The organism is Leptospira fluminis (genome assembly GCF_004771275.1).
In the GTDB taxonomy this organism is placed as follows: Bacteria; Spirochaetota; Leptospiria; order Leptospirales; family Leptospiraceae; genus Leptospira_B; species Leptospira_B fluminis.
Genome location: NZ_RQEV01000001.1, coordinates 113127 through 170564 on the forward strand (window position 1 = coordinate 113127; position 57438 = coordinate 170564).

At 48.0% G+C, this 57438-nt stretch carries 58 protein-coding genes and 2 tRNA genes (2 of these 60 running past the window's edge); 16 read left to right on the forward strand and 44 right to left on the reverse strand.

Features of this window, described 5'->3' with window-relative positions:
- Positions 1 to 876 carry the 3' portion of a metallophosphoesterase gene (locus tag EHO61_RS00590; protein ID WP_135811708.1) on the forward strand. The gene continues 633 nt to the left of window position 1, outside the view, so only the last 876 of its 1509 coding nucleotides appear in the window; the start codon falls outside the window, past its left edge; its stop codon occupies positions 874 to 876.
- A gap of 304 nt (positions 877 to 1180) precedes the next feature.
- Here EHO61_RS00590 and rpsG read toward each other — a convergent pair whose 3' ends face one another.
- The 15 genes from rpsG to lsa25.6 form a co-directional block, all read right to left on the reverse strand.
- Positions 1181 to 1654: a 30S ribosomal protein S7 gene (rpsG, locus tag EHO61_RS00595; RefSeq protein ID WP_135811709.1), complete on the reverse strand. Its 474-nt coding sequence runs from the start codon at positions 1652 to 1654 to the stop codon at positions 1181 to 1183.
- A gap of 14 nt (positions 1655 to 1668) precedes the next feature.
- A complete protein-coding gene (rpsL, locus tag EHO61_RS00600) occupies positions 1669 to 2043 on the reverse strand; it encodes a 30S ribosomal protein S12 (protein WP_040510012.1) in 375 nt (124 codons plus the stop codon).
- A 75-nt stretch (positions 2044 to 2118) separates the two neighbouring features.
- The gene (gene rpoC, locus EHO61_RS00605; protein ID WP_135811710.1) at positions 2119 to 6324 is read right to left on the reverse strand and encodes a DNA-directed RNA polymerase subunit beta'; all 4206 of its coding nucleotides are present in this window, start codon (positions 6322 to 6324) and stop codon (positions 2119 to 2121) included.
- 11 nt (positions 6325 to 6335) lie between these two features.
- Complete coding sequence (gene rpoB / locus EHO61_RS00610; protein ID WP_135811711.1) at positions 6336 to 10016, reverse strand: DNA-directed RNA polymerase subunit beta; 3681 nt, start codon at positions 10014 to 10016, stop codon at positions 6336 to 6338.
- Positions 10017 to 10150: 134 nt separating this feature from the next.
- The gene (rplL, locus tag EHO61_RS00615; protein WP_135811712.1) at positions 10151 to 10537 is read right to left on the reverse strand and encodes a 50S ribosomal protein L7/L12; all 387 of its coding nucleotides are present in this window, start codon (positions 10535 to 10537) and stop codon (positions 10151 to 10153) included.
- 45 nt (positions 10538 to 10582) lie between these two features.
- A complete protein-coding gene (gene rplJ, locus EHO61_RS00620; RefSeq protein ID WP_135811713.1) occupies positions 10583 to 11116 on the reverse strand; it encodes a 50S ribosomal protein L10 in 534 nt (177 codons plus the stop codon).
- A gap of 27 nt (positions 11117 to 11143) precedes the next feature.
- A complete protein-coding gene (rplA, locus tag EHO61_RS00625; RefSeq protein WP_135767651.1) occupies positions 11144 to 11836 on the reverse strand; it encodes a 50S ribosomal protein L1 in 693 nt (230 codons plus the stop codon).
- 5 nt (positions 11837 to 11841) lie between these two features.
- On the reverse strand, positions 11842 to 12270 hold the full coding sequence (gene rplK / locus EHO61_RS00630; RefSeq protein ID WP_135767650.1) for a 50S ribosomal protein L11: 429 nt from the start codon (positions 12268 to 12270) through the stop codon (positions 11842 to 11844).
- A gap of 41 nt (positions 12271 to 12311) precedes the next feature.
- Complete coding sequence (gene nusG, locus EHO61_RS00635) at positions 12312 to 12857, reverse strand: transcription termination/antitermination protein NusG (protein WP_135767649.1); 546 nt, start codon at positions 12855 to 12857, stop codon at positions 12312 to 12314.
- Positions 12858 to 12890: 33 nt separating this feature from the next.
- Positions 12891 to 13073, reverse strand: a complete 183-nt coding sequence (secE, locus tag EHO61_RS00640) for a preprotein translocase subunit SecE (protein WP_135767648.1) — start codon at positions 13071 to 13073, stop codon at positions 12891 to 12893.
- A gap of 46 nt (positions 13074 to 13119) precedes the next feature.
- Positions 13120 to 13190: transfer RNA gene (locus EHO61_RS00645), tRNA-Trp, on the reverse strand.
- Positions 13191 to 13206: 16 nt separating this feature from the next.
- Positions 13207 to 13278 (reverse strand) — tRNA-Thr (locus EHO61_RS00650).
- A 200-nt stretch (positions 13279 to 13478) separates the two neighbouring features.
- On the reverse strand, positions 13479 to 13895 hold the full coding sequence (locus tag EHO61_RS00655; RefSeq protein WP_135811714.1) for a hypothetical protein: 417 nt from the start codon (positions 13893 to 13895) through the stop codon (positions 13479 to 13481).
- The gene (locus tag EHO61_RS00660; protein WP_135811715.1) at positions 13892 to 14245 is read right to left on the reverse strand and encodes a hypothetical protein; all 354 of its coding nucleotides are present in this window, start codon (positions 14243 to 14245) and stop codon (positions 13892 to 13894) included. The genes EHO61_RS00655 and EHO61_RS00660 overlap by 4 nt, the downstream gene beginning before the upstream one ends.
- 327 nt (positions 14246 to 14572) lie before the next feature.
- Entirely contained in the window at positions 14573 to 15238 is a 666-nt protein-coding gene (lsa25.6, locus tag EHO61_RS00665; protein WP_135811716.1) for an Lsa25.6 family adhesin, read from the reverse strand.
- 391 nt (positions 15239 to 15629) lie between these two features.
- Here lsa25.6 and EHO61_RS00670 point away from each other — a divergent pair, with 391 nt between their 5' ends.
- Positions 15630 to 16385, forward strand: coding sequence for a hypothetical protein (locus EHO61_RS00670; RefSeq protein ID WP_246031930.1), 756 nt, complete (start codon positions 15630 to 15632; stop codon positions 16383 to 16385).
- A gap of 344 nt (positions 16386 to 16729) precedes the next feature.
- Positions 16730 to 17368 (forward strand): DUF6946 family protein, encoded by a 639-nt coding sequence (locus EHO61_RS00675; RefSeq protein WP_135811717.1) that lies wholly within the window; start codon positions 16730 to 16732, stop codon positions 17366 to 17368.
- A 94-nt stretch (positions 17369 to 17462) separates the two neighbouring features.
- Here EHO61_RS00675 and EHO61_RS00680 read toward each other — a convergent pair whose 3' ends face one another.
- The 4 genes from EHO61_RS00680 to EHO61_RS00695 form a co-directional block, all read right to left on the reverse strand.
- Complete coding sequence (locus EHO61_RS00680) at positions 17463 to 17774, reverse strand: helix-turn-helix domain-containing protein (RefSeq protein ID WP_167884775.1); 312 nt, start codon at positions 17772 to 17774, stop codon at positions 17463 to 17465.
- A gap of 253 nt (positions 17775 to 18027) precedes the next feature.
- Positions 18028 to 18306: a helix-turn-helix domain-containing protein gene (locus EHO61_RS00685; protein ID WP_135811718.1), complete on the reverse strand. Its 279-nt coding sequence runs from the start codon at positions 18304 to 18306 to the stop codon at positions 18028 to 18030.
- Between the two features lie 86 nt (positions 18307 to 18392).
- Entirely contained in the window at positions 18393 to 19109 is a 717-nt protein-coding gene (locus EHO61_RS00690; protein ID WP_135811719.1) for an HAD-IA family hydrolase, read from the reverse strand.
- 29 nt (positions 19110 to 19138) lie between these two features.
- A complete protein-coding gene (locus EHO61_RS00695; protein ID WP_135811720.1) occupies positions 19139 to 20371 on the reverse strand; it encodes a serine hydrolase domain-containing protein in 1233 nt (410 codons plus the stop codon).
- A 265-nt stretch (positions 20372 to 20636) separates the two neighbouring features.
- Here EHO61_RS00695 and EHO61_RS00700 point away from each other — a divergent pair, with 265 nt between their 5' ends.
- Both EHO61_RS00700 and cutA read left to right on the forward strand, forming a co-directional pair.
- Positions 20637 to 21059, forward strand: a complete 423-nt coding sequence (locus tag EHO61_RS00700; RefSeq protein ID WP_135811721.1) for a hypothetical protein — start codon at positions 20637 to 20639, stop codon at positions 21057 to 21059.
- A gap of 95 nt (positions 21060 to 21154) precedes the next feature.
- Positions 21155 to 21484, forward strand: a complete 330-nt coding sequence (cutA, locus tag EHO61_RS00705) for a divalent-cation tolerance protein CutA (RefSeq protein ID WP_135811722.1) — start codon at positions 21155 to 21157, stop codon at positions 21482 to 21484.
- A 43-nt stretch (positions 21485 to 21527) separates the two neighbouring features.
- On the opposite strand, the gene EHO61_RS00710 is transcribed toward cutA, so the two are convergent.
- The 6 genes from EHO61_RS00710 to EHO61_RS00735 all read right to left on the reverse strand — a co-directional run bounded on the left by EHO61_RS00710 (position 21528) and on the right by EHO61_RS00735 (position 28131).
- A complete protein-coding gene (locus EHO61_RS00710; protein WP_135811723.1) occupies positions 21528 to 22127 on the reverse strand; it encodes a rhomboid family intramembrane serine protease in 600 nt (199 codons plus the stop codon).
- Between the two features lie 8 nt (positions 22128 to 22135).
- The gene (gene uvrB / locus EHO61_RS00715) at positions 22136 to 24115 is read right to left on the reverse strand and encodes an excinuclease ABC subunit UvrB (protein ID WP_135811724.1); all 1980 of its coding nucleotides are present in this window, start codon (positions 24113 to 24115) and stop codon (positions 22136 to 22138) included.
- A gap of 67 nt (positions 24116 to 24182) precedes the next feature.
- Positions 24183 to 24845 carry an ATP-binding protein gene (locus EHO61_RS00720; protein WP_135811725.1) on the reverse strand — a complete coding sequence of 221 codons (663 nt, stop codon included), beginning with the start codon at positions 24843 to 24845 and terminating at the stop codon, positions 24183 to 24185.
- Between the two features lie 305 nt (positions 24846 to 25150).
- Positions 25151 to 25612 carry a tRNA (cytidine(34)-2'-O)-methyltransferase gene (locus EHO61_RS00725; RefSeq protein WP_135811726.1) on the reverse strand — a complete coding sequence of 154 codons (462 nt, stop codon included), beginning with the start codon at positions 25610 to 25612 and terminating at the stop codon, positions 25151 to 25153.
- A gap of 3 nt (positions 25613 to 25615) precedes the next feature.
- Positions 25616 to 26764 carry a S1 RNA-binding domain-containing protein gene (locus tag EHO61_RS00730; RefSeq protein WP_135811727.1) on the reverse strand — a complete coding sequence of 383 codons (1149 nt, stop codon included), beginning with the start codon at positions 26762 to 26764 and terminating at the stop codon, positions 25616 to 25618.
- Between the two features lie 17 nt (positions 26765 to 26781).
- On the reverse strand, positions 26782 to 28131 hold the full coding sequence (locus tag EHO61_RS00735) for an amidohydrolase family protein (protein WP_135811728.1): 1350 nt from the start codon (positions 28129 to 28131) through the stop codon (positions 26782 to 26784).
- A gap of 25 nt (positions 28132 to 28156) precedes the next feature.
- Here EHO61_RS00735 and EHO61_RS00740 point away from each other — a divergent pair, with 25 nt between their 5' ends.
- Positions 28157 to 28849 (forward strand): histidine kinase, encoded by a 693-nt coding sequence (locus EHO61_RS00740; RefSeq protein ID WP_135811729.1) that lies wholly within the window; start codon positions 28157 to 28159, stop codon positions 28847 to 28849.
- Positions 28850 to 29647 (forward strand): glycosyltransferase family 2 protein, encoded by a 798-nt coding sequence (locus tag EHO61_RS00745; RefSeq protein ID WP_135811730.1) that lies wholly within the window; start codon positions 28850 to 28852, stop codon positions 29645 to 29647.
- 7 nt (positions 29648 to 29654) lie between these two features.
- Here EHO61_RS00745 and EHO61_RS00750 read toward each other — a convergent pair whose 3' ends face one another.
- Positions 29655 to 30050 carry a hypothetical protein gene (locus EHO61_RS00750; RefSeq protein ID WP_135767631.1) on the reverse strand — a complete coding sequence of 132 codons (396 nt, stop codon included), beginning with the start codon at positions 30048 to 30050 and terminating at the stop codon, positions 29655 to 29657.
- A gap of 70 nt (positions 30051 to 30120) precedes the next feature.
- Here EHO61_RS00750 and aroE point away from each other — a divergent pair, with 70 nt between their 5' ends.
- A complete protein-coding gene (aroE, locus tag EHO61_RS00755) occupies positions 30121 to 30987 on the forward strand; it encodes a shikimate dehydrogenase (protein WP_135811731.1) in 867 nt (288 codons plus the stop codon).
- Positions 30988 to 30992: 5 nt separating this feature from the next.
- Positions 30993 to 32279, forward strand: coding sequence for a folylpolyglutamate synthase/dihydrofolate synthase family protein (locus tag EHO61_RS00760; RefSeq protein WP_135811732.1), 1287 nt, complete (start codon positions 30993 to 30995; stop codon positions 32277 to 32279).
- On the opposite strand, the gene EHO61_RS00765 is transcribed toward EHO61_RS00760, so the two are convergent.
- The 8 genes from EHO61_RS00765 to EHO61_RS00800 all read right to left on the reverse strand — a co-directional run bounded on the left by EHO61_RS00765 (position 32267) and on the right by EHO61_RS00800 (position 39982).
- On the reverse strand, positions 32267 to 33895 hold the full coding sequence (locus EHO61_RS00765) for a PEGA domain-containing protein (RefSeq protein ID WP_135811733.1): 1629 nt from the start codon (positions 33893 to 33895) through the stop codon (positions 32267 to 32269). The genes EHO61_RS00760 and EHO61_RS00765 overlap by 13 nt on opposite strands.
- The gene (locus EHO61_RS00770; RefSeq protein ID WP_135811734.1) at positions 33892 to 34662 is read right to left on the reverse strand and encodes an ABC transporter permease; all 771 of its coding nucleotides are present in this window, start codon (positions 34660 to 34662) and stop codon (positions 33892 to 33894) included. Before EHO61_RS00770 ends, EHO61_RS00765 begins: the two co-directional genes overlap by 4 nt.
- Positions 34659 to 35561 (reverse strand): ABC transporter permease, encoded by a 903-nt coding sequence (locus EHO61_RS00775; protein ID WP_135811735.1) that lies wholly within the window; start codon positions 35559 to 35561, stop codon positions 34659 to 34661. Before EHO61_RS00775 ends, EHO61_RS00770 begins: the two co-directional genes overlap by 4 nt.
- Positions 35562 to 35573: 12 nt before the next feature.
- Positions 35574 to 36029 (reverse strand): PTS sugar transporter subunit IIA, encoded by a 456-nt coding sequence (locus EHO61_RS00780; RefSeq protein ID WP_135767625.1) that lies wholly within the window; start codon positions 36027 to 36029, stop codon positions 35574 to 35576.
- Entirely contained in the window at positions 36004 to 36855 is an 852-nt protein-coding gene (locus EHO61_RS00785; protein ID WP_246031931.1) for a hypothetical protein, read from the reverse strand. Before EHO61_RS00785 ends, EHO61_RS00780 begins: the two co-directional genes overlap by 26 nt.
- Positions 36856 to 36901: 46 nt before the next feature.
- The gene (locus EHO61_RS00790) at positions 36902 to 38053 is read right to left on the reverse strand and encodes a 4Fe-4S dicluster domain-containing protein (protein WP_135811737.1); all 1152 of its coding nucleotides are present in this window, start codon (positions 38051 to 38053) and stop codon (positions 36902 to 36904) included.
- Between the two features lie 8 nt (positions 38054 to 38061).
- Positions 38062 to 38343: a hypothetical protein gene (locus EHO61_RS00795; protein WP_010414765.1), complete on the reverse strand. Its 282-nt coding sequence runs from the start codon at positions 38341 to 38343 to the stop codon at positions 38062 to 38064.
- Positions 38344 to 38431: 88 nt separating this feature from the next.
- The gene (locus tag EHO61_RS00800) at positions 38432 to 39982 is read right to left on the reverse strand and encodes a cellulose synthase family protein (protein ID WP_135811738.1); all 1551 of its coding nucleotides are present in this window, start codon (positions 39980 to 39982) and stop codon (positions 38432 to 38434) included.
- A gap of 532 nt (positions 39983 to 40514) precedes the next feature.
- Here EHO61_RS00800 and EHO61_RS00805 point away from each other — a divergent pair.
- Positions 40515 to 41258, forward strand: coding sequence for a motility protein A (locus EHO61_RS00805; RefSeq protein WP_135811739.1), 744 nt, complete (start codon positions 40515 to 40517; stop codon positions 41256 to 41258).
- A 64-nt stretch (positions 41259 to 41322) separates the two neighbouring features.
- Here the strand turns inward: EHO61_RS00805 and EHO61_RS00810 are convergent, their stop codons facing one another.
- Both EHO61_RS00810 and EHO61_RS00815 read right to left on the reverse strand, forming a co-directional pair.
- Positions 41323 to 42795 carry a potassium/proton antiporter gene (locus EHO61_RS00810; protein WP_135811740.1) on the reverse strand — a complete coding sequence of 491 codons (1473 nt, stop codon included), beginning with the start codon at positions 42793 to 42795 and terminating at the stop codon, positions 41323 to 41325.
- Between the two features lie 80 nt (positions 42796 to 42875).
- Positions 42876 to 43211, reverse strand: coding sequence for a DUF1292 domain-containing protein (locus EHO61_RS00815; RefSeq protein ID WP_135811741.1), 336 nt, complete (start codon positions 43209 to 43211; stop codon positions 42876 to 42878).
- Positions 43212 to 43351: 140 nt separating this feature from the next.
- Here EHO61_RS00815 and EHO61_RS00820 point away from each other — a divergent pair, with 140 nt between their 5' ends.
- Positions 43352 to 45811, forward strand: a complete 2460-nt coding sequence (locus EHO61_RS00820; protein WP_135811742.1) for an ATP-binding protein — start codon at positions 43352 to 43354, stop codon at positions 45809 to 45811.
- A 19-nt stretch (positions 45812 to 45830) separates the two neighbouring features.
- Positions 45831 to 46067: a hypothetical protein gene (locus EHO61_RS00825; protein ID WP_135811743.1), complete on the forward strand. Its 237-nt coding sequence runs from the start codon at positions 45831 to 45833 to the stop codon at positions 46065 to 46067.
- Between the two features lie 41 nt (positions 46068 to 46108).
- Here EHO61_RS00825 and EHO61_RS00830 read toward each other — a convergent pair whose 3' ends face one another.
- Genes EHO61_RS00830 through EHO61_RS00845 form a run of 4 tightly spaced genes read right to left on the reverse strand, consistent with a single transcriptional unit; the run spans position 46109 to position 48800 of the window.
- The gene (locus EHO61_RS00830) at positions 46109 to 46399 is read right to left on the reverse strand and encodes an HNH endonuclease (RefSeq protein WP_135811744.1); all 291 of its coding nucleotides are present in this window, start codon (positions 46397 to 46399) and stop codon (positions 46109 to 46111) included.
- Positions 46400 to 46408: 9 nt separating this feature from the next.
- On the reverse strand, positions 46409 to 47392 hold the full coding sequence (locus EHO61_RS00835; RefSeq protein WP_135811745.1) for a type I phosphomannose isomerase catalytic subunit: 984 nt from the start codon (positions 47390 to 47392) through the stop codon (positions 46409 to 46411).
- Between the two features lie 4 nt (positions 47393 to 47396).
- Complete coding sequence (locus tag EHO61_RS00840) at positions 47397 to 48068, reverse strand: DnaJ domain-containing protein (protein WP_135811746.1); 672 nt, start codon at positions 48066 to 48068, stop codon at positions 47397 to 47399.
- A gap of 45 nt (positions 48069 to 48113) precedes the next feature.
- Positions 48114 to 48800 (reverse strand): LIC_12936 family protein, encoded by a 687-nt coding sequence (locus EHO61_RS00845; RefSeq protein ID WP_135811747.1) that lies wholly within the window; start codon positions 48798 to 48800, stop codon positions 48114 to 48116.
- A 120-nt stretch (positions 48801 to 48920) separates the two neighbouring features.
- Here EHO61_RS00845 and EHO61_RS00850 point away from each other — a divergent pair, with 120 nt between their 5' ends.
- The gene (locus tag EHO61_RS00850) at positions 48921 to 49253 is read left to right on the forward strand and encodes an STAS domain-containing protein (RefSeq protein WP_135811748.1); all 333 of its coding nucleotides are present in this window, start codon (positions 48921 to 48923) and stop codon (positions 49251 to 49253) included.
- A gap of 100 nt (positions 49254 to 49353) precedes the next feature.
- Here EHO61_RS00850 and EHO61_RS00855 read toward each other — a convergent pair whose 3' ends face one another.
- A complete protein-coding gene (locus EHO61_RS00855; protein ID WP_246031932.1) occupies positions 49354 to 49968 on the reverse strand; it encodes an LIC10729 family protein in 615 nt (204 codons plus the stop codon).
- Between the two features lie 36 nt (positions 49969 to 50004).
- On the opposite strand from EHO61_RS00855, the gene EHO61_RS00860 reads away from it, so the two are divergent.
- The gene (locus EHO61_RS00860) at positions 50005 to 50937 is read left to right on the forward strand and encodes a bifunctional riboflavin kinase/FAD synthetase (protein WP_135811749.1); all 933 of its coding nucleotides are present in this window, start codon (positions 50005 to 50007) and stop codon (positions 50935 to 50937) included.
- An 18-nt stretch (positions 50938 to 50955) separates the two neighbouring features.
- Here EHO61_RS00860 and EHO61_RS00865 read toward each other — a convergent pair whose 3' ends face one another.
- The gene (locus EHO61_RS00865) at positions 50956 to 51543 is read right to left on the reverse strand and encodes a hypothetical protein (RefSeq protein WP_135811750.1); all 588 of its coding nucleotides are present in this window, start codon (positions 51541 to 51543) and stop codon (positions 50956 to 50958) included.
- Positions 51544 to 51744: 201 nt separating this feature from the next.
- On the opposite strand from EHO61_RS00865, the gene EHO61_RS00870 reads away from it, so the two are divergent.
- Both EHO61_RS00870 and EHO61_RS00875 read left to right on the forward strand, forming a co-directional pair.
- Positions 51745 to 53490 (forward strand): SpoIIE family protein phosphatase, encoded by a 1746-nt coding sequence (locus tag EHO61_RS00870; protein WP_135811751.1) that lies wholly within the window; start codon positions 51745 to 51747, stop codon positions 53488 to 53490.
- Positions 53487 to 55274, forward strand: a complete 1788-nt coding sequence (locus tag EHO61_RS00875; RefSeq protein ID WP_135811752.1) for a SpoIIE family protein phosphatase — start codon at positions 53487 to 53489, stop codon at positions 55272 to 55274. The genes EHO61_RS00870 and EHO61_RS00875 overlap by 4 nt, the downstream gene beginning before the upstream one ends.
- A gap of 30 nt (positions 55275 to 55304) precedes the next feature.
- On the opposite strand, the gene EHO61_RS00880 is transcribed toward EHO61_RS00875, so the two are convergent.
- Together EHO61_RS00880 and fliD are read right to left on the reverse strand one after the other, a co-directional pair.
- Positions 55305 to 56273 carry a hypothetical protein gene (locus EHO61_RS00880; protein WP_135811753.1) on the reverse strand — a complete coding sequence of 323 codons (969 nt, stop codon included), beginning with the start codon at positions 56271 to 56273 and terminating at the stop codon, positions 55305 to 55307.
- A 29-nt stretch (positions 56274 to 56302) separates the two neighbouring features.
- Positions 56303 to 57438 carry the 3' portion of a flagellar filament capping protein FliD gene (fliD, locus tag EHO61_RS00885; RefSeq protein ID WP_135811754.1) on the reverse strand. It continues 805 nt past the right edge of the window, so 1136 of the gene's 1941 nt are visible here — the last part of the coding sequence; its start codon lies off the right edge, out of view; the stop codon is at positions 56303 to 56305.

Sequence of the window (57438 nt, forward strand, 5' to 3'; positions counted from 1 at the left end):
ATCCAAAGAATTCTTCTCCCTGAACTAAGCGGACCGGAAGGGTTAAAGTCGAAAAAAAAATCCGGCTTCTTAAGTCGAATCGCGAGAATGCTACCGTTTCAGTCAGTACCGGAACCTAACCGACCCGATTCGATTTACGAACTCGAACACGAAAACTTCGCCTGGATCGATTTCTTTTGGTCCACGTTAGGCAGATCAGGAAAAGTCGGAAAAGGAGTCGGATTGATATATGATATGTTACAGGACGAAAAGGCTGTCGGAAAACTGAGCGATAACATTTCCGGATATCTATTACGAAAACTGAAAGTCTTTCCTTTCTTTAAAAGGATGGTAAGATACGCTCTTTCCTTTTTCCTGAAAAAAGCGATCCTGAACGTGGGACAGAGTGAAAGAGGAATGTCTGATTCGGTCCTAAGCCAGGAAGTGATCGAAAATTTGAACTTTTACCTCGAGACCATACTTCCGAACCAATGGAAAGCCGAGACGAGGCGCGAATTCCCGACGGATTATTCCTTTATATTCGGCCATACTCATAAACCGTTCGAAACTCTTTCGGAAGATCTAGGTTTAGAGATTCGATCCGTACCCGTTTATAACACCGGCGGATGGGTTGTGGACACCATTCATAAAATGAAGACGCACGGGGGTGCGGTTCTCTTAGTGGACGACGATGCAAACGTCGTTTCTTTTCACGCATATACGGAAGGTGATATTCGATCCTCCTTTCATGTTCCTGAAGGTTACCGGAATCCACTTTATACGGACCTACTTGCCAAAGTGAATTTGGAGGGTCGTAGTTTTAAGAAATTGTCGCAATCAATCGAGAGTGAAATCGAGCTGCGAAGAAAGGTGCTAAGGGCTCGGGTAGTGGAGTGAGGCCCCACCCTACTTTGGGTGGGGGCCGGTGCGGTGGTACCCCAATGCGGATAGCAGAAATTCTGAAAAATGAAAAGCGTTTTCTAGGAAAAGTTTGTGCAGGAGCTCCTGCAAGAAATTAGATAAAAATAAGATTTGCGTTAGAGAGACGCGAGCAGAGGGCCTACAGGCTTTTCTAACTAACCCCCATTAAATAAAAAAGGGAGGCAAATGCCTCCCCAATCCGATTCGGGATTCCGAGCGAATCGCAATCCGCTCGACCTTTGAAGGCCCGGTACGAAACCGGACCTGTACCAAAAACTTTTTACCAGCGATAGTGGCTGAACGCCTTGTTGGCGTCGGCCATCTTCCGGATATCTTCCTTTTTCTTGATAGCGGAACCGGTGCCTTTTTGCGCCTCGATGAATTCCGCAGCGAGTTTATTCGCCATTCCTTTTTCGTTCCTATCCCTGGAATACCGGATCAACCAGCGGATTCCCAGAGCCAAGCGACGTTCCGGACGAACTTCGATCGGAACCTGATAGGTAACTCCCCCGACCCGACGCGATTTTACCTCGACTTGAGGCTTCACGTTTTCGAGAGCTTCCTTGAAAGTGACGTAAGGATCGTTTCCTGTCTTCTTCTGGATCAATTCTAAAGCGTTATAAAACAGTTTTTCCGCTACGGATTTTTTACCATCCACCATAAGACAGTTGATGAATTTGGCGACATGCGCGTCCCCATAAACGGAATCCGGTTGGATCTTGCGGGGCTCGACTTTTCCTCTTCTTCTGGACATTCCCTATCTCCTCGTTACGCCTTGGGTTTCTTCGTTCCGTATTTGGAACGGCCCTTACGACGTTTATCGATACCTAGGGTATCCAAGGTACCACGGATAATATGATAACGAACCCCTGGAAGGTCTTTGACCCTTCCCCCGCGGATCAGTACCACGTTGTGTTCCTGCAGGTTATGTCCCTCGCCGGGGATATAAGCGGTCACTTCGATCCCGGTGGTCAAACGCACCCTCGCTACTTTTCTCATAGCGGAGTTCGGTTTCTTAGGTGTGAACGTGGTCACCCTAGTACATACACCCCTGCGTTGGGGGCTACTCTTGAGGGCGGGAGATTTAGATTTATTCTTCTGCTTCTTCCGGCCGTGGCGTATCAATTGGCTAATTGTAGGCATGAATCCCTTCTATTTTTAGGCGGGTGACGACCCGATTTTACCAGATCGTCAGTACCCTCTCCGTTGTAAATCTCTTTAGTTCTCCGTATCTTCCGGTATCGCAGGAGGAATTTCTTCCTCTTCTACCTCGATCGGCTGATCCAGATCTCCGTAAGTTTCCTTAAAGACTGCGACGTCCCGATACTTCCTCATCCCGGTTCCTGCAGGAATCATGTGACCGATAATCACGTTTTCCTTAAGTCCGAGAAGATTGTCCGTCTTTCCTTTGATCGCGGCATCCGTAAGGACCTTGGTGGTTTCCTGGAAGGACGCAGCGGAAAAGAAAGATTCGGTATTCAGCGACGCTTTGGTCAAACCGAGTAGAATCGGAACCGATTGTGCCGGAGACCCTCCCTCGGTGACGACCCTCTTGTTTTCCTCTACAAAGGAGAAGCGATCCACCTGTTGTTGGTTTACGAAAGAAGTATCGCCCGAGTCGGTGATCAATACTTTGCGCATCATCTGACGTACAACCACTTCGATATGCTTATCGTTGATATGCACCCCTTGAAGGCGATAAACCTCTTGGACCTCTTGGACCAGATACACCTGTAGAGCGGTAACACCCTTCACACGAAGAATATCGTGCGGATCCAGGTTTCCGTCGTCCAATTGATCTCCGCGTTTGACGAAGTCTCCGTGACGCACGCGAAGTTGTTTTCCGATCGGGATGGTGACCTTGACTTTGTCCATATCCGGGTTATCGGGAACGATATAAAGGACCCGTTTCTCTTTTACGACCTCTCCGTTATCCTCGATTTTTCCGTCCATTTCGGCCAAGGTAGTGGCATCTTTCGGACGACGCGCTTCGAAGAGTTCGTCTACGCGAGGAAGACCCCCGGTAATGTCCCGGGTTTTTTCCGCGACGGTCGGAATTTTGAAGAGAATGTCTCCCGCTTTTACCTTATCTCCGTTCTGAATGGATAGAATCGCATCCACCGGAACCAGATATTCTTCACGAGTTCCGCCGGTCGCAACTACGACTCTAGGCACGAGTTTTTCCCTACGCTGCTCGATAACCTTGTAAATGACGTTTGAAGTCTTGATGTCCTCGTCCCGGCGAAGGTTCTTACCCACTTCCAGATCGACCCAAGACGCGACACCCTCGACTTCGGTGACACCGATCTCGTTGTACGGGTCGAATTCAGCAAGAGCTTGGTTTGGCTCGGTGATATCGCTTACTTTGACATTCAGAGTCGTTCCCGTTTTAACAGGGACGACCGCCTCTTCTCCGAGGATCCGGAAGAGACCGTTGTCGATCTTAACCGTTCCTGGAGCTTCGGAAGTGACGTTTTCTCCGGAAGCGAGAGTCGCAACCAATTCGCCTTTGTCGACTTTCTGCCCGTCTTCCACCCTCAGGTTGGTAAGATCGGAAGTCTTGAACTGTTGGATCAATCTTTGGACTACGATGGATCCGCGGCGAGTAAAGACGATCCCCCGGTCCGAAGTGGAAAGAGTTCGTCCGTTGATTGCGTTTACTACTGCGCGATAACCGACTTTGTGTTCCTTTTCCTGGACCTTTGCGGAAGCCGCACCACCGATGTGGAAGGTACGCATGGTCAACTGGGTACCCGGCTGACCGATGGATTGCGCGGCGATGGTTCCGACTGCCTCTCCGATCTCCGCCGGAGTCAGACGAGCCATGTCCATACCGTAGCACTTTATACAAATTCCCCAACGGGCTTCGCAGGTAAGGGGAGAACGAACTTTGATTCTTTCGTAACCAAGGTTCTCCAGCTTCTGTCCCACTTCCCGGGTAATCAGGGTGTTTTTCGGATAAACCACGTCCTCGGAAACCGGATCGACGATGTCCTCGGCGGTATAACGGCCAAAGACACGATCGCTGAGGGAGACGATGACGTTCTCCCCTTCTTTAACGGTTCCTAAAGTGATGGATTCCTCCGTTCCGCAATCGTCTTCAGTAACGATCACGTCTTGGGAAATATCCACCAAACGACGGGTGAGATATCCGGCGTCCGCGGTTTTCAAAGCGGTGTCCGCAAGACCCTTCCGAGCTCCGTGAGTGGAAATGAAAAATTCCAACACGCTCAATCCTTCGCGGAAGTTGGAGCGGATTGCCAACTCGATGATTTCTCCGGAAGGTTTGGCCATGAGTCCCCGCATCCCCGCCAACTGACGGATCTGCTGTTTGGAACCCCGCGCTCCGGATGCCGCCATAATAAAGACCGGATTGTATCCGCCCTTGTCCTTTTCCAATTCCTTGAACATGGAGTCGGTGATCAGATCGTTGGTCTTAGTCCAGATCTCGATCACTTTCTTCTTACGTTCCTCGTTGGTGATGATCCCTTTCCGATACTCGCCGTCGGCACGCTCCACTTCCTTGTTCGCGTCGCCCACAAGGGTGACTTTTCCCGGAGATACGCGAATGTCCTCGATGGAGATGGTCGGGCTAAAGATCGTAGCGTAACGATATCCTAATTTTTTTATATCATCCAGCATCAGGACCGTTTGAGCCGGGCCGTACTTCTCGTAGACTTCGGCAATAATTCTATTGGTCTCCTTATCGGAAAGAGCACGGTTCACGTAAGGATATCCTTCCGGTAAAACCGTGTTGAAGATCAATCTTCCCGGGGTAGTCTCCAGGATTTTACCTTGGTGAAGAACGGAGACTTTGGTCCGATATTCGATCACTCCTCTATCGATCGCATAGATCACCTCGTCCAAATTCGCGAAGGACTTGAGGGGAACACCCGCTTCGGAGGGAAGCTCGGAAGTTAAATAATAAATTCCTAATACGATATCCTGGGTCGGACCGCAGATCGGGTGTCCATTGGCCGGATTCAGGATATTGTGCGGAGAAAGCATGAGCATCCATACTTCCAACTGAGCCTTAGGGGTCAGCGGAACGTGGATCGCCATCTGGTCACCGTCGAAGTCCGCATTGAAGGCGTGGCAGACGAGAGGATGCAACTTGATCGCCTTCCCTTCCACCAGAACCGGTAAAAAGGCTTGGATTCCCAAACGGTGCAGGGTCGGAGCACGGTTCAACATGACCGGGTGCTCTTTTACCACCGTTTCCAGAACGTCGAAGACCTCTTTTTCTTCCGCCTCGACTTTCTTCTTTGCGGACTTGATGTTCGGAGCCAAGTCCAAATCCACCAAACGTTTCATTATAAAAGGCTTAAATAATTCCAGAGCCATCTTCTTAGGAAGACCCATCTCGTGGTATTTCAGCTCGGGACCGACCACGATCACGGAACGACCGGAGTAATCCACCCTCTTACCCAAAAGGTTTTGGCGGAAACGGCCTTGTTTTCCCTTCAACATATCCGAAATGGATTTGAGAGGACGGTTTCCTTTCCCTTTTACGGTTCTTTTACGACGGCTATTGTCGAAAAGGGCGTCCACCGCCTCCTGCAACATCCGTTTTTCGTTCCGGACGATGATCTCCGGAGCTTTCAGAGCGAGAAGACGTTTTAGACGGTTATTCCTGTTGATTACGCGACGATACAGGTCGTTCAGGTCGGAAGTGGCAAAGCGCCCGCCTTCAAGCTGGACCATAGGACGAAGTTCCGGCGGAATCACGGGCACTACGTCGAGCACCATCCATTCCGGACGGTTTCCGGAATCCCGGAACGCTTCCAATACTTCCAGACGTTTCAGGATCCTTTTATCGGTGATCTTTTCCTTATCTTGGATCTTTTGGCGGATGATACGCGCTTCCGCATCGACATCTATGCGAGAGAGGAGTTCCTTGATCGCGTCCGCTCCAATTCCGGCTACGAACTTATCGCCGTATTCGTCCAGGTATGCGTGGTATTCCTCTTCATCGATGAGCTCTCCCCTATTCCTGCCGGTATCGGCCGGGTCGATGATTACGTATTTTTCGAAATACAGTACGCTCTTGAGTTGATTGATGGTCATGTCCAAGAGCAGACCCATGCGGGAAGGAACGGAGCGATAGTACCAGATATGGGACACAGGGGCCGCCAATTCGATATGCCCCATACGTTCGCGACGAACTTTGGAGTGCGTTACTTCCACCCCGCATTTGTCGCAAACCACTCCTTTGTAACGGATGGATTTGAATTTACCGCAGTAACATTCCCAATCCTTGGTGGTCCCGAAAATTTTCTCGCAGAACAAACCGTCTCTTTCCGGTTTCAAGGTCCGGTAGTTGATGGTCTCCGGTTTCTTGACTTCCCCGTAGGACCATTCCTTGATCCTTTCCGGGGAGGCTAATCTGATTGTAATGGATTCGAAGTCGTTATTGGATCTCATTCTACCCGTCCTTAAGCGTTCTCGATCGTCTCGAATTTAATCTTCTTCTTGCTCTTGGAATATTCGTCCTCGTAATCCGAGATATCCACCGTATTCCCTTCGGAGTCGGTGATGACGATATCCAGGGCAAGTCCCCTGAGTTCCTGTACTAATACGTTGAAGGATTCCGGAATTCCGGGTTTGATGGAATGGATTCCTTTTACGATTGCCTCGTAAATTCTCGCCCTTCCCAACATATCGTCGGATTTGATGGTCAGGAGCTCCTGCAGAGTGTGGGAGGCTCCATAGGCTTCCAATGCCCAAACTTCCATCTCTCCCAAACGCTGCCCTCCGAATTGAGCCTTACCGCCGAGAGGTTGCTGAGTAACCAGAGAGTACGGTCCGGTAGAACGGGCGTGGATCTTGTCGTCCACCAAGTGAGCCAGCTTCAACATGTAAATATATCCGCAGAACACTTCGTTCATGAAAGGGAGACCGGTACGTCCGTCATACAATTTGAATTTGGAACTGAGAGGAAGATTCGCTTCCTTGCAGTATTTCTCTACGTCCGCCTCAGTGGCTCCGTCAAAGACCGGGGTCTCGAAATTGATTCCGAGCCGGCTCGCAGCAAGACCTAATTGGGTTTCGAAGATCTGTCCCAAGTTCATCCGGGAAGGAACTCCCAACGGATTCAATACGATATCCATCGGAGTGCCGTCTTCCATATAAGGCATGTCCTCTTCGGCCATGATTCTCGCGACGACGCCCTTGTTTCCGTGGCGACCGGCCATCTTGTCTCCGACGAGAAGCTTACGTTTGCGCGCAACAAAGACCTTGACCATCTCTTCCACACCGGCGGGAAGTTCGTCTCCCTTCTCGCGGGAGAATCGCTTGATATCGATCACGGTTCCTTCGAAGCCGTTCGGCATACGAAGAGAGGAATCCCTTACTTCTTTTGCCTTTTCCCCGAAGATGGAATGTAGAAGTTTGTATTCCGGCGTCAGATCGGTTTCCCCTTTCGGAGTTACCATCCCGACTAGAATATCTCCCGGTTTCACTTCCGCTCCGATTCGGATCACTCCGGATTCGTCCAAATCACGGAATGCTTTGTCGGAAAGATTGGGAATGTCCCGGGTGATCTGCTCCTGGCCTAGCTTGGTTTCCCGAGCTTGGATCTCGAATTCCTCGATGTGAATCGAGGAGAAAATGTCGTCCTTCACAACCTTCTCGGAAATGAGAATGGCGTCCTCGAAGTTGTATCCTTCCCAAGGCATGAATGCAACTAGAACGTTTCTTCCCAGAGCCAAGGTGCCGTTATCCACGGCGGGTCCGTCGGCAAGCACGGTTCCTTTTTGCAGAATATTACCGAGCTCGTCCATTCTCTCGCCGGACACGATTTGTCCGGCGAGGGTGGTTCCTCTGCGAACCTCTTCCCCGTTGGAAATGATCGGATGGTATTGCTTGGAACCGGAGGTCAGGTTGTATTCCCGAACGCTTCCGTTATCCGCAGTGACTTCGATCTTTTCCTTCGTGACCTTGGATACTTTTCCGTCGATTTCGGAATGGATGACTCCGACCACCGGAGTCTGGTTAAAACAGGTTCCCTGGTTGGTCTTTTTGAATTTCGTAAGATCGTAGGTATCGGATTCCTTTCCGCTCTTCTGTTCGATTACGACCTTTTCCGCGTCCACGTATTTTACGTATCCGTCATGTTTCGAAATGATACAGATCCGTGAATCATAGGCCGCGCGGGTTTCCATTCCCGTTCCTACGTAAGGAGCTTCCTGACGCAATAGAGGAACCGCCTGACGTTGCATGTTGGAACCCATGAGAGCCCGGTTGGCGTCGTCGTGTTCCAAAAACGGAATCAAAGCGGTCGAAACGGAAACCACCTGCATAGGAGCCAAATCCATGTACTGGATCTCGTTCGGATTCCGGAAAGGGTAATCCGATCTGTGGCGAGTAGAAATCAGTTTATTCTTAAACTCTCCTTTCTCGTCCACAGGAGAAGAAGATACCGCGATAAAATGATATTCTTCCTTATCCGCGGTTAAGTATTCTATGTTATTGGATACCTTGCTGTTTTTTACAACTCTGTAAGGAGTTTCCAGGAATCCGTAATCGTTCACTCTCGCATAAGAAGACATTGAGAGAATCAAACCGATGTTCGGACCTTCCGGAGTTTCGATCGGACACATACGGCCGTAGTGACTGTAGTGAACGTCTCGAACTTCGAAGCCGGCTCTGTCTCTGGAAAGACCTCCGGGACCGAGGGCGTTCAAACGACGTTTGTGCGTAAGCTCCGCCAAGGGATTGGTCTGGTCCATGAACTGAGACAGTTGGCTGGAGCCGAAGAATTCGTTGATAACCGCGGTGATCGGCTTGATGGAGATCAGAAGTTGCGGAGTTTGGGTTCCGACTTCCTGAACCGTCATACGCTCTTTGATTACGCGCTCCACACGGGTAAACCCGACTTTCAGTTGGTTGGCGATCAGCTCGCCGACCGAACGAATCCTACGGTTTCCTAGGTGGTCGATATCGTCCGGATAGTAATTCTCGGTTTCGGAAATCAGATTCAGAAGGTAGCGTACGGTCTCGATAATGTCCGCGGGGCGCAGAACCCTTTCGCGCGCATTGGAGAATTCCTTCGGGTTGTTGAACTCGAACTTGCTATTGATCTTATAACGACCTACGTCGCCTAGATCGAAGGTTTTTGGGGAGAAGAAGAGACGATTCAGTTCCGTTTCCGCGTTTTCAACTGTGGAAGGTTCTCCCGGTCTCATGATCCCATGGAATTTCAGGACAGCGTCTTCGTAATCGTTGACTCCGTCTTTTTCCAGACAATTTACGAGAACAGGATTGTCTTTTTCCCTGGGGAATTCCACCAGTTCGACTTCCTTTACCTTCATCTCTTTCAGGATGGAGATATTGTCCTCGTTGATCTTGGAACCGGCTTCGAGCATAACCTCTCCGGTTTCCATGTTGATCACGTCCGCGATAACACGACGACCGATCAATCGTTTCAACTCCCGAGAGCTTCCTCCCGCCAGTTTCGCTTTGGAGGCTTTGTAAAAAAGACGAAGAATCTCTTCGTTGGTCCCGTGACCGAGAGACTTTACGAGTAGAGTCGCGGGGAATTTTTTCTTTCTGTCGATTTTCGCGACCAGGATTCCCTTGTTATCCATCTCGAATTCCAACCAGGATCCGCGGTAGGGAATGACTCGGGCGGAATACGTATCTCTTTCCGCATCATAGGAAAAGAAAATCCCGGGAGAACGGTGCAACTGGCTGACCACGACGCGCTCCGCTCCGTTGATGATGAAAGTTCCCTGCTCGGTCATCACGGGAAGATCTCCCATGTAAACGATTTGCTCGCGGATTTCTCCGGTTTCCTTGATGATTAGGCGGATCACCGCCTTCAAAGGAAGTGCGAAAGTCGCGTCGGTATCCTTGCATTCTTGCGGGGATTTTTTGGGGTCGCCCAGAACGTAGTGACTGTATTCCATCACCATATCGTTGTTCGGGCTTTCGATCGGGAAAGTTTCGCGGAAAACCGCTTCTAAGCCTTGGCTCTTCCTTTTAGTAGGATCCTTAACTTCGGATTGAAGGAACCAATCGAAGGACTTCTTTTGAATTTGAATCAAGTTGGAAAGGTAATCTAGATTGGTTATCTTTCCGAAATTTACCCGTTTTCTCTCTACTTGACCATACATCGGATGCCCCCTGATGAAACGTAAAAAATCATAAATTATGTGGATAAAAGCAATAAAGCAAGGAGGTCCAACGGGCCTCCTTGCCTAAGTGAAAGGATTGTAATCTGGTATCTAGGAGACTAGCCCCGAACAGATTAGACAGCCTTGAGTTCGATTTGAGCGCCAACCGCTTCTAATTTCTTTTTGATGTCTTCGGCTTCGGCTTTTGCAACGCCGTCTTTTACCGATTTTCCGCCGGCTTCTACCAGGTCTTTCGCTTCTTTCAAGCCCAGACCGGTGATTTCACGAACTACTTTAATAACTTCGATTTTCTTGTCTCCGAAGCCTTTCAGTACTACGTTAAAGGATGCGGGTTCTTCGGCCGCTCCGCCTGCAGCGGGTGCTGCTCCGCCGACTGCGGCAACTGCTACGGGAGCCGCTGCGGAAATTCCGAACTTCTCCTCCATTTTTTTAACTAGGTCGGCTGCTTCGACCAGGGTCAGCTTGCCGATTTGCTCTAATAACGCTTCAGTGGTAGACATTGGGTGCTCCTTTGATTCCGTATGGTCCTTTATACTAAATGTGTTCTACTGGTTGTTCTTTTCCGCAACTGCTTGGATAGCGCGTGCGAGGCTTGCGATGATCTGGTTGACTCCGGAAGCGATGCTCCGTGCCGGACCGTTGAGACCGCCTGCGATCTGAGCCAAGAGTTGTTCCCTGCTCGGCAGACCTGCGATCGCCTCTACTCCGTCCGCATCCAATACCGATCCGTCCAAATAGCCTGCCTTCAGGATCAGGTTCTTATTAACCTTTGCGTATTCCTTTAGGACTTTCGCTACGGAAGGTAGGTTCGCGTTCGAAAAAATAGCCGCTAGGGGTCCTTGGTATTCGGGCCCGAAAGCTATGTTCTTATCCTTATGCTTCTCCGATTCTTTGAGTGCGAGGAGGAAAAGGTTGTTTTTGACAACCTTCATCTCCGAGCCTTCCTTACGGAGTTTTGCGCGAAGACCGGTGATTTCCTCCACGGTCAGACCGCTGTAGCTAGCGAGGATAAAGTCGCTGTTCTCTTCGAGTTTGCCCTTCAATTGGGCGACTGCTTCGTGTTTTTCCTGGCTGGGCATATTGATTCCTCTCCCTGTCTTCGGACCTTAGAGGGCCGAGTTGACCAGTTCCTTAACGTCGACCTTAATCCCTGCGCCCATAGTCGGAGAGACCGCGAAGGTTTTCAGGTAATCACCCTTGGCATCCGAGGGTTTGTCCCGGAGAAGGGTTTGAACTACGGTACGAATATTTTCCACGAGTTTCGTTTGGTCAAAACTGACCTTGCCTACTCCTAGATGGACGACCCCGCCTTTATCGGGACGGTATTCGATTCTTCCCGATTTGAGTTCGCCCACTGCCTTTGCCACGTCGTTCGTAACGGTGCCTGCTTTGGGTTTCGGCATTAAGCCTTTGCGCCCGAGAATCGGCCCCAGCTTACCTACGTCCTTCATCATATCGGGAGTAGCGACGCAAGCATCGAAATCCGTCCAACCGCCGGCGACCTTTTCGATCAGATCGGCGTCTCCCACGAATTCCGCTCCTGCGGCCTTGGCTTCGTTCTGTTTGTCTCCTTTGCAAAAAACCAAAACACGGACCAATTTTCCGGTTCCGTGGGGAAGCGAAATCGTTCCCCGGATATTCTGCAGAGACTTATAATTGACTTTCGTTGCGATTTCTATCGTTCCATCGAATTTGGTGTAGGAAGAAGCTTTGGCCAATTCCACCGCTTTTTCGACGGGATATACTTTGGTGCTGTCGATGTTTTCTTTCGCAGCACGATATTTCTTTCCGCGCTTCATCGTTCTTATCCTTCCACCGAGACGCCCATAGAGCGGCAAGTACCTGCGATGATCTGAACCGCAGCGTCCAAATCATTGGCGTTGAGGTCTTCCATTTTGGTTTTTGCGATCTCTTCGAGCTGTTTACGAGTGATCTTTCCCACCTTCACTGTGTGAGGGGTAGCGGAACCGGTCTCCAAACCGATCGCCTTCTTAACCAGAAGAGCCGCCGGAGGAGACTTGGTAATGAACGTGAAACTCCTGTCGGAGAACACGGTGATGACTACGGGAAGCTTGAGGCCGATCTGGGCCTTAGTCCTTTCGTTGAATTGCTTACAGAACTCCATGATATTCAAACCGGCCTGACCGAGAGCGGGGCCTACGGGAGGCGCCGGGTTGGCTTTGCCAGCTTCCACTTGGAGCTTGATCTGCTTTACGACTTTCTTTGCTGCCATTGGCGAAACACCTTATTTGTTTCTCCCGGTTCACCCACCGGTCAGGGTTCGGTTTTGACCTGTAGATAATCCAATTCCACAGGGGTGGATCTTCCGAAAATCTCCACCTTCACTCTGAGCCTTCCCTTGTCGGGGAAGATCTCGTCTACGACTCCGGTAAAGTTGGCAAACGGTCCGTCGATGATCTTCAGACTGTCTCCGACCTTGAACAACAACCTCGGAGCGGCCGGCTCCTCGGATTTGAGCTCTCCCGATTCCGCGAAGAGGTTTTTAACCTCGTCTACGGAAAGAGGCTCAGGGCCACCGTCTTTCGAACCTACAAAGGTCGAAACCGACGGAAGGCTCTGGATCATGAAACGCAAATCGTCGTCCATGTCCATTTCGATTAAAACGTAACCCGGCATCAGCTTCTTCTTGGAAACTTTCTTTTTGCCGTGTTTCATCTCGGCGACATCCATGGTAGGGATGCGAATTTGCGGGATCTTATCCTCCAGTTTCCGCTGGGTGACCAGTTTCTCCAAATTCTTCTGCACCTTATTCTCGTGACCGGAATAGGTTTGCAGCGCGTACCATTTCAATTCACCCATGATGACTTCCTTTGCCGCCTCGCTTCCCTATCCTTACAGATTCCAAAATCCGGTGAGAAGCCGAACAAAGGCCATATCCGAAAGAAAAAGGAACGTAGAGAAGAAGAGAACCGTCCCTAAAACCACAAAGGTGGATTGAACCACTTCTTGGCGATTGGGCCACTGTACTTTTTTCAGTTCTTCGCGGCATTCTTGTATAAAAGCGTTTAACTTCACTCGTTTCCTTCCTGTGCTTTGGCACTTACCAAAGAACCGTTCCGTGCAGGCCCGGAGAGAATCGAACTCCCACCAAGGACTTTGGAGATCCTAGTTCTACCATTAAACTACAGGCCTTTAAAATCGTAAAACTAGCCCTCTACCAGGCTTGAACTGGTGACCCCTTCCTTACCATGGAAGTGCTCTACCGCTGAGCTAAGAGGGCATGTCTTGCTATCCGCTCCCAGGTAGGGAAGCTAGAAATACACAGTATTTTTGCCCTGGGTCCTAGGTCAAGGTTTTAGCGGTTGGATTCCATTCGTTTGGCACTATTTATGCTAGGAGAAAAAGAAGATCCGATTTTCCGAACCGAACCTTCCGGTTTATGTCGCATTCATAGGAAGCCCGAGAAAATTGCAGGTAAGTTTAGAAGGTCCGGGCGGAAGTACCGGTCACTTCCCCTTCCACTACTCCGCAAGTTCTCATAATCGGAACCGTCGGAAAGGGTAGAAAAAGCATAAAAACCGTCCAAGGAGGAAAGAAGTCGATCCCGTCTATGTAGATCACTGCGTTTTTCAACCGCATGGAATGTTTTTCGTCCGTGCTCGGATCTGCGATAATATCGTTCCAAGAGACGGGAAAGGGGCGGTTATACCAAAACAAGGCCACGAAAGAATACATGCATTTCCTAAATTGAACCCGATTCGGCTGCGGAATTTCGACTTTTTCCGCGGGAATTTCCCCGTTCGGGTAGAGTTGGACCCTACGAATGTATCCCTTTTCATAGAGACAATTCTGCGTAAAAAGCAGAAGCACGAGGAAGACCAACACCGAACGATTCATTTCTTTTTTCTCTCCGGAGTGTATTCTATCTGCCAACACCCCGATCGGTGCTCGAAGTGCACGTCGTTAAACGCCACGATTTTCGGATCCTTCTTCATTTCTTCGCGGAGAGCTTCCACAAGCACATCTGTCTTTGCTTTATGGATTCCGACTTGAAACGCGTTCAAGAACGTCTTATCGCAGATCTTCGTGCTTACGCGCTCTGCTGCGGCCATCGAAGCGCTGGCCTCGTATTCCGCCCCGATCGTCAATTCGTTGAAATGCCCCAGCACCTTTCTTCCGTAACAATCGTTCGAAAGACAAGATGCGATTCCTAAAAAACAGAATGAGAGAATCCGTTTCGATCCCATGTTTAACTGAGAGAATTTCGTTTATCAATAAAGAAGTCAAGAGCCATTCCCGACTTTTTCTTTTTTGTAAACTCATCCTTCCTTTAAGAGCGGAAAAATTGAAACGGGTTTGTAAAGGGGAAAAGAGACATTAAGGATTCCGAAAAAAGGATACACTCAAGAATCGGAAATAATAAGCGAAATATAAGAACCCTATAGGATCCGATGTAATTGCAAAGCTCCCGCACGATAAAAGGTCCGAAAAAAATTGATCCCCGCGATGGCTAAAAACACTCCTTCTCTTGTCGGGATGGCGCGCGATTCCAAGCATTCACCGAGAGGAAATCATTACGGAAACAAGGAAAACGAACCGGATACGACTCCCCTATTTTTTCCTTCCGGGATCAGGAAAGGATGTAAGGCCCAAGATCCGTCGGGATTTAAATTCCGGAAATTGGTTGTGGATACTCTTCTTCCCTTTACAAATTTAGAATATTCCTCCGCAATGAGCTCCTCATTTTCGGTAAATCGATCCGGCTTCCCGTCTTCGTCCGTATCAATCTCCATTCGAACCATAGGATAAATCCAAAGATTCACACCCTGCTTTCCGTCCAGATTCGATTCGATTCGCGCGATCGTTCCCGTTAGGACCTGAGGAGCCGCATTCCAATTATAATAGATCGAGGTCTCGAAAACTCCGTCCCCGTTCGTATCCAGCAAATCTACGATTCTAAAGTTATTCGGCCCGTAGTAGGATTTGGTATCTACTGCGTTCCCGGGTTTCGAGATCTGTTCCCTGTAAAGGATATTCGATTTGTCCGACCTCTTCGGATCCGTACTGACCCATTGCCAAGTATCGGCCTGCCCCGATCTATGCTCGTCGATTTCCACAAAAACGATCTTCCCGGTCTTCTTATAGCGGAAAGAATGCACATTCGGTTCCGCCCGGGAGGCCGCAGAAAAATCAATCGTCTCAAAGGGAGACCTGCATGCAGAAAGGAGAAAAAGGAGCACAAAAAATAGCGGAGAAAGGAATCGGAAAGATCGAACGTTCCTCCTCGCAAAAGACAAAATCAGCCGGAAAGCAAATGGAGAAAAAAGAAAAATCACGCTAAAACCTATCGATTGGATTTTGCCCGTTTGCATTCAAGGAGAACGAAAGAAACCTCCTTCCAGGGCAATTTCAATCCGTCAGATCTTGCTGATTCTCAAAAACCTGCCATCTGCCCTACGAATAGTAGGGAATACGGTAAATTCGGCATAAGAAAGCGACCCGACCGATCCTCTTTCTCAATTTAGCCCGGCGCAAGGCAAAATCAACCATAAAATTATTTTATAAAATAATTTATTATTTAATGGACAAAAATAAAACGGATCCGACAAACTAGCCCTGAAATAACGCCCAATGGAGATAAGATATCGTATGGGAAAAATAAAATTCATCGGATTCGCATTTCTATGCATTTCCGTATTCGCAAATTGCGCCAAGAAACACGACAATAAGGACCAAGAAACGATTGCCGCTTTGCTTCTGTTGACTTCGGGAAATTGCGCGCAGACCCAAAAAATTGCAGCGAATAGCTACATGTCCACACTCACCCCTGTTCCTTCCAGTTCCTGCAACCAGGCAACGATTTTCGGAACGGATCCGAATTCGACGCAGGCAATCGGAGTGTCCCAACTAAAAGCCACGTTAGCGATCGCTCAGGGAATTTCCGGATGTACGAACACGAGCAATTACATCCAAAATCTAATCAATTCTGCGGCTCCGGTCAACCAAACCACCTGGAACTCCCTCGTAGCCGGAATGCAATGGACTCCCCTTTCCAGCATAGTGACGGAAGGAATGGCAAGCGTGACCAAAACATGGCCTTCTCTAACCCCCTCACAATTGGCATCGATCGGAACCGCAAGTGTTTCCCAATACCAAACGTTTGCGTACGAAACAATGATCTCCGTGTATGCATCGGCAGCAAGTGAAGCATCCTGCACCGCGGCAGTCTTGGCAAAGATAAATGCGGATTTTCCAAATACCCAATTTCTCTGGAGCACAACTACTCCCACAGCGGCAGCCCCTACGTTGATTAGCATTGCATGTACCTATGGATCCGCAAGAAACACCGCCATAGGACAATGCGCGACCTTGAATAACTTATTCTAATCGCCACGATCTCTCCGGCAGACCGATCCTTTGCAAAACTTTCCGGAGGCAAGGGAATCGGTTTGCCTTCTTTTTTCCGGCGCCAAACCCTACACCAAAAGACAACAAAGCGGACTCCTTTTGTCATAAGAAAAATCTAGAACCAAAAACCCTCTCAAACCCGCATAACGTAAATCCCGCGGATCTCTCCCTCAAAAAATCTCTTTTTGACTTCGCCCCCCTCTCTTCGGAACAACAATTCCTCCGCCGAACCTGAGAAAGATCAAGAGAGGAATATTCCATTTTAAAATATTTTACTTGATTTATACTATTCCGAAATAGGATATAAAATATCCGAGATAAGTATGTTCCTAAAGGAAATCCGTCATTTTTACGAATGGAAAGATTTGCTCTATAGCCCCGAGCATTTTGTGCAAGGGTTTCCGGCATTCGAATTGGCCAGAGAATGGCAAGAGGCCAATGGAATTCCGGCGGGCGTTTCACGACAATTGGATCGAATTTCCGAACTGGAAGATCTCAAACTTCTCTTTGGAATTCCGCAATTCAAGATCCCCATGCCCGTACTGACCCAAAGGTCGCAGACGGACCTCCTAGCTTTTTGCAAGAACCGCAAAGGCCTATGGATCCTAACGGTGGAAGGAAAGGAAACTCTTGGACCCAGAATCCGCGATTGGCTTGCGGAGTCCCCGGCAAGATCCCAAAAACTCTCCCGACTCTTGGAATCTCTCGGGATTTCGGAAAAGGAGGCTTTGCACTTGCGATTCCAACTGATACGCCGCCTTTATTCCCTAATTACTTTTATGGACGATTTTTCCACTCCTCAGGGAATTTTCCTGGTACAGGGATTTGGAGGAGATAAGAGTTTATATTATGACTTTACTCAATTTTTAAGCGCCCTTGGAATGCGTCCGAGCAAGGATCCCCTACCTGTATCACTGCAATTAGGAGGGAAGCATGTGTACTTCGTTTTTTACGACTCTTAAAAAGAGAAGGAAGTCACTCTCAATCGCCGGTTTACTGCCAAAGAACAACCGCCATAGGACGTACAGAGCCCTAGGAAAAAGAAACGGGAAAGCCCTAACCTCTTTTTTTCCGACGAGGAGACGCGGCCTTCAAGCTCTTTCGAAGCGGGGATTTTACCCTTCCGGAAGCGGAGGGATAAAAGAAATATTCCACCGGCTTGCCCAGAAATCGACTCAATTCGAGAAGCTCAAGTACGTCCAGTCTGCGCTGGCAGGACTCGATTTTAGACACCAATGACTGTTTGATCTCGAGAGCCTGGGCCACTTCCTCTTGGGTTAATTCGGCGGTTAGGCGGGCTTGTCGTACTTTATCTATGATTCGGCGATATTCGTCGCTATATATGGTTTTACTCAAAGTACAAAACATTGTACTTCTCATATCTCCTTATGCCAAATTTGAATATTATGGAAACCGCGAGTATCGGACTCAGAAAAGGGAGAAAACATTGACAAATGTCTACTTTTCAAAAATCGAAAGTGGCTTTACTCGTTCAAAGGCCTTTCTGCAAACGATCCTTTTTTTTGGAAAACAGGAATGCATTCTAATTTGAAATTCATTCTCGTTTGTATTTCCCTTTATCCGACTTCCGTCGTTGGGGAAAAAGAAAATCGAAGGAAGATCAACGCCTTTTGGGCGCCGCGGCTTTTAAGGATTTCTTTTTTCGTTCCGAATCGTCGAAGCGAAAAAAGAAATCTAAAGGTTTGCGGTAAATTTTTGCCAAGGTCCAAAATTCGATCACATCGATTCGCCGGTCTCCGGCTTCGATTTTAGAAACGTACGATTGCGGCTCTCCCAAGGTCTCTGCTACCTCGACTTGGGTAAAGCCGGCCTCTTTTCGGGCCTTTTTCAATAGCTTTTGAAAAGCTCGGTATTCTTCGGTATAAATCGTTTTTGCCAAAACGTATCTATTTTACTTCCCAATCCAGCATATACCAAATCAGGATAGAAATCCTGGAGAATCGGATTTTTTCCTCCCCTGGCAATTCAGGCAGGTTTCAGGGATTTTAGTTTATCTACGAGTTCCGATAGGTTGCGCACATCGCCTTTTTCGTGCTTATGAAAAGAGGTCCAGCCGAGCTCTCTCGTGGGCACAATATCCAGCTCGATTTTATCTCCGCAGTAAAATAGCTTTTTGGGAGGAAGACCTACGGATTCGGAGGCGGCTTGAAATATCAGAGGAGATGGCTTTTCGAATCCGAACTCGGCGGAAACGAAAATCGGATCAAAATGGCGGAGAACTCCCACGCTTTTCAGCAGGTCCCGTAAGCGATGGTCCCAATTGGAAATGATCCCGAGCCCGTAATCTTCTTCTTTTACGAATTCCAATAATTCGGGAAATCCCGGATCCACCGACCAGACTTCCGGATCGTCAAACTTACGAAAGATGGAAAGAAAAATGGGATCCGGGTCCAAATCGGAACCGATCTCCTTTAGGAAAATTCCAAGGAGATCCCTCCACCATCCTTCGCTCCCCCCCTCGTGAACATGAAACTTATCCCGGTACCCTAACAAAGGACCTTTCGTCAATTGAGAGTACGCCTTATGAAAAGCCTTTTCCAAGGAACCCGGGGGGCGAGAGTTCGTGAGTCCGAAATTTTCCAGCACATCGAAGTAGATTTCTCCCGCCGGCTTTTTCATAGTCAGAAGCGTATCGCCGACATCTAAAAAAAGGAATCGATCCTTGCCTTCGGAAATTTTCATCAAATCTGTTCGGTCTCGAAAAATCGGATTTACGGATGCGCGGGAGAAAGTCCCGGTTGAACTGCTAACCTCGTTTCGTCCGCTCCTTCCTTCAATTTAGGATCCAAAGAGGATTTATGAGCCAACTTTAATTCCTTCAACATCGCGATTTCTTTTTCCTTGGTCGGCATCTTATCCTTGGAATGCAAGGAAAGTTTTACCGCTTCCAGGACGGATTGCAACAGTGTATCCGGAGCCTTATCCCAGATGGCCGAGGTGAGCACTACTACGATTTTTCTGTGAGGAATTACGTAGATGTACTGACCTCCTTTTCCCGTGGCCATAAACGTGGACTTTCCTTCGAATTCGTGCAACCACCAATGAAGTCCGTAACGCGGGTCCACACCGGGCTCCAGGGTCCAGGCAATCCATTCGGGACGGAGGACCTGACGATTATGCCAGCGACCTCCTTCCAAATACAATTGGCCTATTTTGACCATGTCGATCGGTCGAAGCCTTAAACCGAATCCGCCCGTTTGCCTACCGGACGCGGAAGTATACCATTCTTCTCCGTGGATTCTTAACCATGCAAAGATCGTGTTTTTTGCATATTCATACAGGTTCTTTCCCGTCTTCGCCTCTAAATAACCCGCCGCCAATTGGGAATCTCCGTTGGAATATTCGAATTTCGTCCCGGGGGGAGAAGAAACCTGGGGTTCCCACGCTACTGAGAGCGGATTCGCTTCGGTCCGAATTTCTTCCTTTCTGACGAACGAGTCCCAGCCCATCCCGGAACTCATATGTAACGCGTCCTTCAGACGGACCGATTCTTTTCCGGACAATTCGGTCGGTAAAATTCCGGGGAGATTGGATTCCGTAACCGCGAGACTTTCGTCCAAATCCACGCCGCAACCGTTGCTGTAGCAGATCCCAAGCAAAAGGGATAACATGGATTTGGTGACGGAATACATATTATGGTTGTGGTTCCTGGAAACGCCGCCCGCGTATCTTTCCCAAACCAATTTTCCTTCCTTCGCGATCAGGAAGGACCGGACCTCCGTCTTATCTTTCCGCATTTTTTGGGAAAGCTCGACCAAGGGGCGGGAATCCATTCCGGATTCCTCGGGAAAATGAACTGAAAAACCGTCTACAGGAGTCCGATCCAAGTGCGCCGGGTGTTCCCAGTTTACACCTTCGGGTAATTTGACCCAGCCCCAAGCGAGGGCGCTGCAGTTCGAAAACGCAATTACGAAAAAGATCGTTACGAAAATTCTAAAATGCAAATTCGAATTCTCCCATTTGGCGTACGGCTCCTTCTTTGAAAGATAGAGAACCCGCCGTGTGTCGGCAATCTTATTGGACGAAGTTTTCGGAAATTTTTTTCCAATTTTTCATCGAAAAAGAAAAGATAAAAATTGGGGTCTCAATTGTTAGACCCGAGGAGTCGGATCCGACATTCAAGATTCCAAAAAAGATTTCTCCCCGTTTTTCCGATCTTACGGCCAAATCTTTCTTTGCGACGCTCGGAGCGCGAAGGACCTTGGAAGCATGTCCGTATACTCCTTCTTTCGGAGAAACTCCTTCCGATATTTACCCTTGCTTTTCCTTTTTCTAAACGGCTGCTTTTTTACCGTAGATTGGAACGGAAATTCTAAAGCTAAGGACAAAACGGAATTGCGCGAGGTTCCCAAACCCGAGGAAGGAAACCTTTCCGGGGAGGAAGGAAAAAAATTCGGAAAGAAACCGACCTTCAAAAGCGAAGAGGAAAAACGGCTGTTCGAACTCATGACTTCGGAAGCCGGGCGCGATCTCCGAAATTCTAAAGATTGCTCCGTAATTTACAATAATTGTAAGGACAGATGCTGGAGCGAGTTTCCGACCCCGAGCGTACAGACGGTTTTTACCGCGATTACTGTGGACAGAAAGAGAAACGGCTGTATCGAGAATTGCCGGAACCTATGTAAAAATTAAGTTCGCGACATTCGAGACCTTAGGTTCGGAAAGGAACGGAGAAAGGCTGGACAAATCGGAACAAAAGCGCATTTTCCTGTCTTTCGGAGGAAAGAATGTCATCCCAAGAAATACTCATCTTCACCACTCTTGCCGACCGCGATCTCGCTGAGGAATACATAGCCGAAATGCTCCAAAACGGAATCATCATCAGCGGGACGATCTTTCCCGAAGTGGCTCTACTGTACCAGTGGGAGGGAAAATTGACCATCGATTCCGAAAACAAGATATTGTTGAAAGCGAAAGCGGAACAATACCCCGCGATCGAGGAATACATCATGAAAAAGCACCCTTACCTCGCGCCGGAAATCATCCGTCTAGAAGCGAGTTTCGGATCCGACAAATTCAAATCCTTTATCCAACAAAAGATCGCGAAAGGGGGATGAAGGCTCTCGGAACGGAGTATGCGCTTGCACCCTATTCCGAACCTCACCGGAATACGTTTAGTATATAATACAGAAATTTTTGCAAGGCCTCCGGCTTCGCAAAAATCGCGATCGCCAAACCGGTGAGAGCCCCATAAAGGTGCGCATCGTGGTTGATTCCGTCGTCCCCTTTTTTGGAAGCGTAGAACGTATATCCCAGGTACAGAATCGCGAATAACGGCGCGGGAATCGGAACCGGAATCAAAAATAGAAAAATACTGGATTGAGGAAAAAAAAGAACGGAAGCGAAAACGATTCCCGCAGTTCCACCGGAGGCGCCGAGTGTCGCATATTTCGGGTTATCCTTGTTCTTGGCAAAGGAGATTCCTCCCGCAGAAAGTATGGAAGCAAGGTACACGGATAAGAACCCCCAGCCTCCGATACTATATTCCACCGCCGGCCCGAAAAAATATAGGGTCACCATATTGAACAATAGATGAAACACGTCGGAGTGCAAAAAAGCTCCGGTGACAAGAGTATACAACCTTCTTTCTCTCGCGTCTCTGTACGGACGCAGCAAAAAACGTTCCAAAAAATCCCGGTTTAAGAAGAGCGCATACAGACTAACGACGGAAGTGATTCCTATGGTGAGTTCGGTTATCATTCCTTTCCCTACGACTTCAAGGACAACATTTTGTCGCGTAGCATGGCCGCTCTTTCGAAATCCAATTCCTTTGCCGCCTTTAACATCTCTTCTCGGAGACGTTCCTTCATCTCTTCCTTGCTGGAGAAGTTCTTTTCCCGGAATTGCTTATTGATGCTTTCCATCGCGGCCTCTTCCATCGTAAACTCCTGCTGTTCGCGTTCGATGATGTCGCTAATCTCCTTTGAAATCGTCTTGGGAGAAATCCTATATTTGGCGTTGTGCTCCTCTTGGATGGAGCGACGACGACGCGTTTCTCCCATCGCTTTTTCCATGGATTCGGTCGTCTTGTCCGCATATAACACCGCCGTACCGTTTACGTTACGGGCCGCCCTGCCTATGGTTTGTATCAAAGATTTATAATTTCTCAAAAATCCTTCCTTATCCGCGTCCAGAATCGCCACAAGAGAAACCTCGGGTATATCCAAACCTTCCCTAAGAAGATTGATCCCCACAAGAACGTCATAAATCCCTTTCCTCAGGTCTCGGATGATCTCCACTCTCTCCAAGGTATCCACTTCCGAATGCAGGTAGGAAACTTTGATACCCAATTCCTTATAGTAGTCCGTCAGATCCTCCGCCATTTTTTTGGTCAAAGTGGTAACGAGCACCCTTTCACCCTGGTCCGTCCGCTTTCGGATCTCTACCAACAAATCCTCGACTTGATTCTTCGTAGGGCGAACCTCGACGATCGGATCCAGGAGTCCGGTCGGACGAATGATTTGTTCGACGATGGTCTTGCTTTTTTCCAGTTCGTACTCCGCCGGAGTTGCGGAAACATACAGGGTTTTAGGAGTTAAATCCTCAAACTCGGTAAAGTTCAAAGGACGGTTATCCAGAGCGGAAGGAAGTCTGAATCCGAAATCCACCAAGGTCGTCTTTCTAGCCCTATCTCCCGCGTACATCCCACCGACTTGGGGAATCGTAACGTGAGACTCGTCCACGATCAGTAAAAAATCTCCGCGGAAATAATCGATCAGGCAGGCGGGACGTTCCCCCTCTTTTCTTCCCGTCAAATGACGCGAATAATTCTCTATCCCGCTGCAATACCCCATTTCCCGAAGCATTTCCATATCGTAGTTCGTACGGGATACGATCCGTTGGGCTTCCAGGAACTTATTCTCTTTTTTGAATTTTTCTTCCTGTTCCAGCATCTCTGCGTGAATCACACCCATCGCATCCTTGAGCATGGGAGAAGAAGTGATAAAGTGCTTCGCGGGATAGACAAAACAACGATCCAATTTTGCGATTACCTGACCCGTTACGGGTTGGATCCTGGAAATCGCGTCGATTTCGTCCCCGAAAAACTCGATTCGAATCCCGTCCGTATGATAGGCCGGAAAGATTTCCACGGAATCGCCTCGAACCCGAAAATTCCCCCTGGAAAAATCCACATCGTTTCGGTTGTACTGGATATGAAGCAGTTTTCGAATCACCGCATCCCGATCTATGGTTTCTCCTTTTTGGACGGAGACCACCGACTTACTGTATTCTTCCGGAGATCCCAAACCGTAAATGCAGGACACGGAACTCACGATCACGACGTCGTCTCTCTCTAACAGAGAGGAAGTGGCACGCAATCTGAGCTTGTCTATTTCCTCGTTCACGGACATATCCTTTTCGATGAATGTGTCCGAGGAGGGAACATACGCCTCAGGTTGGTAGTAATCGTAGTAGGAAACGAAATACTCTACCGCGTTCTCCGGAAAAAATTCCTTAAATTCGCGGAATAATTGAGCCGCTAGAGTTTTGTTATGCGAAAGGACCAGAGTAGGCAATCCGAGTCTGGAAATGACTTCCGCCATTGTGAAGGTTTTTCCCGAACCGGTTACTCCGACGAGCGTGACCTTCTCCTCTCCCTTTTTAAAAGAGGTTGCGATTTTTTCGATGGCTTGGACCTGATCTCCGGCGGCTTGGTAAGGGGAATGAAGCTTGAAAACGGCGGGCATATGATTTCCTACAGATTAGAATCCTGGGAGAGAAAAACGTTTTTGGTTCCGGGAAAATTCGGAAAGTTCAGGCGATTTTCTTTTCGGCCAAGAATAGCGCCTGTTTGCGCTCTTCCAAAATTTCCAGATCCATTTTATCGAATAATTTCTGCATGACCATCATTCCGCGCATCAATGTCGCGGTGGAAGAAAATTTGCCTCTTTCGATATCCTCTTCCAGGTTCAGGTCTCGCAAATTGTTCACGAGACGGATCTTAAAGGATTTTCCCGGATCGACGGAATAAGAAACTTCTACCGTTCCCCCGTCGCCGTATTTTACGGCATTTTCCACAGCTTCTATGGAGCCGATCGTCAGATCTACGATGATATCTTCAGAGATTCCGTTGCTTCTTAAAAACGTCTCCAATCTGCTCCGAACGTATTGCATAGGCTGGAATTCCGTTCGACCTAAAATCGAATATTCTTCTTTTTTTACGGGCTTTTTGCGAGCAGGCAATTCCGCCGATAGGGAATATTCTCTGGGATCCAATTTTCCCCGAGCCGCTTCCCCCGTCCCGACCATGGTCTCTAGTATTTTGGGAATCCATTCCGGAGAAAAAACAGGTTCTTCTCGAAACTTTCTGAGAACATCCATTCGGATCCAGGCATGGAAATCCTGGGAATTTCCTATCAAACCGTTTGCTAGGAGATCCCTTACTTGGGCTTCGATCTCTCCTAGGGAAAAGGACATTCCCATATTTTTCCATAGGAACTTTTTTTTAAATGAATGTAAATCGGATTTTTGACGAGGGATATTAAACCGGAATGCTAGACCTGTCCGATTCTCTACCGTTCGGACGTCCGAAAAGCAAATTCGCTTTTTCCCGTAATTTCTGTCCGAATTTTTCCGTTCGGCGACGAGCTTTCCGTTCTAAAACCGGTGTGCGTCCCCTCTTTTTCAAATCGAAAATTACGAAAAAGAACGGACAAGAATCGAATCCACCGCCAACCGAACGAGGGACCTGTCCCGAAAACTACCCAAGCCCGGATCATATATTACCAATTTCTAATTTGTCGCAAGGCTTCGTATGCGACCACCGCTACGGCATTACTCAGATTCAGGCACCGGCATTCTTCTTCCATAGGAATTCTTAGTATGGAAGAAGGTTCCACGGAACGCATGAGTTCAGGAGGCAATCCAGACGTTTCGTTTCCGAAGAGAAGGGAATCGTTTTCCGCGAATTTAGCCGCCGTATAGGAAAGGGGACCCTTGGTGGAAATCAGATAGACTCTCGAAGCCGGAGGCGAAGAAGCGAGGAAGTTCTCCCAATTTTCATGACGGAATAAACGTACCTTATCCCAATAATCCAGGCCGGCTCTTCTAGCCGCTTTTTCCGTCAATTCGAATGCCGGCTCCCCTACGATATGCAACTCCGCCCCGAGCGCTATGCACAATCTAGCAATATTACCGGTGTTAGGCGGAATCTCCGGTCGGTACAATGCGATCCGGAGAGGCATATTTTATCCTTTCTTCTGCCCTTTGGCCAAGGACTTGGCCAAGATCGCCCCGAAAGAACCTGTAGAAGAAGTCTCTTCGGAAAGGTATCCGCCGTAATCCAGACGATCCTGTACTTCTTTCGCTTTGGTAAGGGAAAGGGAGATTTGTCGTTTGCTCAAATTCACTTCCATTACGAAAACATCCACCTTATCCCCCGGCTTAAACACCTGGGAAAGGGGTACTCGGTTCTGAACCCCGCTTTCCCGATTCGGCACCAGACCGGAAAAATGTTCGTTCAATTTTACGAATAAACCGAAAGGTTTGATACTCTCCACGATTCCGGAAACCACGTCGCCTTCCTTGAACGGAACGTTCTGAGCCCAAGGATCCTTTAAGAAATCCTTAACCGTAAAACTATGTTTGTTTTCTTCCCAATCCAGTTTTAAAACTTTCCCGCGAAGAACCTGGCCCGGATGAAATTCCGTCGAAAGATCCGCGTTCTTTTTGAACGTGGCTTCGGACGCGGGTACGAGAGCAGTCAGTCCGTCGGCTTCCACGATCAACCCGAAAGAATGCACGGATTTGACCTTACAAGTCACGAACATTCCGGGTTTCAATTCCCCTTTCAGCACGGAGATCTTGGCTTCCTTTTCCTTATCCGCGATTTTCTTTTGCGAGACCACGATCTTCCCTTTTTGTCCGACTTCCACGATCAAAAAGCGAAGGTATTTTCCGACTAGCCCGCCCTGCTTTCTCAACTCCGGATCGAGTTGGGAAAAAGGGCAGAATCCCAAGGATTCTCCTAGCTTCACTTCGACGCCGGCTTCGTTCTCCCCTACGATATGCGCTAGTACGGGGATTTCGGAAGACTGCGCCACGGAGAGAAAATCCTTTTCCAAAGAATCTCCGCTGAGACAGGTCGTAAAATATTGGTCTCCGGAAGACTCGCGTAAAAAATACGCTTCGAATTCCGAGCCCGCTGCCGGAGGCTCCGCAAATTCTTCCGCGAGCACGATTCCCGAAATTCCGGTTCCTTTGGTTTTTATAAAAATATAATCCGATTTTACGCTGCTTACGATCGCGGTTACCTTTGCTCCGGGTTCTAACGCCGCTTTTTTTCGGAAACTCTCGTCCAAAAGTTTTTCAAAAAGTTCTTTTTGGGATTCTTTCATCTTTCTTCCTCTCTTTATCAGCGAATTCCCTTCACTTTCGTTTTCTTGGCCGGAGCAATTTCCGTTTTTTTCCGCTCCGTTACGATCGTTTTCAAGGAGCGTAATTTTCCCCAGTCGGTCAATGGATCCTCTTCGAAGACCAAAAACTGAGCGGATTTTCCCGTTCGGATTTTCCCCTCGTGCGCGGCGCCCAAATACGTACATGTGGTTTCCGTTGCCGCGCGTAACGCTTCCTTCGGCCCTAGGATCTTGGACAGTAAGGAGATCTCCTTCCATCCCGCAATTCCGGGAAACGTCAGATAATTTCCCGCGCCGGAAGCGAGAAGAATCTTTAAAGCCAGATTCTTGCGGGCATTCAGAAACGCAAGATAGGAATCGTACTCCTGATCCGCCTCCGCTTTTTCCTTCTCTTTTAATCCTTTCAAAGAGGAAATCCATTCCGCTGTCGGAGCTTTTTCCCTGAATTTCGGACTCCAGGAGAGCAGATGATCCCATTCCGCCGAAAATTCGGAAGTCCCGACCTGCTTTTGATTATAATACACCCCGAACATGGGTCCCCAATAAGATTGGACTAAATTTCCGGAGACAGGGGCAATAGAAGCCGTCTCCGGAATCGGATGATAGAGAACGTGAACCCCGGCCGACAAGGCCTCCCAAGTGGCAAACTCTTCCCCGAAGGAAGAAACCGACAATTCCAACTTCTGGGAATCCGCTTTGGCCCGCATTCGATACAGAAGATGCCCGTCTAGCTGGAACAATTCCCCGGGATCGTGTCTCAGAAAAATATGCGCCTTTCCCCCGCTCCTGGAAGCGACGGCTTGCATCGCTTCGACCGCAGAGTGAAGGATTTTATATCCCTTTCGATCCGTTTCGGAACCCCGTAATTCCGGAGAATCCGCGATCCAAACCGGAGAAGAGGAGAGAATCTGCGGAAATTCGCCTTTCTGTCTTCTATAACGAGCGAATTCTTCGGCCCAATTTGCATCCGCTACGCTTTGAACCAAAACGAATCCATGGAGCAAAAACGAATGTAAATCTTCTTCCAATTCCTTTTTATCTTTTTGTCCGCCTAAGGAATTCGCCCCAAGAGTGACATTGGCGTCACAAAATCCGGGCAAAAGATAAAGCGGAGTTCCCTCCTTGGAAGAAGGTACGATCTTTTCCACCAAGCCGTCTTTGACGGAAAGATCCACCGGTCCTTTGTATTCCAACGATCCCGGTTCGAGTACGAACACTCCCTTCCAATTCCAGCTCTGAGCCCGAAGCGAGCCGACGGAGCAAAGTAGAATCAGATTCGTAAAAAACAGGATGCGCGAACGCAGGAAGACCTTTTTTGGACTGGCGTTTATGAGTCTCTTGACAAACAAATCGAGTTCCGGAAAGTTCAAGGTAATGGGTCAGGAAATCCGGGATATATCCGATAACATCCGACTGACGGTGGAAAACGGAAGAATTTTATCCCTCAAGACGCACAGGATAACCCGATCCGTAGAGGAACATATCCAGGAAGCGGTCGAATTGATCCTGGACAAAGTCACGTATCCCACACTTGTCCCGACGATTTATACGATCGTTAAAGAGTTATCGATCAATGCCTGCAAGGCAAATCAAAAAAGGATTTTCTTCGAGGAAAAAGGATACGACCTGACCGACGAAATCCAATACGCCAAAGGCGTTTCCGAATACCGGGAATTATTTTCGGAAGTGATGGCGGAGGAATTCGGACAGAAGGCGAAAAAGAAAGGATACTACTGCCTCATCAATTTCGATTATTCCCTGGACGGAATCCGTATCGAAGTGATCAACAACACTCCGGTCACTCCCCAGGAAGAAAAATCCCTCAGAGAAAAACTGGAAAAAGGGATGCAGTACGCGGACATCGCACAATTCTACCTGGATAACGCGGACAACACGGAAGGCGCCGGTCTCGGGCTCGCTTTGATATTGATTATGCTCAAAGGAGAAGGGATCGATCCTTCCTATTTCCGCATTGGAATTCGTAAGGAATCGACGATCGCAAGACTGGAGATTCCTCTTACTGGCAATTTTAAGTCCGAAAGGGACAAGGATTTTTCCCGCACCTAAATGCCCCTTCCCATTTCCGCCTGTATCATCACCCTGAATGAAGAGGACAATATTTCCCGGTGCTTGTCCTCTTTGAAATTTGTGGACGAGATCATCGTCCTGGATTCCGGTTCCAAGGATAAAACCAAGGAACTCGCGGAAAAATTGGGAGCTAAGTTCGTATTCCGGGAATTCGACGATTACGTCGGCCAAAAGAACCACGTGATCTCTCTGGCCAAAAACGCATGGATTTTGAGTGTGGATGCCGACGAGGAGATCTCTCCGGAGTTGGAAGCGGAGATCCGCGAAGTATTAGGAGGGCGCGAGCCGGAAGAGGACGGATATTCCATTCCCAGATTGACTATGTACATGGGAAAATGGATCCGACACGGCGGTTGGTATCCGAACCGCCGAGTGAGATTGTTCAGAAAATCCAAGGGTAGATTCATAGGTGAAAAGGTTCATGAATCCGTAAAACTCGACGGGAAAATGGGGAAATTAAAAAACCCCGTGCTGCATTATTCCTATCAGAATCTATTCGATCACGTGAATTTCATCAACAGCTACTCGGAATTGGCCGCTACGGAAAAATTCGCGAAAGGAAAACGCTCCGGACTTTTTCTGGCTTTAGCGGAAGCCGGATATAAATCCTTTTGGATGTACTTCGTACGTTGCGGATTTTTGGACGGAAGGCGCGGATTAATTCTCGCCATAATGGGATTTTATTATAATTTTCTAAAATATACGAAGATTTTCGAGATGTTTCTAGCTGAGCAGATCGGAAAGAATACGAATAAAAACGTTTCGAAAAAGGATTAAGCGGAAATTAATCCCTTCTTTCCTTATTATGATTGATCCGATTCATGATATAGAGGGCAAAATAGCCTCCGATCAGAACCGCAATCAGATTCACGTTGGAGAGCTGGTAAATTCCGACCTTCGGTGAGATCAGCCAAAATACCACATCGCGTATGATGTCCTGAAAAATCGAAAGGATGATGAGGGAACCCAATAGGGCCACCAGAAAAGCGACCCAAAAGCCGCCCAAAAGATCCTTGCGTTTGTAAAAATAGAAATACCAGGCCAGACCACCGCTGATTCCGATAACGAAAAGTGCGTTGGTAAAAGGAGTCCACCATCCAACGGAGAATGCGGCCAAGACTAAAAAAGGTTGAGTGCCGAAGGAAGGAAGAAAATCGTAGAACGAAGCCAGGATCCCCATCTAGTTTACAGGTTTTCCGGGTTTTGGGATAAAGTCGAGAATTTTAGCGAAAAAAAAGGTCCGATCCCAATTGAAAATCTTCAGAGACAGTTCCCAATATTTCGGCATCCTCGGAAATCCGCTTTCCCATACCCTTTCACCCTTACTGCATGAAGGATGGTACCAGGACTTAGGTCTAGATTGCGCCTATTTTGTCTTTCCTGTTACGTCCGTAGACAAAAACGACCTTAGAGTCTTACGTAAGTTCGGAGTAAAAGGCCTTTCCGTAACCATACCCCACAAAGAAACTGCGTACGATCTCGCCGACAAAACCGATCCCGCTTCTCAAGCGATGCAGGCAAGCAACACACTCGTATTAGGCGAAGACGGAGTACACGCTTTCAATACCGACGGACTCGGAGCTGTTCGGGCGATTTTAGAATCGGCTCCCGATTCCCTAGGGGGAAACGTGCTGGTTCTGGGAAGCGGAGGAAGCGCGAGAGGAATCGGATTTGCCTTACTCCAATCCGCGAACGTGTCGGATGTAACGATCAGTTCGCGAAACGAAGCCACGGGAACGGAAGTCGTCCGACTCTTAAACCGGGTGAAATCCGGATCTTCCTCCTTTTCAAGCCTGGATTCCGTAAAAAACGGATCGCGGGAATTCTCTCTAGTCGTCCACACGACACCCTTAGGAATGAAAGGACAAAGTCCGGGTCCCATCTTGGACTCTTCCTTTTTTCGGAAGGGGCAGACGGTATTCGATATCGTATACAACCCTCTTGTCACTCCTTTAGTGGAAGCGGCTCGAAGCTCCGGAGCGACGATCATCCCGGGAACGGAAATGCTCCTCTACCAAGCGGTGGAACAGTTCCGACTTTTTACGGGAATCCCGTTGGGAGCGGAACATGTGGAACGCGGAAGACAAAGATTGCTCTCCGCTTTAAAAACGAAATAATACGCATGCAGGAATCCGGCTTTTTAGAATTCGGCTCCAAATTGATCAATCTGGAAAAGACCAGAAACTTCAACGTATTCAAAGAATATTCCCTGGAGTCTTTCCGGATTTTTCTGGATAAGTACGGATGGAGAGAACGGAGGAATCCCCGTCTTCGAATTTCCGTAGTAGGAACGAACGGCAAAGGATCCGTATCCCATTTTCTATCCCAGATTTTTACGCGCTTAGGATTAGGCACGGGCCTCTACACTTCCCCTCACCTTCTCGATCCGAGAGAGCGGATCAGGAAAAGTCCCGATCTCGCGCCGATTTCCGATCGGGATCTACAGGCGTTAGGAGATCGTATATTCCAAAAATCGAATCTTTCCGAACTTTCCGAATTGTCTTGGTTCGAGTGGTTTACTCTGGGAGCGTTCGTACATTTCGAATCGGAGAATTTGGAAGTTCAGATCTTCGAAGCGGGGTTAGGGGGAAGACTGGACGCGACCCGGCTCGCAGAGGCGGATTTGGTCGTATTATGCTCCATCGGAGAGGACCACAAATCCATCTTGGGGGACACGAAAGCGAAAATTCTACAAGAAAAATTGAATATATCAGGACCTAAGACCAGATTGCTTCTGTCCATGGAACACCAGGAAAATCTGGACGCCGACGTTCGGGATTTCTGCGCGGCAAAAGGAATCGAAGTCGCGTTTTATCCCGAAAAGACAACGAAGAACTCCTACCTGGATTATAATCTGAACTTTTCCGCATGGGTAGCGGAAAAAGCGATCCGCTTTTTCTCAAACCACCTTCCCTTTCTCGAAACCGCGTCCTTGCCAGATACGAGCTGGCTTTCCGGAAAAACGGATCTGGCCCTTTTCGGAGATTCCGAAATTCGCTTTTTCCCTCCGCCAGGCAGATTGGAATTGCTCTCCATCGATCCGGAGATCGTCTTCGACCCCGCACACAATCCGGACGCCGTAAGGACAACTCTGGAAGACGCATCCCTCCGATTTTCCCGCAAATCTGCGAACGTGATCGCCGGATTCCTTCCGGACAAGGACGGAGAAACCATGGCGGAGGAAATCCTATCTTATTGTAGGAAAAACGGTACGGAAGCGACCTTTTTAGGAGGAGAGGAATTTAAACTTCCGAAAGGATACGAATCCTTTCTATTACATCCTTCGGATTTTTCGAACAAATTGTTTTCTTTTTCGGGCAAAGGAGTGTTGGTATTGGGCAGTTTTCGACTTTATAAATATGTAATAGATGCCTTAAGGGATCTCCCTGGCAGGGATCAGAAACGATAATTGAACCTTGCGTAAGTCTCGGTCTCCGGCCGGTTTTCCAGACCTTTGACGAAGTAAGGTGTCTTTACGGGAGCGACTCCGACGTCCAAAGTTTCCGAGTCCAAACCCAACCAATAAAAAGTGACGCTAAGCGCCAACATAGCCGCGATCCCGTATAGCATAAATCCGCCGTGAAAACCTCTCTGCTGCGAAAATACTCCTCCTAAATCCCGGTAATAATTCGCCTTGGCTTCGGCCTGACTAAAGATATTGTACTGATAGAGATACGCAGCGGTAAAAGTGTTCAAATTCGGGGAGGATTGGGCGAGACTAGCGAGACCCGTCAGAGTCATCGCGTTCGTCATGGGCCGCGCACCCTCCAAAACGGAATCCGCCTTCAGGTTGAAATAATAATAACCTGCGTAAAACAGAAGGGTCCCGTAGAGGGAATAGATCGCAAAATCATCGTACGTGTGATCCATGAAAACGTATTTTTTATTTTTATAATAAGAAACCGAATCCCCTTTTTTCAAAGAGACGGAAATCTCCGAATTCTCCCCTTTTTTGATTTCCACTCCTTTTAACGAGTCGACGTATTCCTCCTTAGCGACTCTTAGCCTGTTCCACCCCACTTTTACGGGAACCTTTGTCAAGGGAGTTACCCCTAGATTCTGGGAACCGAAATAGACCGTAGCTCCCGGAGGATCCGAAGTGACGGAAAGCAATCCTTCCTTCTTTTCCCGAAACAATTGGACTTGGATTTCCTTCGAGGAAGTCCTCATATCGACGTCTCCCTTCCAATCGTCGAAGCCGTCTCGGGTGACCCGAACCTCGTGCAACCCGGGAAGGATATCGTCCCGAACTAAAGGCGTTTTACCGATATAATTGCCGTCCAAAAAAACGAGAGATCCCAAAGTGCTTTCCGACCGTACGGAGAGACGTAAGGTGGATTTTCCCAAAACGAAATTTTTCAATTCCACCACTAAGGGATTCATCTCCTGGTAGGATCGCCTAATGCTCGTTTTATGGGAAAACGCCTTCTTAGATCCGTCTTTAAAGGAACGAAGAAAAATGCGTATCTTCAGTTCTTCCTGAGAGCTCCTTTCGAATTCCCCCGTCACCGTGTAAAAGCAATTGTTCTTTTTCGCCAAAGGAATGGCGGCAGACTCGTCGGGAGCGGACTCCGATTCGAAAGGCTCGGATCGTAAGGATAAGTACCGCGGATCCTTTTTGACGGAAAGAGGAATTTTTCCTTCCTTCAGACGATTCAATTTTTCCCCGTCCCATTCGTCCTCTTTTAGGGACGACACCGGAGAAGCGTCCTGCTTGCCGAAGGAATGTTGGATTACCGTCGGAAGGGCGTTTTCGTCGTAGATCTGAACCACTGATTTCAAACCGGAATAAAGCACGGAAGCGTATCCTGCGGAATAGAAATCCAAATTCGAGTCCCCGGTGATGTTTCTAAGCGGAAAAAAGCAAAGTTTCCTTTCCCTTTCGAATTCGATTTTTTCGCGAGAGGAAATCCCGGGAAAATCGTAATAGTCGTCCACTGCCCACAAAGTTCCTCCCTGCGGGAGAGCCAAAAATCCGCATAAGGCCAAAACCGCGCAGAATTTTTTGGGGAAACGGAGGATCAATTCTTTCTACCGCCCACGGAATACACCAATCCAAGGATGCCGAAAACGGGAACTACCAAAGCCCAAGGTGCGGATTCGGCATAATCTTTGGAAAAGGCGATTTGTTCCCCCAATCCCGGTCCGAAAAAATCTCCTCCTTCGGAAATACCCAAGAAACCGAAGATCGCCAAAGTCATAACGACCGAAGGAAGACCTGTTGTCATGAGAACTCGCAGTAACTGAAAAGCCTGCGGTAGGATATGGTTTCGAAAAACGTAAAATTTACCGGCTCCGAAACATTGTGCCGCAGTGACGTAACCGCTCGTACTCGCTTCGTCTATCCTAGCCTTCAAAGTCTCGTAGGCTTGGGCCCAATCCCCGAGTAGGATCGCGATAAAAAGGGAAAACGGACCGGCTCCGAATACCTGGACTACCAACAGCGCAAGAAGCAAGGAGGGAATGGAGATAAAAACGGAGGAAAGAGGAGCCAGAAAATTTCTCTGTAAAAACGGACTAGAATAGGAGAGAAGTCCGAAACCGCTCGCCAAGGCCAAAGTGAAAATTCTGGCAGGCACGGCAAAAAGAAAAGTGGAAAGACTACCGTACCCCAACATTGCCCAAACGTCCCGACCTAAACGGTCCTTGCCCATCGGAGCGTCCCAAGAGATGGAACGAAAGGACTCATTTAACTCCGCTTGGGTCGGAGGGGAATGGAACAGGATTCCTGCGACTACGACCGTCAGAAATAACATTACGATTCCGATATGTAGGAATTCCGCGGATTTCATGCTGACTGGGTTTCCCATCCCAATAGGGAATCGCGGAATTTTTCCGAAATTCTGCTAAGAATATAAAAGATCATCCCGCTATAAAAAAGCAAAGCGGAGAGCAGGGAAACGTCCATAGTTCGTATCGCGTGGTACATGGACTTTCCGATGCCGGGAAAGAAGAATATCTCCTCCACCACGATGGCTCCGGACAGAAGAGAACTAAAATCCAAGAAAATCAAAACCAACAGGACGGGCAGGATTTTCGGAAGAACATGACGGAATAGGATCCGAAGTTCCGAATATCCTCTGGCCTTTAGTACTCTCACATACGCGGAATCCGATTCCGTTTCCGCCATGCTTAAGGAAAATCGAAACAATCTCGCCCATACCCGCGAACCCAAAGCGATCCCCGGAAGAATCACATAAACCGTTTCTCCAGATTCGTATCCTCCGGGAGGCAACACACCTAGAATGAAAAAGAAAACCGTCAAGAGTATGACTGCTGCGACAAATACGGGAGTCGAGAGAACCAATCGACTCGACGCATCCAGGAACCCCCTAAGCCAAGAGGAATCTAGAAAAAGAACGAGGAAGGAAAGTCCGACGGCAAAAATCACGCTCCAAAAAATGGAAAAGACCGCTAAATGCAGGGTGGGCAAAAACCTGGAACTGAGATGACTCAGAACTGGATCACCCGACTCCGTTTTGCCCAGATCCAAAATGAGGATCCCTTTCCAGAACAAAAGATAAGAATCGAGAAAATTCCTCCCTCCGGAAAAATCCCTGCTGTCCTCCTCCGAGATGCCGGAATCCGCGAATAAAAATCTGCGGTCCAAGGATCGGAGATGGGAAAACAAAACCGAAACGGCGGAAAGCAACAAAACGAAAGCCAAAAAACGCCGGACTTCTTCTAACAAGGTCGGAGATCCTTAAGGAGTAAAGGCTTTCCGAATTTCCTCGAAATTTTTGGAATGAACCAGCTTCTCCCGATCGTCCTTAACGTTAAGGGTTTTGGCGATCTGAGCTAGAGTTTTTATATGTTCTTGGAATTTGGATTTAGGAACGATTAATAGTATGAAAATGTGAACCGGAAGATGGTCTATGGCGTCGAAGTCGATTCCACCGGGAGAAAGTCCCATCACGCATTTCAACTCTTCCACCAAATTTACCGAACAGTGAGGGATCGCGACCCCGCTGCCGATCCCCGTAGACATGGACTTTTCCCTCGCGAGCAAGGATTCAAAGACCGGTTCTCGAACCTCGGGTTCGATCAATTTTGCTTCGACCGCTTTTTGCAAAAGTCGGGAAATCACTTCTTCTTTCGAAGAGCCTTCCAAATCGAACATCACGGTCTCAGGCTTAATTAAAGCCATCAGCTGGTTCATGCTTCTCTATCCTATCTCCTAGGAAAATACGAATCAAAACGGATTCAATGAAAAAAAACGACGGGACCCAAGTGAATGCCGGTACGGTTTCCGGGGAAAGTAAAAAAATTCCCGCGGCAACGGGAAGCAAGGCTAAAAAAGAGATCGGTAAGGCGGATTCGGTATTTCGACCCGGAAGAGATAGAGCCAAAGCAAAAGCAACGCTTGTCCCCCAAACCGGTTCCGAGACGAACTCGGAAGCCGGAATTCCGGATTTGACCGTCCAAAAACAGAGCAAAGCTCCGAAAAAAATCCACAAAAGAAAAGCGAGAGGACGTTTTAATAAAATCGGAAGGAGAAGAATGACTCCGTATCCGCCGGCCGCTTCCAAAGCCGAAAACCGAACCCCGGAAAGAGGAAGGTTCGCAAAGATTCCGGAAGTGTAAAAGTCTACGAAGTTCGGATCGCGAAACCGAGACCCCATGGATTCCTCCCAAAAAGAGATTCCCGGCAAAAGATAGAGTAGAAGAAAAACCGATATCTGGACCAACGCTAAGGGAAACCGAACTCTCAGATTCCGTTCCGCAGTCCACCAAAGTCCGAATCCGATTAGAACGGCAAATACGATTTGTAAAGAATACCTTTGGTCCTGGGGAACCAATAGGGAAAAATAAAGACCCTGGTTCACCCAATACAATCCGTAGGATTTCTGGCCGGTAAAAAGAAAATACGCCACGGCTCCTAGGGCCCAAGAAACTCCGAGCGCGATTCCGACCAATACGATATTCCTCGAACCGATACAAAGAACGAGCAGGCAGACGACGCTTGCCAAAATATCGGGAAACAACAGGTCCTTCCGACGAAAAAACCCTCTTCCCGTCGAAAGTATAAAGCTAAACGCCACGCCTGTCCTCTTTGAAGGAACGGATCCGGTCTCGTAAGGAAATCGACGACGGACAGACGAAAGTGCATATGCCGCACTCCATACATAGGCCGGGCTGGAATTTTCCTCGGAATCCCACTAGCGCCATAGGATTCGCTTTTGTAGGACAATTCAAAGAACATTCTCCGCATTCCACGCAAGGAAACTCGGAACGATTCGCGTCATGCCTTGCGAGAAGAATCAGGGAAGAATGGAGACGGATATCAAAATAAAAACTCTCTCCTACACTGCGGACAGGATGGTTCTCATAAAAGGAATTCAAGGTAAACCAACGGAAATCATTCTGAAATTCCTCGAATAAAAATTTCAGGTTCTGTCCGTTGCGAAAGGCTAACGGCTTTTGCGCTTTTCGCAATCCTCCATTCTTACCCAGGAAAAAGAGACTCGCATCCCTTTCGATAAAAGGAAAATCCGAAAACAGAGCCTTATACAGATGATATAAGGTTTCCGGACCCAAATACAGAGCCTCCGAAAATTTCTGAAACGGAATCCGTTCCGTTCGATAAGTGAAATACTCCGGAATTCCCCACGGATACGAGTATTCGCGGACGGGAGGTTTCTTATCCGAAATATAATCCCGGATCGTTACGCCAGGGAACCAATCGGCAAGAGCTTGCAAAAACGCCTGATGACAGTCGGACATTTCGGAAAGTCGGGAACCGAAATCTATGTTTTGGGTTCTCGTGTAAGGAGAGAGTAGGATGATTTTCGGAGGAACAGAATTCCGGAAGAAACTGGACAAAGGCTTTTCGCAAAAATCCAGAGACACGATCCCGAGCGAATCCATCGCGTCGCATGCGTCCTGCTTGTTCCAGCGCTTTGGCTGGGGTTCCTTACGCGACGGAAAGGTTCCGTCCTGGGTAATACGGATTTTCGTTCCGTTTTCTTCGCGAGCTAAGGAAGCCACTCCGTTTACCGGAGACAAAACCGTACCGGAAGATTGTTGAAAAAGTGGATCGCCTACCTTGACCCTGGCGGGAAATTCTTTCAGCAGAAGTGCCCCGCCTTCGGGGGCTAAGGTATAAGGTTCATCCAGAACCGTCTTTCGGATGCCCGTATCTTTGACGGTTCTGGGTTTGAGGAGGAACGGTTTTGCGAACAATGCCCTTTTTAATTAGGCGACTTAACCATATAGATTTCGTCTTTAATGGGTAATTCTTTCTTCAAATTTTTGATGTAAGGCAGAATTTCTCCCATCGGCTCGTAAAATTCGCAATCGGTTTGCATACGACGTGCAACGGTAAAATACTTATAAAGTTTTTCCTCTCCGGAACGTTTGGACCATTTCTTTTTGGTGCATTTGACCCGGAGGATGTATTTGTCCGCCTCGGATTCATACTGCCTTACGGTTACGCAATGCAGACAGTTGGCGCAATAGACTTTCTCGCTCATCGATTATCCTGTTTCCTGGGGGTAATTTGACAGATTTAGGCTTAGCCTACGGGAGTCAACCCGTTTCTATTCCCCGTAAAGAAGCCGATTAGGCTTCTTGCGGAACTTCTTCCTGGGACGCTCCCTCTTCCTGAGAGGCCTTGTATTTCCAAGCGGCTTCCCGGAAAGACTGGAAAGAAACGAAGAAAAACCCGATTCCATAGACCAATAGGAAACCTACGATATAAGGACGTCCGACCAAGAAAGATAAGGCGACGGAAAAGAGACAATAAGCTCCCAGCAGGAATTCCAATACTACGTGAAAATCCAAAGGAACGGTGTATTTCAATCTTTCCCGGACCGAGTCGGAATTCTTCTCTATCCTGAGTTTCGGAGTCCGTTTAAAGGAAGATTGGATTCCCAAAACCGCTTCCAGCCAAGCCCGAGTATTTACTACGGCGATTCCCGTTCCGACCATAATCAATACGGGAAGGTAGACCAACCTGCGCTTCCAATCCTTGTATAGGGTTTTCTGAGAATATGCGTAAAAGAAGAGAGGCCCTACCGAACCTACGGAAAGAACAGCCGCAGTGCCGGATAAAACCTCCAACGGAAGATCATAAAAACTGAACCCGGACCAATATTCCATCAAAAGCAAAGGAGCGCTAAATAGAATATTGATGATCATGAGAGGGTGAACGGAGTAATTGATTAGGTGGGTGACCGCTTCGGCTTTGGTTTTCCAAGGAAGGTCCGCTTTCCAGATTCTGGGGAGAAGTTTGACTGCAGTTTGGATGGAACCTTTACACCAACGGAACTGTTGGGACTTATAAGCGGACATCATAGCGGGGATTTCCGCAGGACAGACCACGTCTTTGAAATAACGGAATTTCCACCCTTTCAATTCCGCGCGGTAAGAAAGATCGAAATCCTCGGTGAGGGTATCGTGTTCCCAGCCGCCGGCGTCCGCAATGGTCTTTTTTCTCCAAGTTCCCGCGGTTCCGTTGAAGTTCATCCAAAGTTTCGCTCCGTTGCGAGCCACCTGTTCGATCATAAAGTGACCGTCGATTCCGAAACTTTGGGCTTTCGTTAGAATATTATAATCTGCGTTGATATGTCCCCAACGGGCCTGCACCATCCCGATCTCGGGATCGTCAAAATAAGACATGGTTTTCAAAAGAAAATCCGGATCCGGAATAAAATCCGCGTCGAAAATCGCGATGAAATCGCCGGTACTTTCCTTCATCCCTGCATCCAGGGCTCCCGCTTTGTGACCCACCCTGTTCGTTCTGTGAAGGTGGCTGATATTGAATCCTTGGGCCCGGTATTGCGCGACCAGATTTGCCGCTTTTTGAACGGTTTCATCGGTGGAATCGTCCAAAACCTGGATTTCTAATTTGTCTTTCGGGTATTTCAATGCCGCCGTGGAATCGATCAATCGATCCACAACGTAGAATTCGTTGAATATCGGAAGTTGGACCGTGACTTTGGGCAGGTTCGGATCTTCCAAGGAAAGAGTTCTAGTCGGGTCCGTATCACAGTTCGTATTGTATTTCTTATACAAATACACCATAATATACGTGTGGATCCCGAAGAAAAACAGCCCGAGAATATCCAAGGCATAAATGGCAAGAAACAGGACGGTTACCGCAGTCAACATTTGTGTCAAAACTTTCGATATAGGCGAAAAAGTCAACGGGTTTTGCGGTGCAACATGGAAACGGGAAAAATCAAGAGGACGGAGGACCCGCCCCCTCGGTTAGAAGTGAAAATTCGCAGTGGAGGTTCCTCAACCAGGGAGGTTGTGGTCCATCCGCTTAGAGTATCGGAAATCAAAAAGCCAACCTTAGCCTAGGGGAACGTTTTTTGGGATTTTTGGGGAAAAAGACGCGGGACTAGTACACTAATGGGTGGGGATTTGAGGTCCCACCTGGTGGAGGTAGGGCGGGACCGCGCCGTTTGCTTCCCCATCGCAAAAACACTTTCGCAACTCCTTTTTTCAATTCTTTCATGTGGGGACCTCCTACAACAATTCGAGAAAAACATTCTTGTCGAAACGATAAAATTCTGATACCTGGTCCGGAGTTCGCGCTTCGGAGTACGCCGGGGTACCACCGCACCGGCCCCCACCCAGAGCCGGGTGGGGCCCCTAAAACGCTTGTCCCCAAAAAGCGATCACCTAATTTAGCTCCGTGCGATCCTCCTTACTAGGAATCCTAGCCGCCTTTGCTTCCGTCCTATTTGCCATCGCCCTGGAAGAGGCGCATTTCCTATCCTTCTTAAAAATATCCGCCCTGATTCTGATTTTGGGAGGAACTGCCGGAGCAACATTCGCCAGTTATCGAGTGGAAGAATTCGCAACCATGGCGTTTCATTTAAGGGAGGCACTATTCCCTAAAAAAGAATTCTCCTTAACGGATCTTTTTTTGGATTTTGCCGAACGAGCTAGAAAAAACGGCCTTCTCTCTTTAGAAGATAGATTATCTTCAGTACCGGATTCTTTTTTAAGGAAAGGAATCCAATTGATCGTAGACGGAACCGACCCGCGAGCCGTAGAAGAGATTCTATTCGAAGCGGCGGAAGGCTTGGAAGAAAAAGAAATCCGCTCCGCGAAAATTCTCGAAACCGCCGGCGGGTTCTCCCCCACGATCGGAATCATAGGAACCGTTCTCGGCCTAGTGGGTGTATTGGAAAATTTAGGCGCCGGCACAAGAGCTTTGGGAGAAGGAATTGCAACCGCCTTTATCGCGACTTTTTACGGAATTTCTTTCGCGAACTTATTGTATTTTCCGTTAGCGAACAGAATCAAAAGTTGGGCCAGAGTCAGAAGTAACAGAAGACAAGCGATGATTCGGGGAATTATCTCCCTGCAAACAGGAGACAATCGCAGAATCCTAGCGGAGCGAATGGCCCCTTTCCTGGAAGAGGCCCGTTAATTCGGATTTTCTACATCGCACAAACAAAGAGCACATAACGTATCAAGTAACTCGATTCACCCGACTAAGTGTTTTTACGGTCGCTCATCCTGGAAAGAATTTCCCGAATCTCTCCCTCGGCACCTACGGGAGTCAAAACGAGAAGCACGTCCCCGTCCTCCATCTTGGTCTTACCCGTCGGAACCAGATGGGTTTCTCCGCGATAAATCAAAGTGATCAGGGAATTTTCCGGAAAATCCAATTCGTAAACGAACTTACCTACGGAAGCGGAGCCGTACGGAACGATATACTCCAGCAACTGGGTATCGCTTTGGTCCTTATTCTCGAATTCGAACGGATACGAAGCGCGCTGTTCTAAAGCCGCCTGTAGACCTAAAAGGCGGACCACGAACGGGATGGTGCTACCTTGCAACAATAAGGAAGTCAAAACGGTAAAGAAGACCAAGTGAAAAATCGTCTCCGATTCCGGCAGAGATTTCGCGTACGGGAAGGTAGCCAAAATAATGGGCGCCGCGCCGCGTAGGCCCACCCAAGAGATCAGTAATTTCTCCTTCCAATCCACGCCGAAACCGATAAGGGAAATGCAAACCGAAATCGGCCTCGCCACTAACATTAAGAAAATGGAAAATGCCAATCCCATTCCGAATACGGGAGGAATACGGGAAGGAAAAACCAGTAGTCCCAAAGTCAAGAACATCACTATCTGCATCAACCAGCCGATTCCGTCCATAAAACGTACGTTACTTCGTTTATGCACGAAGGATCGGTTGCCGATGACGATTCCCGCGATATAAACCGCGAGAAAGGCGTTTCCTCCGATGAGTTCCGTGGAGGCGAAAACGAACAATACCGAGGCTGACAATAAGACCGGATACAATCCTTCGTAATCCAACTTAATTCTGTTGATCCCCCGATAGATCCAATATCCCAAAAGGAGACCCATCAGAATGCCGAGGCTGAATTGTTTAAAGATCTCCCAAACTAGGAGTCCCCATGAAGGGGAATCATTACCGACAAAACCCAAAATCGTAGTCGTTAAAAGAACCGCGAGAGGATCGTTACTCCCGGATTCAAGTTCGAGAAGGGATGTCAGTCCCTTTCTCATTCCGGTGTTGCTAGTCCGTAAAACGTTGAATACCGCGGCCGCATCGGTGGAAGATACTACGGCGCCTAACAGGAATCCTACGACGGGAGAAAATCCTAGAACATAAACGGAAAACAACCCGACAAGGATACAGGTAAGCAAAACTCCGAAGGAACCTAGGGAAATCCCCATCCAAAGCACGGGACGAACCTTGTTCCAATCCGTTTCCAGACCTCCGGAAAAAAGGATATAGGCCAACGCGATCGATCCTACTTTGCGGGCCAGCTCCGCATCGGAAAAGGGAATGCCCAGAACTCCGTCGGACCCGGCAAACATTCCGATAGATAAGAAAATCAGGAGAGCAGGGACTCCGAATTTGGTGGAAACCCGGAGCAGACCGATACTGACGATGATCAAACCGGATAACGCAAGTATTGTGAACTCGAATTCCATCGGATTACCAGGCGATACTTTCCGAAAGGGAGAATTTTTTACGAACTGTTTTTTTCCGTCTCATCGCGGAGCTAGATTTTTTATACGACATCGGAATTCAGTTCGTACAAAAGGTCCTCCAATTCTCTCTCTTCCGTCACTTCGATCAGGCGATCCTCTCCGTATTCGTCCGCTTGGATCCGAACTGCAAAATATCCGAAACTTTCCTCTCCTTTCAGAAAGCCGACGTCCAGATTTACCAGATCGCGATCCTCTTCGGTCGTAGGAATCAGAAGAAAATATTGTGCCTCGTCGACTTCCACTACTTCACCGATCAGGAACGAATGAGAATTGCCTTCCTCGTCGAGTAGGTTTAGCAATTCTTCTCCTAATTCCGAAACTTCGGATCGGGATCTGGGATCTTCTTCTTCGAACATTTTTACCCTCTTTATTTGCATCGGCCGGAAGTCTCGATCGCCCGGCAAGATTCCGTTCCGTCGCCGCCCCGGAAAGGGTGGACAAGAAGGCAAAAAACCGAAATTTGGGTGGGATACGCACCCGCGGAAAACCGAGCGAAATGGATCGAAAGAGAAATTATCTACTTCCAATTTTGGTCGGCTGTGTCTGCACCCTTACCTTTTGCAGTCCGAAATTAGGGGACGACATCCGACCGAAAAAAGGAACGATGGATGCGAGCGGCTGGAACTTCTATCAGAAATCCGTAGCACTAAACGGAGAATGGGAGATTTATCCTAACGTTCTTTTGATTTCGGAACCGGATTCTCCGAAACCGTTTGCGATTCCGACCGAGATTCCGAACACATGGAACCACATTTCGAGCGAGGGAAAGTCGGTCTTTCCGAACGGCAAAGGATTCGCCACCTACGTTCTTCGCCTTCATCTTCCGAAAGACTGTCCTCCGTTGATGCTACGCGTTCCGGACCAAGGAACCGCGTATTCCTTATATGCGAATGGAAAAAAAATCGCGGGAATGGGTAAGGTCGGAAAGGACAAAACTTCTTCCGTTCCCTTTCTTGCATCCGCCGTCGTGGACATACCTTCGGATACCAAGGAGCTCGCGTTCGAAATCTCCAACTATCACCATATCATAGGAGGACTCTGGTTTGTGCCCGAATTAGGGGAAAGGAATCGCATCCTGGAGGAAAAGTATGCCGATCTGACCATAGATCTTGCGACCTCGTCCTCGGCGTTGGTATTGGTCATTTACCAAATCGTAGCGTATTTATTGACGAGAAGAGAAAGAGCACCTTTGCATTTCGTGATTTTCTCCCTTGCCGGAACTCTTCGATTCTTCCTCACCGGAGATCGGATACTCAACACGGTTTTTCCTCAGATTCCTTGGGAAATCACTCATAAGCTGGAATACCTGACCACTTATGCTCTTTCCTCCGCGTTTTTTTCCTATACCGCTTCCTTATTTCCTCTAGATTTTCCCCGCTGGAGCGAACGTGCATCCTTAGTATTGTTATCTTTCTTTTCCATAATCACGATCTTCTTCTCCGTGGAATATTATGGAAGATTGTTAATCCCTTTCCAGCTTGTGGTCATCCTAGGTTCCTTTTTCATCATCTACGGTTGCGTTAGGGCCTCCGTTTACAGACGGGAAGGAATCTGGCTGTTCCTATTCGGTATCGTAGCGATTCTGATCGCTTCCATCAACGATATATTAGTTTCCCAGTATATTATCCGAACTAAATACATTCTCGCGCCGGCCGTATTCGTATTCATCTTTTCCAACAGCCTGTCGTTGGCAGTCTCCTTTTCCAAAGCTTTGGAGCGCTCCAGAATCGTCAGCGCCCGATTAAAATCGGCCAACCGGGACTTGAACGAATTAAAGATCGAACTGGAAAAAAAAGTCGATATTAGAACCAGACAATTAACGGAAGCCAAAAATAGGGCCGAAGGGGAAGCGAAATATAGATACGATTTTCTTGCCACCATGAGTCATGAGATCCGGACTCCTCTGAACGGTTTGATGGGAACGGCCAATCTTCTTTCTGAAACTCCCTTAAACCAGGAACAGCAGGAATATCTCGACATCATGCAGATATCCGGCGAAAATCTCCTCCACCTGGTCAACCAATTGCTGGATCTTTCCAGAATCGAAGGAAATCGATTCGAATTGGAGGTCATACCTTTCGATCCTTTCGCGATCCTGCAAAAAGCTGCAAAGGTCGTCAAAGCGAGGGCGGACGAAAAAAGGGTTCTATTGAACCTTGAATATCCCGAGCACCACCCCGGCATTTACCTCGGTGACGAAGGTAGAATACAACAGGTTTTGCTAAATTTCTTAAGCAATGCCGTTAAGTTTACTGGATCCGGAGGGAAGGTACTTGCGGGAGTCAAAAATGTGGGAGAGGATTTCCAATCCCGCATCCTGGAATTCTGGGTAGAAGACACCGGAGTCGGGATCGCCCAGGAAAAGATCTCCGATCTGTTCGAGCCGTTCGTTCAAGCGGACTCTTCGATCTTCCGCAAATACGGAGGGAGCGGCTTAGGGCTTACGATCTCGAAAAAACTTGTAGAACTAATGGGAGGTTGTATCCGGGTCGAAAGCCGAATCGGAAAAGGATCCAGATTCTCTTTCTTACTTCCCTTTCCTCAAGAGGAGGGAGAAGGACCCGAAGTCGTCGGAGAAAAAATCCGGTACATCTCTCCGAAAAGAATCCTGATCGTGGAGGATCGGGAACCTGCCAGGACCATCGCTCGCAAAACCCTGGAAAATATGAACATGACGGTGGATATCGCGAAAGACGGGAAAGAAGCGCTGACCAAGCTGTTTTCGGAGCATTACGATCTGGCGCTGATCGACATCGAATTGCCCGAACTGACCGGAATCGAAGTCGTCCGCACGTTGAAGGAACACGGCGAAAATCTCCCTATCCTAGTAGCCTGGACGGCTCACGCGCTCCCGGGTGCGGAAGCGGTTTTTAAAGCCACCGGTTTCGACGCTTACATGCAGAAACCTTCCCTCAGAAAGGATTGGGAAGCACTCTTGCTCGCGTTCTTTAGGTAGAAAATCTCGGACAAAACTTATGCGAGGATATCTAAGAATTCTCTCTTTTACGGTTTTCGGAATCCTTCTTTCGGCGTGCGTTTTCGGAATCTCCTGCAACAACGGAAGCGCAAATTGCCACAGAGAGGTCCAAAAGGACGCAGACATTACCAAGGACTTGGAGATCGCCTGTCTCCTGAATCCTTCCGACAAAAATCTATGCAATTTCGCCGTTCTGCAATCCGCGATACCTTACCAATGTTATGCGGGGCAATAACGTTCGGATCCGAAACTTTTTCCGGAATATATGATAAAAATTTAAAATTCTTCGAAAGGAAGTTTGTTCTTCTTAGCGTTATTGCATTCCTTACATGCAGGCACGAGGTTGGCCTTGACGGATTTTCCTCCCTTGGCGAGAGGAACGAGATGATCCATGGTCAGCTCTTCCGGAGAAAATTTTCTTCTACAATAATAACAGATTCCGTCGGATTTTTTCTTTTTCCACCAAGGAGTTTTGCGGAGTTCTTTTGCGATCCTTCTCTGTTTTTGGATCTCTTCCTCCCCGATCCAGAATACGGGTTCTTCCGGCAAAAAAGGTTCCTCAGACATAAAAATCGATCAGGAGATCCAATCCTTTCCCGGCCCGAACCAGGAAAGACGCGTTCCCGGAGTTAAGGCTCGGATCGCCAAACCGGTCCGAATACCGAACGCGGTCGCAAGGACCGTATCTCCTTTTTTCAACGTTAACTCCCCTTCCAAGGAACAACTTCCGTCCAAGACCATAAGAATATGAAATACCGGCTCCGAGGAAAAGGAAGGTAAAACGAAATCTCCGGCTTCCTTCACGTTCAGAAGTTCCATTCTAAATTTATCGTTTCCCGTTAATAAAACTCTCTCGCCGTATTCCCAAGGAAGAGATCTCTGAGACAAAGGATCCTCCGGGTCCGGTCCCGAGTAATCCAAGACATCCAGTGCTTTTTTTAAGTGAAGTTCTCTGGGACGACCGTAATCGTACACGCGATATGTGGAGTCGGAGGATTGCTGGACTTCCATCAAGAGGATTCCCGCTCCGATCGCATGGATTTTTCCAGGATTCAAAAGGAAAGAATCCGATTCTTTTACGGATACGACATTCAGAAGTTCTTCGGCTCGACCGCTCCGAACCAATTCGGCGAATTCGTCCCTGCTCGTAGCTCTGGCAAAACCGCAGACCAACTTCGAACCCGCATCCGCCTGGAGTACCGTCCAGGCTTCCTTTTTACCGGAACTTTCAGGATCGAATTTTTCGGCGTACTCGTCATTGGGATGGACTTGCACGGATAGTTTTTCACGGGCATCGATCAGTTTGATCAACAATGGAAAGCCCTGTCCTACAAAAGGTTTTCCTAAAACGTTCTCCGGATCCTCGGAATAAAACTCGCGGAACGTCCGGCCGGCAGCGGATCCGTTTTCGATTACGGAAAGATCCTGACCGTAATCCGAAACTTCCCAAGATTCTCCGATATCTCCCGCAGGTACAACCCTACCCAAAAAGGTTTCAAACTTTCTACCTCCCCAAACTTTCTCTTTGTAAATCGGGCGGAATTTTAAAACCTTCTGCATAGTCCTATTTTTTACCGCCCGTATAGACTTCAATTTTAACTTTAATCTCCCTTTTTTTGAAATGGGTGAACGAATCCGGACGGAATCCTGAAAGATCCAAAGTATAAATCCTGCCCGGGACCAATGTTCCCGGTCCGGATTTCCATTTCAGATAACGAAAACTTTTGTATGTGCCTTTTCCCCCGCAGGAACCGCAATTCAGATCGGAACCTCTACATTCAGGACACAACACCCGAACGACCAACGGAATCGCCGCTAGGACGGTTCCTTCCAATTCCTCCTCCGTCAAACAGAGCCGAATGTCATGGTAGATTCCCGTATATTTTCTACGGTCTCGATTCCGAAAGCCGGCGCGCAACAGACCTCTCTTTGCGAACTCCACCGCCTTTGCGGAAAAAATAATCCTGGAAGCGGGGACCAAAAAGGTGCGGGAGGGATTCTGGATTTTTTGTCCGCCACGAAGAGCCAATTGGGTATCGAAGCGAAGTCTTTCCTCGGGTTGGGTTAGGACTTTATAAGAGCGGACGATCTTTAGAAAAATCTCGGCCGAACCGGTCTTTTTGTTATCCGGATGAAAGGCTTTTGCCAACGCCCGAAATCTGGTTTTGATAACTTCGACTTCGGCGTCCTGCGAAACTCCCAGGACCCGATAGTGGTCCACCCAAACCGCATCCATGGAGAGACCTATTTTTTCCGACCTATAGCCGGCTTACGATCCGGATTATTTGTTCGATTCTTCCTGGAAAGATCCGCCTTGGTCCAAACCGTCCAGCATGGTTTCGACGTCGCGTCTATCGGCTTGTATAGTGCCTTCCACATATTTCGTGATCGCTTGTATGACTTCCACAAGGTTATTCCGGTAGGAGCGGACTAATTTCACTCTCTGATCCGGGTTGCGAATATTAGACAGATTATACGTCTCTTCCTGGATTCCGCCATCCGTTTTTCTTTGGACCGAAAGCACGATGCTATTCGCTTCCGGAGCCGAAACGTTTTCGTTTTTGAGAATTCCCAATTCGTCGTTGACCGGACGTAATTTGGTCACCATCGATTTGCGGGTCACGAATCGGATCCCTTCCAATTTAAAGGGTCCTTGCCCGGAAACTTTCAGGAAAAATTTCTTATCGAAGAGAAATCGTTCGCGATTCGGAAGTTCGTACGTTTCGATCGCAGGAATAAACTGTACGTATTCGTTGTTCTGAATTTTCTTTCTTTTATTCAGAAAGGAGAGCAATTCCTCTATCCGCTTATGAAAGTATTTGATGTCGCTATTTAGAGCTTCCAACGCCCTTATTTGAGTGTCTTTATATGGAAGAATCTTGATTTGACCATCCGGCTCGATATCTTGTGCGTACGTGCTGACGGTCAGGACAAAAAATAGAATTGCGGAAGACGTCGCTTTCTTCATGAGTTCAGATTCCGGAAAATTTCCTTACCACTAGTGTCGTCCTTTATCGTAAAAAGCCCGGATTTTTCTTAAAAATTCGTTGAATTCAGGCCGGATTCTACGAAAAGGGAAGGGATCGATATGGAAATTAGCATCAGAAAATCTGGCGAAACGAACGTAATCGGGTTATCGGGCAGTTTGGACATATATACGTCCATCGATCTGAAAAACTTCTTCGAACAGAACATCGACCGAAATAATAACAACGTGGTCATCAACCTGGAAAAACTGAATTATATCGATTCTTCCGGAATCGGAATGCTGATCAAGCAGCTCAATTATGTCCAAGAATTGAACGGTAAATTCTTTATCGCAAACATGAAACCCGCGATCGAAAAAGTGTTTAAAGTGGCAGGATTGACTTCCTACTTCCAAACCTTATCCGAATCGGAATTTGCGAACCGATACCCTTAAATTATGTCATTTCGGCAAGCCTCGCCGATGAAGCCGTTTTTCCGATACTATATTATAATCTCTTAAAATACTCCGAATGAATCGTCTCGTTCCCCTTCGACTACAGGGCGGAATACGAGAGAAAAACATCCCAGATTCCCCAAAAACGTCCCTCATCCACTCCGACGGATTCCAAACGAAGGAGGAGTCTTCCTTCCATCAGTTCCGACGGGTCTACGGAAATCCGCACCGGGGGAGCGGGAGCATACAAAGCCTTTAGGTATAGCGCGTGATCCGGAAATTTTACGGTCCTTTTTTCCGTTCCATTCACAAAGATCCGTAATTCCCTCGTCGGAAAAGACGCGGAATTTTCCGCAGGATCGAATAGAGTCAGGTCGAAATAAACGTAGATCGTGTCCTTCCGATCCGGATCCGCCGTAAGTAAGATATCCAATCCTTCTTGAGGAATCATTCTACATTGGTTGTCGGATAGGACTCCGGTACCTGCTCCAGGCGCGGGATCTTTTCTATCCGGTGCAAGTTTCAAGCCGTTATGCATAGCCCAAACCGAAAGTTCCGGAAAGGTGCGGTAATTTTCGGATACGTACGCCTCCCCTCCCATCGGTTTTGAAAAATTCTCGAAATTTTTCGTTTTCCGATTTTCCACCTTAGCCGGACTCTGACTCGCAATGGCTAGGAATAAAAACAAGAAGCAGCCGAAACGGAATCTGACCATTCTGTTTAGACTATCGGTCGTCGGAGCGGAGGAAACTTGAAAATTCTTAGAAACCTGGAACGCCTAGGGGAAACGATAGGAACTCCTACCGTACTGACCCTCGGGAATTTCGACGGAATCCATCTGGGACACCAGGCCCTCTTGGAGAGAATCAAGGAAATTTCCTTGGAGACCGGACTTCCTTCCGTAGCGATCACCTATTACCCGAATCCCGCCCTCGTACTCGGAAAAGACAAGGATTTAGGCAGCCTGACGACTCAATCGGATAAGGAAGCGCTGATAGAATCCTTCGGAATAGATTGGCTGGTAATCGTACCGTTTACGATGGAACTCGCGAGCATGGAGGCGGAAGACTTCTTGCATAACATTCTGATCGAAGAACTGAACGCCAAAAAAATTCTGATCGGTTTCAATCATTGTTTCGGAAAAGGACGCAGAGGAAATTACGAATTATTGCAACAGTACTCGAGCAAGTACGGATACGAATTGGAAAAATTGGAACCGGTATATCTAGGTAACACGAAACTTTCCAGCTCCTATATCCGATCGCTTATCAGGGAGGGCGAAGTTTCCAAAGCCGAAGAATGTCTAGGAAGGGAATTCTCGGTAACCGGAGAAGTGGTGGAAGGACATAAAAGAGGACGAACCATAGGATTCCCCACTGCCAACGTCAAACCTTCTCGCGAGCTTATCCTTCCCGGTATAGGAGTTTACGCCGGAAAAACCGAGATCGGCGGAAAATATTATGATTCCATGATTAATATCGGAAATAACCCGACGTTCGGAGACGAACAGCTCAGCCTCGAAAGCCATGTCTTCGATTTTTCGGGGGATTTGTACGGCAAGACGGTCCGTGTCCTTTTTTCGGAACGGATCCGTTCCGAAATCAAATTTTCGGGAGTGGAAGCGTTGGTCGCACAATTAAAACAGGACGAGCGGATCTCGCGTGAAATATTAGCGGATCGTTAAACGACAAGATCCGGGACTTCAACGATATGTCGGAGGGCTATAGCCTCCGAACAAAAGCACCTTGGGACGACCCAATAGAACCGCCTCCAGATCGATGGGCGGAGTGTATCTCAATATATTCGCGAACAATTCGAGCGAAATATGATCCTGCCAATCCGGCACAAGCTCCGAAAAAGGGTCCCAAGTCAGGCTAGGACGTACGTCGGGACCGAAATCCACGCTTTTACCCGTTCTATCGTAAAACCAGGATTTCATTTCGTTTAATAATTCTAATTTGGATAGGATAGGGATCGAAGCCGAAAAACGGATCGCGTAATCGGGCAGAAACGTGTTCCGACAGTCCTCGTTCGTACATAGGATTGTACGGACTTCCTCTCTGAAAGTGGCCCAATCTCTCAATCGGCCCCGCCCTTTTTTCCATAATACCGAAACCGTTTTTCGGCATTTCGGGCAGACATACACGGGAATAAACGAAATCCCTTTTATGGATAGAATTGGTTCTTCCGAAAGACTCTCATCCGGAAAAGTCAGATAGGGAGAATCCCTTTCTGGATCCGAAATCCCGGACTTTTTTTCCGTATAGTCTCCTCCTTCGGATAAATTCATATTCAATTCCCTTAATAAATACGAGACTAAACTTAATGACGCATAACGCAACCGATTTTTATTTCTCTTTTATATCTAAAAAACGAAGTTGTAAAAAAATATTTTTCCCCCTTTTTTCCACGGAAAGGACATTTTCGGGTGTTTAGAAGGGATTGATTTCAGGGTCTAATCCGGTTAGCCTGTCTCAGACGGAACGGATCCATGAATTATTATCTATTTCTTCCGATTTCCGCATTTATCGTAAACAGCCTACTCATCGCATACGTTTTTGCCCGCAGATTCAGGAGCGCAGTCATAGGGGACTTTCTCCGCTTCACGGTTTGCCTGGATCTCTGGTTGATCTCGTACGTTCTGCATTGGTCTTTTTTGCCGGCGGAATGGATGACATTGGTCTTCAAATTGACCTGCTTTACCTGGATTCCGAGCGGCCTCCTTTATTTGGAAGTAGTATACAAATTCCTGAATCGCGAGCCCAAGACCTTCCTATATGTGTTCCGTTTCTTGGTCCTGCTTTCCATCCTGGTGACCACCTCCACGGATTGGGTACTGAAAGGAACTAGACTTTATTACTGGGGATATGAACTGGAACCGAATTGGCTCTTCCTACCCTTGAGCGCAGTCGTTGTCGGTATCCCGTCCTATTATGGTTTGATGTTGATAATAAGAGAAAGATTCCGAACGGACAACGAAAGGATGCGCAGACAGATGAACCTGTGGATCGTCGGCTCCGTGATCGCGATTTCGCTGAGTATTTATACCGAGCTGCTAAATCTGGACGAACACGGAAGATTTCTCTCTCCTCCCCTAACCCCCGTTTCCATATCGGTCCTGGCGATTTTCATATTTCTAGCGATCACCCGATACGGCTTTTTGAATATCAGTCTAGAACGGATCGCTGTGGAGTTGTTTCGGGATATCCACGACGGAATCATACTAGCCAAAAAGGGAGGAGAACTCTTTTTCGCGAATCGATCCGCAGTTCAACTGCTGCAATTTTCCGCTTCTGCGGGAGGAAAATTCGAACCGGAGCGCTTCTTCCTGAACTATAGGGAAGAATTGGACGCCCAACCAAGAGAATTTCAACTTTTAGGAAGGCAAAACGCGGCCTTCGTCGAACTGACACAATCCACTATCAGGATTACCGAGGAGGAATCCGGAACGCTGTTTCTTTTGCGCGAAGTGACCGAAAAAAAAATCGCCCAGGAAAAAATTCACCAGCTTTACTCTCAAATCGTCAACGATCTGGAGATCGCGAGAGTCACACAATCCTCCATCATTACCCAAAAATTTCCCGAAAAGGATTCATATCGGATCCATTCCTTTTTTCAGCCTATAGAAAAAGTCGGAGGCGATATGCTGAGGGTGATGGAACATCCTTCGGGAAGAGTAGACATTCTCTTTGCCGATGTTTCCGGTCACGGCATCGCTTCCGCCATGGTGGGGGGGATGCTTTCCATCACCTTCCAGATCATATCGCAAAAACTCATGAGCCCGAGGGAGAGCTTATCCGAGATTCACGAAATTCTTTCCAAAGTCGTGCTACATCATCATATTTCGGCCGTATATGCGAGTTATTTTCCCGATGAGAAACGGTTGGATTTTTCGTACGCCGGCCATCATCCCATTCTGGTTCTGAGAAACGGAGGGGCGACCCTGTTGGAAGGGGAAGGACGGATCATTTTGGCCGTGCGCGAACTTTTTTTAAACGACTATTCCTTCAGAGTCCAATCCGGCGATCGTATCGTCTTTTATTCCGATGGATTATTCGAAGTGAAAAATAATCAGGGCGAGATCCTAGGCTATGAGAATTTCCTGGATTGGATCAAGGAAACTTCCGAAAAACCCACCCTTTCTATTCTGGAATCGGCAAGAAAAAAATCCATCGAATTCGGCGAAGGACGACACAACGACGACTTGGCCATGCTGGCGTTGGAAATCGTAAGATGAACCCCTATCTCCTGATCCCTTTATCCGCGCTCTTTTTGAATCTGTTACTTTTCATCTATGTGATCGCTTTAAAGGGAAGACATAGAGTGGTGAGTCTGTATCTTTTCTATTCCGTCGATCTCAGTCTTTGGATCCTTTCCATCATACTCTACTGGTCTTTTCTTCCCGTGGAATGGATGGGTTGGATGATGCGCGTCACATCCTTGACCTGGCTCCTCGCAGGAACCTTATTTCTGGAATTCATATTCGAGTTCCTGTCCAAGAACCCGAACCTCCTCCTTTACTTTTTCAGAGGGCTCTCTTTGGCGGTTTTTCCGATCGCGTTAACGACGAATTGGATCGTCGCAGGTGCGGAACAAAAATATTGGGGGTACGCGATCTCTCCGGGACACTTATACGTCGTAAGTCTGAATCTATTCGTGATCGCTCCTTCCGTATATGCCATGGCCCTTCTCCTTTACGAATCCAGAAATCGGGAGCCCAGATTTCGGAACCAATGCTATCTACTCTTCTTCGGAACTTTATCATCGACCATACTGGGTTTTTTAACCACCATTCTCCCTCGCATGCAATTCCAAGGAGACATTCACTTTCCTCCTTTAAGCGGAAGCGCCACCGTTCTTCAATCCGTTTGTATCTTCCTGGCAATCGCGAAGTACGGATTCCTAGAAATCCGTTTGGAAAAAATCGCCTTACAGTTGTATTCCAAACTTAGGGAAGGCGTCGTACTTCTTTCTAGGACCGGGGAACTGCTCTATTGGAATCAGAGCGGGAAAGAGATGCTGGGAATTTACGGAACCCAACCGGAAAAACTGGACCTTTCCGATTACTTGGAGAATTTTCCTCCCGAACCGTTTTCCAGAATGGATTTTAAGGTGAAATCGATTCCCTCCGGTCCGACGGAATCGAAAGAGGGTAAGATTCTTTCCGCTTCTCCGAATCGATTCCTGGAAGTATCCCGATCGGAAATACAACTTTCCGGTAGGGACAAAGGGAACGTTTTCATCCTGCGGGACATTACGGACAAAAAAGAAGCTTCCGAAAAGATCAGCGTATTGTATTCGCGAGTGGTTAAGGATTTGGATATCGCAAGAGAAGTCCAAAATACCATTACTACCCGCGAATTTCCTCATTCGTCGAAATTCAGGATCTTCTCCTACTTCCGACCGTACGATCATGTCGGAGGGGACGTTCTCAATTGCTCCGAATCCCAGGACGGAAAAATCGAGGTGCTCTTTGCGGACGTTTCCGGACACGGAATTTCATCCGCAATGGTCGCGGCAATGGCTTCCATCGCCTTTAGCGTAGTTTCGAGAAGAGGCACTCGACCGAAGGAAGGCCTATTATTCACGAACGACCTACTGACTTCGGTGGTGACTCAGCACTTCATTTCCGCAGTGTACCTGAAGTACGATCCGGTTTCCCGCGTTTTGGATTATAGCTACGCCGGCCACCATACCGCGTTACTATTGCGAAACGGAGAAGTGCGCGAGCTACAGGGCAAAGGGAGCGTGCTCTTGGGAATCGGCTCGCCGATTCTGGAGGATTACGACGTTACTCTTCGTCCCGGCGATCGGTTACTGCTTTATTCCGACGGTCTTTTCGAGGTGCGAGGTTCCAAAGGAATTCCGATGGGGAATTCGACTCTCGTGGAAGCGGTTCGGAAATTGGCATTTCAGGATTCCGAAAATCTGATACGATCCTTGGTATCCTATTCCGAATCGTTCGGCGACGGAGTCATGACGGACGATCTAACCCTTTTCTGCCTGGAGATCAGGGAATAGAATCCGTCCGTATAAGACCATTTTTTTGGATCAGACGGACAATGAATCGGCCTGTTCTTTGACCTTCTCCAGAAACGGTAACAACTCGTCGAGCGCCGCAGGAATCTCGTATTCGATGATATCTCCGGCGCGAATGATATCCTTTTCCTCCAATGCAACGGCCACGCTAGCGAGAGTATCGTTCAATTCGTTCGTCTTTTCCTCGAAGGATTTTCCGTCGATCAAAAGACCCGAATAATTTAATCCCGGAAGTTTTTGGCGAAGAGTGATAAACGAAGTTAACAAAACGTTGATTTGGGAAACGGACTGGGTGAGAAGGTGGGTCGCCACCTCGTCCCTGCCTGCCTGGTAGTTTTCGTTCACTTTTATGAAACTCTGTTTCAGGGCCGGAACCGCTTTGATAAAGGTATCCAATATCTCCCGCAAAGTGGGAAGATCCAAATCCAGCACGGAAGCTCTCGCGATCAGATCCATCGTGAATAATTTAAGATCCCGTAAGTGTTCCAAAAACTCCTCGATCGCGCCGATACCGTCCAATTTGGAAGACCTTTGCCTGAGAGCCGCCAGAACTTCCTCCACGTTATTCCCTGTGCCCATCGGTTTGATCTGATCGTATCGTAATTTCAGCATCCTGCCCGCCGAGCGAAGTAAGGAGTCGATCCAGTTGACTCCGTCGGACAACTCCTTGGATTCCTTTTCCGTAAGACTGTCCCGTCCCAACAGAGTCGTTCCAACTTTATCCACATAGGCGTCCAATTCGTTTAATGAGCTGAGTAGAATATCCAACTCTTCTCCGACGTAAAATTCCATTTTGGAGGCGGAATCTATCGATTTGCTCTTCATCGTATCGGAGCGGAACTCTTCTCCGTCCACAATGCATGACAAAAGAAATTTACCGTTCGATTCGACCCAGCGACCGACGGCGTCGAAAACCTCGCCGAGATTCTTTTCGTTTTCGATTGCGCTTTCTAGCCTTTGTTCGTTTACGAATATTTCCACGGTTACTCCTCCGTTTCTATTATAAGTACTTACTTTCCGTCATCTCCGCCTTGAACCCTGGAAAGATTGTTGTTCAAGTACGAACCTACCGCTTTATTTTTTCCCACTCCCTGCTCCATGTACAGGAATTTTTCCTTCAGCTTCTTTTCATAACTGGATAAGTGGGATTCGTAATTCTTTATTTTCTTATTGTTATCGGCGAACTGTTCTTCCAATAATTTGATCTTACTGGTAACGAGACCGCCAGCAAACTGCGTGTACGGCTTCAAATGTTCGACTAGATTGACTCCGACACCCGTATCCATTCTGGAGTCCGAGTTGGTGTCCTGAGCGAAAAGATGTCGGACCGCGTCCGGGTTCTCCGAAAGTTTTCGGGAGAGCTTTTGTTCGTCCAACTGAAGATACCCTTCCTGGATATCCGCCCATTTGCTTCCGACCGTACCCGTCGATACTCCGATATCGGACAGCATCCGAATTTCGGAATCACCTAACGGAGCAAAGGAAGTCGTCGTTACGGTTTTCATTCCCGCAAGCAATCTTACGATCGAATGTTCTCCGGCGAGCAGCCCGGTTTTAGTTTTTCCTTCCCAAAAGGAACGGCTGATATCCGGATCCTCGTTCTTACCGTCGGACATACCGCTTTCGCGATCCACGGCCGTCGCTTCTTTGGAATATTTTAAAACATTATTATATGCTTCTATGAAGCCCTTGATCATCTTGATTCCTTTCTCGGAATCCACTTTGACATCGACCAGGACCGGACCTTCGCTTTTTTTGTGCAAATGTAAATTGATTCCGTCCAATACGTCCGTCAGTCCCTCGTTTTTCGGTCGAGTGACTTCTATACCGTCCACCGTAAACAGAGCGTCTTTTGCTTCTACTACGGTCTTTGCGGGTTTAGCGCCTTTGAATTCGCCCGGAACCACGAGCCGGAAATCGGACAATTCCTTTTCCTTTCCGCTTTGGTTCACCACTATGATCTCGCGGATTTTCTTCCCGTCCAAGGAAGCCTTAAGCGTCAGCTTGAGACGTCCTTCCTTATGCGTAGCAGCTTCCAGAAAAACCTTTTCCTGCTCGTCCATTTCGTAAATGACCCCGAGAGAAATCGTCTCCCCCTCCGCCAGCGGCTCGGAAAGAAGGGCCTCCACGCGAAGACCCTTTTTTG

Bases quoted from the DNA above. Each gene is read 5' to 3' on its own strand.
- EHO61_RS00740 (WP_135811729.1), top strand. From the start codon at position 28,157: ATGGGTCAGGAAATCCGGGATATATCCGATAACATCCGACTGACGGTG.
- EHO61_RS00810 (WP_135811740.1), bottom strand. From the start codon at position 42,795: ATGGAATTCGAGTTCACAATACTTGCGTTATCCGGTTTGATCATCGTC.
- EHO61_RS00710 (WP_135811723.1), bottom strand. From the start codon at position 22,127: ATGATAACCGAACTCACCATAGGAATCACTTCCGTCGTTAGTCTGTAT.
- cutA (WP_135811722.1), top strand. From the start codon at position 21,155: ATGTCATCCCAAGAAATACTCATCTTCACCACTCTTGCCGACCGCGAT.
- rplK (WP_135767650.1), bottom strand. From the start codon at position 12,270: ATGGCAGCAAAGAAAGTCGTAAAGCAGATCAAGCTCCAAGTGGAAGCT.
- EHO61_RS00730 (WP_135811727.1), bottom strand. From the start codon at position 26,764: ATGAAAGAATCCCAAAAAGAACTTTTTGAAAAACTTTTGGACGAGAGT.
- EHO61_RS00780 (WP_135767625.1), bottom strand. From the start codon at position 36,029: ATGAACCAGCTGATGGCTTTAATTAAGCCTGAGACCGTGATGTTCGAT.
- EHO61_RS00875 (WP_135811752.1), top strand. From the start codon at position 53,487: ATGAACCCCTATCTCCTGATCCCTTTATCCGCGCTCTTTTTGAATCTG.
- EHO61_RS00725 (WP_135811726.1), bottom strand. From the start codon at position 25,612: ATGCCTCTCCGGATCGCATTGTACCGACCGGAGATTCCGCCTAACACC.
- EHO61_RS00680 (WP_167884775.1), bottom strand. From the start codon at position 17,774: ATGTTTTGTACTTTGAGTAAAACCATATATAGCGACGAATATCGCCGA.
- EHO61_RS00750 (WP_135767631.1), bottom strand. From the start codon at position 30,050: ATGGGGATCCTGGCTTCGTTCTACGATTTTCTTCCTTCCTTCGGCACT.
- EHO61_RS00670 (WP_246031930.1), top strand. From the start codon at position 15,630: ATGGAGATAAGATATCGTATGGGAAAAATAAAATTCATCGGATTCGCA.
- EHO61_RS00870 (WP_135811751.1), top strand. From the start codon at position 51,745: ATGAATTATTATCTATTTCTTCCGATTTCCGCATTTATCGTAAACAGC.
- EHO61_RS00720 (WP_135811725.1), bottom strand. From the start codon at position 24,845: ATGTCCTTTTCCCTAGGAGAGATCGAAGCCCAAGTAAGGGATCTCCTA.
- EHO61_RS00825 (WP_135811743.1), top strand. From the start codon at position 45,831: ATGCGAGGATATCTAAGAATTCTCTCTTTTACGGTTTTCGGAATCCTT.
- EHO61_RS00700 (WP_135811721.1), top strand. From the start codon at position 20,637: ATGTCCGTATACTCCTTCTTTCGGAGAAACTCCTTCCGATATTTACCC.
- EHO61_RS00820 (WP_135811742.1), top strand. From the start codon at position 43,352: ATGGATCGAAAGAGAAATTATCTACTTCCAATTTTGGTCGGCTGTGTC.
- EHO61_RS00835 (WP_135811745.1), bottom strand. From the start codon at position 47,392: ATGCAGAAGGTTTTAAAATTCCGCCCGATTTACAAAGAGAAAGTTTGG.
- rplA (WP_135767651.1), bottom strand. From the start codon at position 11,836: ATGAAGCGCGGAAAGAAATATCGTGCTGCGAAAGAAAACATCGACAGC.
- EHO61_RS00760 (WP_135811732.1), top strand. From the start codon at position 30,993: ATGCAGGAATCCGGCTTTTTAGAATTCGGCTCCAAATTGATCAATCTG.
- rpoC (WP_135811710.1), bottom strand. From the start codon at position 6,324: ATGAGATCCAATAACGACTTCGAATCCATTACAATCAGATTAGCCTCC.
- EHO61_RS00840 (WP_135811746.1), bottom strand. From the start codon at position 48,068: ATGGATGCGGTTTGGGTGGACCACTATCGGGTCCTGGGAGTTTCGCAG.
- EHO61_RS00800 (WP_135811738.1), bottom strand. From the start codon at position 39,982: ATGTTGACTGCGGTAACCGTCCTGTTTCTTGCCATTTATGCCTTGGAT.
- rplL (WP_135811712.1), bottom strand. From the start codon at position 10,537: ATGTCTACCACTGAAGCGTTATTAGAGCAAATCGGCAAGCTGACCCTG.
- rplJ (WP_135811713.1), bottom strand. From the start codon at position 11,116: ATGCCCAGCCAGGAAAAACACGAAGCAGTCGCCCAATTGAAGGGCAAA.
- EHO61_RS00745 (WP_135811730.1), top strand. From the start codon at position 28,850: ATGCCCCTTCCCATTTCCGCCTGTATCATCACCCTGAATGAAGAGGAC.
- EHO61_RS00830 (WP_135811744.1), bottom strand. From the start codon at position 46,399: ATGTCTGAGGAACCTTTTTTGCCGGAAGAACCCGTATTCTGGATCGGG.
- EHO61_RS00865 (WP_135811750.1), bottom strand. From the start codon at position 51,543: ATGAATTTATCCGAAGGAGGAGACTATACGGAAAAAAAGTCCGGGATT.
- nusG (WP_135767649.1), bottom strand. From the start codon at position 12,857: ATGGGTGAATTGAAATGGTACGCGCTGCAAACCTATTCCGGTCACGAG.
- rpsL (WP_040510012.1), bottom strand. From the start codon at position 2,043: ATGCCTACAATTAGCCAATTGATACGCCACGGCCGGAAGAAGCAGAAG.
- EHO61_RS00855 (WP_246031932.1), bottom strand. From the start codon at position 49,968: ATGGTCAGATTCCGTTTCGGCTGCTTCTTGTTTTTATTCCTAGCCATT.
- EHO61_RS00675 (WP_135811717.1), top strand. From the start codon at position 16,730: ATGTTCCTAAAGGAAATCCGTCATTTTTACGAATGGAAAGATTTGCTC.
- EHO61_RS00690 (WP_135811719.1), bottom strand. From the start codon at position 19,109: ATGAAAATTTCCGAAGGCAAGGATCGATTCCTTTTTTTAGATGTCGGC.
- EHO61_RS00845 (WP_135811747.1), bottom strand. From the start codon at position 48,800: ATGAAGAAAGCGACGTCTTCCGCAATTCTATTTTTTGTCCTGACCGTC.
- EHO61_RS00795 (WP_010414765.1), bottom strand. From the start codon at position 38,343: ATGAGCGAGAAAGTCTATTGCGCCAACTGTCTGCATTGCGTAACCGTA.
- rpoB (WP_135811711.1), bottom strand. From the start codon at position 10,016: ATGTATGGTCAAGTAGAGAGAAAACGGGTAAATTTCGGAAAGATAACC.
- EHO61_RS00770 (WP_135811734.1), bottom strand. From the start codon at position 34,662: ATGAAATCCGCGGAATTCCTACATATCGGAATCGTAATGTTATTTCTG.
- EHO61_RS00655 (WP_135811714.1), bottom strand. From the start codon at position 13,895: ATGAATCGTTCGGTGTTGGTCTTCCTCGTGCTTCTGCTTTTTACGCAG.
- EHO61_RS00660 (WP_135811715.1), bottom strand. From the start codon at position 14,245: ATGGGATCGAAACGGATTCTCTCATTCTGTTTTTTAGGAATCGCATCT.
- EHO61_RS00850 (WP_135811748.1), top strand. From the start codon at position 48,921: ATGGAAATTAGCATCAGAAAATCTGGCGAAACGAACGTAATCGGGTTA.
- EHO61_RS00815 (WP_135811741.1), bottom strand. From the start codon at position 43,211: ATGTTCGAAGAAGAAGATCCCAGATCCCGATCCGAAGTTTCGGAATTA.
- rpsG (WP_135811709.1), bottom strand. From the start codon at position 1,654: ATGTCCAGAAGAAGAGGAAAAGTCGAGCCCCGCAAGATCCAACCGGAT.
- uvrB (WP_135811724.1), bottom strand. From the start codon at position 24,115: ATGCCCGCCGTTTTCAAGCTTCATTCCCCTTACCAAGCCGCCGGAGAT.